The 55,390-nt window shown below is 69.0% G+C and carries 55 protein-coding genes, 1 other RNA gene and 1 pseudogene (1 of these 57 cut by a window edge); 25 read left to right on the top strand and 32 right to left on the bottom strand.

The genetic code is table 11. The features are described 5' to 3' along the window. Positions 1–1,048 carry the 5' portion of a UDP-N-acetylmuramate--L-alanine ligase gene (gene murC, locus J2X41_RS18290; RefSeq protein ID WP_056759244.1) on the bottom strand. Its footprint begins 371 nt before the window's first position, so 1,048 of the gene's 1,419 nt are visible here — the first part of the coding sequence; it begins with the start codon at positions 1,046–1,048; the stop codon falls past the left edge of the window. A 192-nt stretch (positions 1,049–1,240) separates the two neighbouring features. Here murC and J2X41_RS18285 point away from each other — a divergent pair, with 192 nt between their 5' ends. Then, on the top strand, positions 1,241–1,702 hold the full coding sequence (locus J2X41_RS18285) for a hypothetical protein (protein ID WP_404979957.1): 462 nt from the start codon (positions 1,241–1,243) through the stop codon (positions 1,700–1,702). Here the strand turns inward: J2X41_RS18285 and J2X41_RS18280 are convergent. The 14 genes from J2X41_RS18280 to rnpB form a co-directional block, all read right to left on the bottom strand. Beyond that, positions 1,699–2,229 (bottom strand): PIN domain-containing protein, encoded by a 531-nt coding sequence (locus tag J2X41_RS18280; RefSeq protein WP_310083974.1) that lies wholly within the window; start codon positions 2,227–2,229, stop codon positions 1,699–1,701. The two genes, J2X41_RS18285 and J2X41_RS18280, sit on opposite strands and share 4 nt — an antisense overlap. Then, positions 2,219–2,566, bottom strand: a complete 348-nt coding sequence (locus tag J2X41_RS18275) for a hypothetical protein (RefSeq protein ID WP_310083971.1) — start codon at positions 2,564–2,566, stop codon at positions 2,219–2,221. The genes J2X41_RS18280 and J2X41_RS18275 overlap by 11 nt, the downstream gene beginning before the upstream one ends. Before the next feature lie 59 nt (positions 2,567–2,625). Continuing rightward, positions 2,626–3,711 carry an undecaprenyldiphospho-muramoylpentapeptide beta-N-acetylglucosaminyltransferase gene (gene murG / locus J2X41_RS18270; RefSeq protein WP_310083968.1) on the bottom strand — a complete coding sequence of 362 codons (1,086 nt, stop codon included), beginning with the start codon at positions 3,709–3,711 and terminating at the stop codon, positions 2,626–2,628. Between the two features lie 58 nt (positions 3,712–3,769). Continuing rightward, complete coding sequence (gene ftsW / locus J2X41_RS18265) at positions 3,770–4,942, bottom strand: putative lipid II flippase FtsW (RefSeq protein WP_028040194.1); 1,173 nt, start codon at positions 4,940–4,942, stop codon at positions 3,770–3,772. Between the two features lie 81 nt (positions 4,943–5,023). Continuing rightward, entirely contained in the window at positions 5,024–5,275 is a 252-nt protein-coding gene (locus J2X41_RS18260; protein ID WP_310083964.1) for a hypothetical protein, read from the bottom strand. Positions 5,276–5,301: 26 nt separating this feature from the next. Further along, on the bottom strand, positions 5,302–6,732 hold the full coding sequence (gene murD, locus J2X41_RS18255; protein WP_310083961.1) for a UDP-N-acetylmuramoyl-L-alanine--D-glutamate ligase: 1,431 nt from the start codon (positions 6,730–6,732) through the stop codon (positions 5,302–5,304). A 13-nt stretch (positions 6,733–6,745) separates the two neighbouring features. After that, the gene (gene mraY, locus J2X41_RS18250; protein WP_310083958.1) at positions 6,746–7,861 is read right to left on the bottom strand and encodes a phospho-N-acetylmuramoyl-pentapeptide-transferase; all 1,116 of its coding nucleotides are present in this window, start codon (positions 7,859–7,861) and stop codon (positions 6,746–6,748) included. Then, positions 7,861–9,249 carry a UDP-N-acetylmuramoyl-tripeptide--D-alanyl-D-alanine ligase gene (murF, locus tag J2X41_RS18245; protein WP_310083956.1) on the bottom strand — a complete coding sequence of 463 codons (1,389 nt, stop codon included), beginning with the start codon at positions 9,247–9,249 and terminating at the stop codon, positions 7,861–7,863. Before murF ends, mraY begins: the two co-directional genes overlap by 1 nt. Further along, the gene (locus J2X41_RS18240; protein ID WP_310083953.1) at positions 9,242–10,699 is read right to left on the bottom strand and encodes a UDP-N-acetylmuramoyl-L-alanyl-D-glutamate--2,6-diaminopimelate ligase; all 1,458 of its coding nucleotides are present in this window, start codon (positions 10,697–10,699) and stop codon (positions 9,242–9,244) included. Before J2X41_RS18240 ends, murF begins: the two co-directional genes overlap by 8 nt. Then, the gene (locus tag J2X41_RS18235) at positions 10,696–12,450 is read right to left on the bottom strand and encodes a penicillin-binding protein 2 (protein WP_310083951.1); all 1,755 of its coding nucleotides are present in this window, start codon (positions 12,448–12,450) and stop codon (positions 10,696–10,698) included. The genes J2X41_RS18240 and J2X41_RS18235 overlap by 4 nt, the downstream gene beginning before the upstream one ends. After that, complete coding sequence (locus J2X41_RS18230) at positions 12,447–12,893, bottom strand: cell division protein (RefSeq protein WP_310083948.1); 447 nt, start codon at positions 12,891–12,893, stop codon at positions 12,447–12,449. The genes J2X41_RS18235 and J2X41_RS18230 overlap by 4 nt, the downstream gene beginning before the upstream one ends. Next, positions 12,890–13,852 (bottom strand): 16S rRNA (cytosine(1402)-N(4))-methyltransferase RsmH, encoded by a 963-nt coding sequence (rsmH, locus tag J2X41_RS18225; RefSeq protein ID WP_310083947.1) that lies wholly within the window; start codon positions 13,850–13,852, stop codon positions 12,890–12,892. The genes J2X41_RS18230 and rsmH overlap by 4 nt, the downstream gene beginning before the upstream one ends. Next, positions 13,849–14,316, bottom strand: a complete 468-nt coding sequence (locus J2X41_RS18220; RefSeq protein ID WP_310083944.1) for a division/cell wall cluster transcriptional repressor MraZ — start codon at positions 14,314–14,316, stop codon at positions 13,849–13,851. Before J2X41_RS18220 ends, rsmH begins: the two co-directional genes overlap by 4 nt. Positions 14,317–14,626: 310 nt before the next feature. Next, positions 14,627–15,010: RNase P RNA component class A (gene rnpB / locus J2X41_RS18215), an RNA gene on the bottom strand. Between the two features lie 99 nt (positions 15,011–15,109). Between rnpB and J2X41_RS18210 the strand changes: the two genes are divergently transcribed. Together J2X41_RS18210 and J2X41_RS18205 are read left to right on the top strand one after the other, a co-directional pair. Beyond that, the gene (locus J2X41_RS18210; protein WP_310083942.1) at positions 15,110–15,277 is read left to right on the top strand and encodes a hypothetical protein; all 168 of its coding nucleotides are present in this window, start codon (positions 15,110–15,112) and stop codon (positions 15,275–15,277) included. A gap of 181 nt (positions 15,278–15,458) precedes the next feature. After that, positions 15,459–16,019: a hypothetical protein gene (locus tag J2X41_RS18205; protein ID WP_310083940.1), complete on the top strand. Its 561-nt coding sequence runs from the start codon at positions 15,459–15,461 to the stop codon at positions 16,017–16,019. Positions 16,020–16,077: 58 nt separating this feature from the next. Here the strand turns inward: J2X41_RS18205 and J2X41_RS18200 are convergent, their stop codons facing one another. From J2X41_RS18200 to J2X41_RS18190, 3 genes are read right to left on the bottom strand one after another with little or no spacing between them, the layout of a single operon-like run. Continuing rightward, entirely contained in the window at positions 16,078–16,677 is a 600-nt protein-coding gene (locus tag J2X41_RS18200; RefSeq protein ID WP_310083937.1) for an FMN-binding negative transcriptional regulator, read from the bottom strand. Then, positions 16,677–17,396 (bottom strand): N-acetylmuramoyl-L-alanine amidase, encoded by a 720-nt coding sequence (locus J2X41_RS18195; protein ID WP_310083935.1) that lies wholly within the window; start codon positions 17,394–17,396, stop codon positions 16,677–16,679. The genes J2X41_RS18200 and J2X41_RS18195 overlap by 1 nt, the downstream gene beginning before the upstream one ends. Further along, positions 17,393–18,286 carry a DMT family transporter gene (locus J2X41_RS18190; protein ID WP_310083933.1) on the bottom strand — a complete coding sequence of 298 codons (894 nt, stop codon included), beginning with the start codon at positions 18,284–18,286 and terminating at the stop codon, positions 17,393–17,395. Before J2X41_RS18190 ends, J2X41_RS18195 begins: the two co-directional genes overlap by 4 nt. 264 nt (positions 18,287–18,550) lie before the next feature. Between J2X41_RS18190 and J2X41_RS18185 the strand changes: the two are divergent. Beyond that, positions 18,551–20,045 (top strand): annotated as a pseudogene (locus J2X41_RS18185) (flavin-containing monooxygenase); the annotation flags it as partial. 906 nt (positions 20,046–20,951) lie between these two features. Beyond that, positions 20,952–21,305 (top strand): hypothetical protein, encoded by a 354-nt coding sequence (locus tag J2X41_RS18180; RefSeq protein WP_310084271.1) that lies wholly within the window; start codon positions 20,952–20,954, stop codon positions 21,303–21,305. A 60-nt stretch (positions 21,306–21,365) separates the two neighbouring features. Here the strand turns inward: J2X41_RS18180 and J2X41_RS18175 are convergent, their stop codons facing one another. Together J2X41_RS18175 and J2X41_RS18170 are read right to left on the bottom strand one after the other, a co-directional pair. Further along, positions 21,366–22,019 carry a DUF3052 domain-containing protein gene (locus J2X41_RS18175; RefSeq protein ID WP_310083929.1) on the bottom strand — a complete coding sequence of 218 codons (654 nt, stop codon included), beginning with the start codon at positions 22,017–22,019 and terminating at the stop codon, positions 21,366–21,368. Further along, entirely contained in the window at positions 22,019–22,825 is an 807-nt protein-coding gene (locus tag J2X41_RS18170; RefSeq protein ID WP_310083927.1) for a crotonase/enoyl-CoA hydratase family protein, read from the bottom strand. Before J2X41_RS18170 ends, J2X41_RS18175 begins: the two co-directional genes overlap by 1 nt. A gap of 311 nt (positions 22,826–23,136) precedes the next feature. Here J2X41_RS18170 and J2X41_RS18165 point away from each other — a divergent pair, with 311 nt between their 5' ends. After that, positions 23,137–23,490: a response regulator gene (locus J2X41_RS18165; RefSeq protein ID WP_035078630.1), complete on the top strand. Its 354-nt coding sequence runs from the start codon at positions 23,137–23,139 to the stop codon at positions 23,488–23,490. Positions 23,491–23,538: 48 nt separating this feature from the next. Next, a complete protein-coding gene (locus tag J2X41_RS18160; RefSeq protein ID WP_310083924.1) occupies positions 23,539–24,150 on the top strand; it encodes a pyridoxamine 5'-phosphate oxidase family protein in 612 nt (203 codons plus the stop codon). A 210-nt stretch (positions 24,151–24,360) separates the two neighbouring features. Here J2X41_RS18160 and dksA read toward each other — a convergent pair whose 3' ends face one another. Continuing rightward, complete coding sequence (gene dksA, locus J2X41_RS18155; RefSeq protein ID WP_012287706.1) at positions 24,361–24,789, bottom strand: RNA polymerase-binding protein DksA; 429 nt, start codon at positions 24,787–24,789, stop codon at positions 24,361–24,363. A gap of 175 nt (positions 24,790–24,964) precedes the next feature. Further along, positions 24,965–25,393, bottom strand: coding sequence for a flagellar assembly protein FliX (locus J2X41_RS18150; RefSeq protein WP_310083921.1), 429 nt, complete (start codon positions 25,391–25,393; stop codon positions 24,965–24,967). A 233-nt stretch (positions 25,394–25,626) separates the two neighbouring features. Here J2X41_RS18150 and J2X41_RS18145 point away from each other — a divergent pair, with 233 nt between their 5' ends. The 3 genes from J2X41_RS18145 to J2X41_RS18135 are packed head-to-tail and all read left to right on the top strand — an operon-like array spanning position 25,627 to position 27,520. Continuing rightward, positions 25,627–26,754, top strand: a complete 1,128-nt coding sequence (locus J2X41_RS18145; RefSeq protein ID WP_310083918.1) for a flagellar basal body P-ring protein FlgI — start codon at positions 25,627–25,629, stop codon at positions 26,752–26,754. Next, positions 26,754–27,068, top strand: coding sequence for a rod-binding protein (locus J2X41_RS18140; protein WP_404979954.1), 315 nt, complete (start codon positions 26,754–26,756; stop codon positions 27,066–27,068). The genes J2X41_RS18145 and J2X41_RS18140 overlap by 1 nt, the downstream gene beginning before the upstream one ends. Before the next feature lie 5 nt (positions 27,069–27,073). Continuing rightward, positions 27,074–27,520, top strand: coding sequence for a flagellar basal body protein (locus tag J2X41_RS18135; protein WP_310083915.1), 447 nt, complete (start codon positions 27,074–27,076; stop codon positions 27,518–27,520). A gap of 150 nt (positions 27,521–27,670) precedes the next feature. Here J2X41_RS18135 and J2X41_RS18130 read toward each other — a convergent pair whose 3' ends face one another. From J2X41_RS18130 to J2X41_RS18120, 3 genes are all read right to left on the bottom strand, one after another. Then, positions 27,671–28,774 carry a PepSY-associated TM helix domain-containing protein gene (locus J2X41_RS18130; RefSeq protein ID WP_310083913.1) on the bottom strand — a complete coding sequence of 368 codons (1,104 nt, stop codon included), beginning with the start codon at positions 28,772–28,774 and terminating at the stop codon, positions 27,671–27,673. Further along, on the bottom strand, positions 28,774–30,948 hold the full coding sequence (locus J2X41_RS18125) for a TonB-dependent receptor (protein WP_310083912.1): 2,175 nt from the start codon (positions 30,946–30,948) through the stop codon (positions 28,774–28,776). Before J2X41_RS18125 ends, J2X41_RS18130 begins: the two co-directional genes overlap by 1 nt. 82 nt (positions 30,949–31,030) lie before the next feature. Next, a complete protein-coding gene (locus tag J2X41_RS18120; RefSeq protein WP_310083911.1) occupies positions 31,031–32,632 on the bottom strand; it encodes an ABC-F family ATP-binding cassette domain-containing protein in 1,602 nt (533 codons plus the stop codon). Positions 32,633–32,850: 218 nt separating this feature from the next. On the opposite strand from J2X41_RS18120, the gene J2X41_RS18115 reads away from it, so the two are divergent. Further along, on the top strand, positions 32,851–33,321 hold the full coding sequence (locus J2X41_RS18115) for a DUF1203 domain-containing protein (RefSeq protein WP_310083910.1): 471 nt from the start codon (positions 32,851–32,853) through the stop codon (positions 33,319–33,321). A 98-nt stretch (positions 33,322–33,419) separates the two neighbouring features. On the opposite strand, the gene J2X41_RS18110 is transcribed toward J2X41_RS18115, so the two are convergent. After that, complete coding sequence (locus tag J2X41_RS18110; RefSeq protein ID WP_310083908.1) at positions 33,420–33,599, bottom strand: hypothetical protein; 180 nt, start codon at positions 33,597–33,599, stop codon at positions 33,420–33,422. A 164-nt stretch (positions 33,600–33,763) separates the two neighbouring features. On the opposite strand from J2X41_RS18110, the gene J2X41_RS18105 reads away from it, so the two are divergent. The 3 genes from J2X41_RS18105 (at position 33,764) to uvrA (ending at position 38,581) form a co-directional block, all read left to right on the top strand. Beyond that, the gene (locus J2X41_RS18105; RefSeq protein WP_310083907.1) at positions 33,764–34,489 is read left to right on the top strand and encodes a DUF1223 domain-containing protein; all 726 of its coding nucleotides are present in this window, start codon (positions 33,764–33,766) and stop codon (positions 34,487–34,489) included. 122 nt (positions 34,490–34,611) lie between these two features. Further along, positions 34,612–35,508: a peptidoglycan-binding domain-containing protein gene (locus J2X41_RS18100; RefSeq protein ID WP_310083905.1), complete on the top strand. Its 897-nt coding sequence runs from the start codon at positions 34,612–34,614 to the stop codon at positions 35,506–35,508. Between the two features lie 163 nt (positions 35,509–35,671). Then, positions 35,672–38,581, top strand: coding sequence for an excinuclease ABC subunit UvrA (uvrA, locus tag J2X41_RS18095; protein ID WP_310083904.1), 2,910 nt, complete (start codon positions 35,672–35,674; stop codon positions 38,579–38,581). A 16-nt stretch (positions 38,582–38,597) separates the two neighbouring features. Here uvrA and J2X41_RS18090 read toward each other — a convergent pair whose 3' ends face one another. The 3 genes from J2X41_RS18090 to J2X41_RS18080 all read right to left on the bottom strand — a co-directional run bounded on the left by J2X41_RS18090 (position 38,598) and on the right by J2X41_RS18080 (position 41,496). Next, positions 38,598–39,539, bottom strand: coding sequence for a hypothetical protein (locus J2X41_RS18090; RefSeq protein WP_310083902.1), 942 nt, complete (start codon positions 39,537–39,539; stop codon positions 38,598–38,600). 72 nt (positions 39,540–39,611) lie between these two features. Beyond that, a complete protein-coding gene (locus J2X41_RS18085) occupies positions 39,612–40,466 on the bottom strand; it encodes a hypothetical protein (RefSeq protein ID WP_310083901.1) in 855 nt (284 codons plus the stop codon). A gap of 109 nt (positions 40,467–40,575) precedes the next feature. After that, positions 40,576–41,496 carry a hypothetical protein gene (locus tag J2X41_RS18080; RefSeq protein WP_310083900.1) on the bottom strand — a complete coding sequence of 307 codons (921 nt, stop codon included), beginning with the start codon at positions 41,494–41,496 and terminating at the stop codon, positions 40,576–40,578. A gap of 161 nt (positions 41,497–41,657) precedes the next feature. On the opposite strand from J2X41_RS18080, the gene J2X41_RS18075 reads away from it, so the two are divergent. Beyond that, positions 41,658–42,272, top strand: coding sequence for a glutathione S-transferase family protein (locus tag J2X41_RS18075; protein WP_310083898.1), 615 nt, complete (start codon positions 41,658–41,660; stop codon positions 42,270–42,272). Here J2X41_RS18075 and J2X41_RS18070 read toward each other — a convergent pair. The 3 genes from J2X41_RS18070 to J2X41_RS18060 all read right to left on the bottom strand — a co-directional run bounded on the left by J2X41_RS18070 (position 42,269) and on the right by J2X41_RS18060 (position 45,026). Next, positions 42,269–43,138, bottom strand: a complete 870-nt coding sequence (locus tag J2X41_RS18070; protein WP_310083896.1) for a hypothetical protein — start codon at positions 43,136–43,138, stop codon at positions 42,269–42,271. The two genes, J2X41_RS18075 and J2X41_RS18070, sit on opposite strands and share 4 nt — an antisense overlap. Continuing rightward, positions 43,135–43,923 carry a hypothetical protein gene (locus J2X41_RS18065; RefSeq protein WP_310083895.1) on the bottom strand — a complete coding sequence of 263 codons (789 nt, stop codon included), beginning with the start codon at positions 43,921–43,923 and terminating at the stop codon, positions 43,135–43,137. Before J2X41_RS18065 ends, J2X41_RS18070 begins: the two co-directional genes overlap by 4 nt. A gap of 149 nt (positions 43,924–44,072) precedes the next feature. Continuing rightward, the gene (locus tag J2X41_RS18060; protein ID WP_310083893.1) at positions 44,073–45,026 is read right to left on the bottom strand and encodes a hypothetical protein; all 954 of its coding nucleotides are present in this window, start codon (positions 45,024–45,026) and stop codon (positions 44,073–44,075) included. Positions 45,027–45,108: 82 nt separating this feature from the next. On the opposite strand from J2X41_RS18060, the gene trmFO reads away from it, so the two are divergent. The 10 genes from trmFO to J2X41_RS18010 all read left to right on the top strand — a co-directional run bounded on the left by trmFO (position 45,109) and on the right by J2X41_RS18010 (position 55,248). Further along, complete coding sequence (trmFO, locus tag J2X41_RS18055; protein ID WP_310083891.1) at positions 45,109–46,587, top strand: methylenetetrahydrofolate--tRNA-(uracil(54)-C(5))-methyltransferase (FADH(2)-oxidizing) TrmFO; 1,479 nt, start codon at positions 45,109–45,111, stop codon at positions 46,585–46,587. Positions 46,588–46,769: 182 nt separating this feature from the next. Continuing rightward, the gene (locus tag J2X41_RS18050; protein ID WP_310083889.1) at positions 46,770–47,867 is read left to right on the top strand and encodes a mechanosensitive ion channel family protein; all 1,098 of its coding nucleotides are present in this window, start codon (positions 46,770–46,772) and stop codon (positions 47,865–47,867) included. Positions 47,868–47,926: 59 nt separating this feature from the next. Next, positions 47,927–48,490 carry an XRE family transcriptional regulator gene (locus tag J2X41_RS18045; RefSeq protein WP_310084268.1) on the top strand — a complete coding sequence of 188 codons (564 nt, stop codon included), beginning with the start codon at positions 47,927–47,929 and terminating at the stop codon, positions 48,488–48,490. A gap of 21 nt (positions 48,491–48,511) precedes the next feature. Further along, on the top strand, positions 48,512–49,000 hold the full coding sequence (locus J2X41_RS18040; RefSeq protein WP_310083887.1) for a GNAT family N-acetyltransferase: 489 nt from the start codon (positions 48,512–48,514) through the stop codon (positions 48,998–49,000). 178 nt (positions 49,001–49,178) lie between these two features. Then, positions 49,179–50,516, top strand: a complete 1,338-nt coding sequence (locus tag J2X41_RS18035) for an allantoate amidohydrolase (protein WP_310083886.1) — start codon at positions 49,179–49,181, stop codon at positions 50,514–50,516. Between the two features lie 91 nt (positions 50,517–50,607). Further along, positions 50,608–51,831, top strand: coding sequence for an alanine--glyoxylate aminotransferase family protein (locus J2X41_RS18030; RefSeq protein WP_310083885.1), 1,224 nt, complete (start codon positions 50,608–50,610; stop codon positions 51,829–51,831). 106 nt (positions 51,832–51,937) lie between these two features. Beyond that, on the top strand, positions 51,938–52,867 hold the full coding sequence (gene puuE, locus J2X41_RS18025) for an allantoinase PuuE (protein ID WP_310083882.1): 930 nt from the start codon (positions 51,938–51,940) through the stop codon (positions 52,865–52,867). Further along, on the top strand, positions 52,864–53,385 hold the full coding sequence (uraD, locus tag J2X41_RS18020; protein WP_310083880.1) for a 2-oxo-4-hydroxy-4-carboxy-5-ureidoimidazoline decarboxylase: 522 nt from the start codon (positions 52,864–52,866) through the stop codon (positions 53,383–53,385). The genes puuE and uraD overlap by 4 nt, the downstream gene beginning before the upstream one ends. Position 53,386: 1 nt before the next feature. Further along, positions 53,387–54,571, top strand: a complete 1,185-nt coding sequence (locus J2X41_RS18015; RefSeq protein ID WP_310083879.1) for a urate hydroxylase PuuD — start codon at positions 53,387–53,389, stop codon at positions 54,569–54,571. After that, entirely contained in the window at positions 54,568–55,248 is a 681-nt protein-coding gene (locus J2X41_RS18010) for a TetR/AcrR family transcriptional regulator (protein WP_310083878.1), read from the top strand. The genes J2X41_RS18015 and J2X41_RS18010 overlap by 4 nt, the downstream gene beginning before the upstream one ends. Positions 55,249–55,390: the final 142 nt, after the last annotated feature.

Below are 55,390 nucleotides of genomic sequence, written 5' to 3'. Positions count from 1 at the left end.
CGGCGATCTCGACCGGGTGGTGGCCGTAGTCGTCGACGACGCGGATCCCGTTGGCCACGCCCGTCGTGGTGAAGCGGCGCTTGACCCCGCCGAAGCCCGCCAGGCCAGCGCGGATCGCGTCGGCGTCGACGCCAAGCTCGCGGGCCACGGCCACGGCGGCGGTGGCGTTGAGCACGTTGTGATGCCCGGCCATGGGCATCTTCAGGCCCTCGTAGCGGACCTGCTCGCCCGACAGCGGCGAGACGACGATGTCGAAGGTCGCGCCATCCGGGCCCATGCCGATGTTGCTGACCCGGACCTCGGCCTGGGGATTGGTGCCGTAGGTGACCAGCCGGCGGTTCTCGATGCGGGCGGTCAGGGCCTGGACCTCCGGATGGTCGGTGCAGACCGCGGCGAAGCCGTAGAACGGGATGTTCTCGACGAAGTCGCGGAAGCCCTTCTTGACCGCGTCGAAGTCGCCCCAGTGGTCCAGGTGCTCGGCGTCGATATTGGTGACGATGGCGACTGTGGACTTCAGCTTCAGGAAGCTGCCGTCGCTCTCGTCGGCCTCGACCACGATCCAGTCGCCCTCGCCGACCTTGGCGTTGGTGCCGTAGGCGTTGATGATCCCGCCGTTGACCACGGTGGGGTCCAGGGCGCCGGCGTCGAGCAGGGCGGCGACCATCGAGGTGGTGGTGGTCTTGCCGTGCGTGCCGCCGACGGCCACGGAGAACTGAAGCCGCATCAGCTCGGCCAGCATCTCGGCGCGGCGGACCAGCGGCAGGCGCTTGTCGCGGCCGGCGACCATCTCGGCGTTGTCGGCCTTGACCGCCGTCGAGTAGACGATGGCCGAGGCGCCGTCGACATTGGCCGCGTCGTGGCCGATGAAGATCCGCGCGCCCAGCTTTTCCAGCCGCTCGGTATTGGCGCTGGCCTTGGCGTCGCTGCCCTGCACGGTGTAGCCGATGCGGATCATGATCTCGGCGATGCCGGACATGCCGATGCCGCCGATGCCGATGAAGTGCACGGGGCCGAGTTCGAAGGGGACGGGTCGTCGACGCTGGATCATCACAGCGGATTAGACGATTTGGCGACGGGGTGGAACGGGATGTTTGATGCAGAAGGCGTGGATTTCTCTCTCCTCACCCGTGAAACGGGGGAGGTGGCCGCGAAGCGGTCGAAGGGGGCGTCTGCCGCCGTCGTAGCCCCCCCTCCGTCACGATGCGTATCCGCATCGCGCCGCCTCCCCCGTTTCGCCGCGCTGCTCGGTGGAGGAGCGATCGCCCTCGCCTCCCCTGCCCAGGCGCAGGTCCCGCTCGAACTGCGCCTGGCCGACGTCGGCCGGTTCGCCGCCTTCGTGGACATGGGCGGGATCGCCTGGACCGGCCGCACCGCCAGGCTGCGCGTGCTGCAGGTGGCCGAGGACGGCTTCACCGCCGGGACCGAGGCGTTCTGGGGCGGCTGGCGCTACGAGGTCATCGACTGCGACGCCCGCACCATCGCCCACGCCGGCTTCTCCAGCGTGCGGGTCGGCGGCAAGGAGGGTCCGGTCAGCGGCGACCTGCGTCCAGCCGCCCCGATCCCGGCGGGCGGGGCGGATGACGCCGTGGCCAAGGTGGTGTGTGACGGGTGGAGGCCGTTCGCTGGCGTTCCCGTGGCGACCCGTGTCGAGGAGGCCGTCAAGCTCGGCCGCCCATTGATCGCGACGGGCGCCGAACCTTAAGTCTGGAGAAACGCTTGGACCGCGGCCGGCAGGTCCTCGCCCCTCAGCCAAGCGGCCGCAGCATAGGTGTGCACGATCAGCAGCCGCCGGTCAGCCGCGTCCACGCCATAATATCGGTCTGCGACCAGGACCCGCGTGTCCTGGCCCACGAAGTCTTTCAAATTCTGCGTGACAAGCATGTCGGCGCCGCCGGCCAGGGCGGTCTCCAGCACATGCCGATCCTCTTCGTCGTCGAGCGGCAGCACTCCAGCCCCGCCGAGCGTCAGCGAAGGACCATCGCGCGCGATGGTCGCGATGACCTGAACAAGCCGCTCAGCCTCCAGTGCGCCGAACTCGAAGCGGACCAGAACCTCTCGCAGCCGGTTCAGCATGCCCCACGAAACGACGAGGGCGACGGGACCACGCGCGCTGAGGCCAGACCGCACCGCGTCGACCAGGGCCAGGGCCGCCGTTCCGCGACGCGCCAATTTCTCGGAAAGGATCGCGCCCAACCAGACGTTCAGGTCCAGGCAGAGCCTAGCCGCCACGTGACGACCGCCGGGTCATGCTCACGGCTTCGGCCATGATCTCATCCTCGGACGCGTCGGCGGTCAGGGTCGTCTTCAGCGAACGCGCGCCTTGCTGCGCCAAGGTGGCGTATTCGCGTTCAAGCAAGGTTCGGCTCAAGGTCCAGCTGGCCTCTTCCACGGCCCGCGCGCCGATCGCCTCGATCCGGCGCATGGCGTCGCGTGCGCCCGGCGTGAGGTGCAGGTACCAGCGCACCGCAGCCGCCATGATCTGTGAAGGATTGCGATCCTCCAGCTTCGCCGTCTTGGCGATCAGGAGATCGGTGTCTTCGTCAAGATGGGCGGATCGGCTGGGCATGGGAAACCTCTAGCTTCTATAGAAGATATAGGCTTTCCGACCGACAGGCAATCCTGGCCCTACCCCGCCGTCCGCTCCACCAGGTCCGCCAGCTCCTCCGCCGCGTTCGGCTTGGCCACGCTCCGCGCGCCCGCCGCCATGCGGGCCAGGCGCTCGGGGTCCTTGAGCAGGGCGTTCAGGGCGCCGGCCATGGCGTCGACGGTCAGTTCGTCCTCCAGGCACACCGCCGCGCCGCCCGCGTCCTCGAGCAGTCGGGCGTTGAAGCGCTGGTGGTCGTCGGCGGCGATCTTCAGCGGAATGAGGATCGACGGCCGGCCGGCCACGGCCAGCTCGGTGCAGGTCGAGGCGCCGGAGCGGCCGATCACCAGATGGGCCTGGCGCAGATAGCCGGCCATGTCGCGGAAGAACGGCGCGACCTCGCACTCGACCATGGCGTTGCGATAGGTCTTGCGCGCGCCTTCCATACTCTCGGCGCGGGCCTGCTGGAACACCTTCAGCCGGCCGCGGATGTCCTCGGGCAGCTTGGCGACGGCCTCGGGGACCAGTTCGGACAGCAGGCGCGCGCCCTGGCTGCCGCCGGTGACCAGGACGCGCAGTTGCACCTCAGGCGGAAGATACGGCACGTCGTAGAGCGCGCGCACCGGCGGCCGAACGGGATTGCCGACCACGTGGGCCCGGGCCTTCACCGAAGGCTTGGCGCGCTGCAGGGTCGGGAAGGCGCAGGCGACCTCGTCGACCCGGGGCGCCAGGAAGCGGTTCACGCGGCCCAGCACCGCGTTCTGCTCGTGGATCACGGTAGGCCGCTTCTGGGCCAGGGCGCCCAGCAGGGCCGGCAGGGCGGGATAGCCGCCGAAGCCGACGACCACGGCCGGGTCCAGCCGCTTGAAGGCGGCCCTGGCCTGGTTCACGCCCTGCCAGACCACCAGGCCGGCCTTGATCATGCCGATCGGGTCGCCGGCCTTGGCGGTGGCGGCCGACAGGGCCAGGCGCTCCTCCGCCGGAAACTTGTCGGCATAGAGCGCGCCGCGCTCGTCGGTGGCCAGCACGATGCGCCAGCCGCGCGCGGCCAGGGCCTCGGCCAGGGCCTGGGCGGGGAACAGGTGCCCGCCGGTTCCTCCGGCGGCGACGACGGCCAGCTTGCTCATAATGAAACGGCTCCGGTACGCGAGCGAATGACGGGCAAGGCGGCCTCCTGCTGGAGCGCTATCCCAGGGCCCCCGCCTGGTCGAACTCTCCCGCCCCGCCATAGGCCCCTGGACGCTTGCGCGTCAACGCCAGGGCCATGCCCAAGGTCAGGCCCATGGCCAGCATCGACGAGCCGCCATAGCTGATGAAGGGCAGGGTCATGCCCTTGGTCGGGATCATGTTCAGGTTCACGGCCACGTTGATGAAGGCCTGCTGTCCCACCAGCACGAACAGGCCCGAGGCCGCCACCTGCTCGAAGGTGTCGGTCAGCTTCATGGCCTTGTAGAGGCCGCGCACCACGACGAAGGCGAACAGGGTGATCAGGGCCAGGGAGAACACCAGGCCATATTCCTCGGCGGCGACCGAATAGATGAAGTCGGTGTGCAGGTCGGGCACATGGCGCTTCATGACGCCCTCGCCCGGGCCGCGCCCGAACAGTCCGCCGGCGTGGATGGCTTCGGCGGCGCGGGTGATCTGGTGGGTGTCGGCCTGGTCGGGGCTGAGGAACTTCTGCACCCGGGCATGGACGTGGTCGAACAGGAAATAGGTCGACATCAGCCCGCCCACCGCCACGGCGCCCAGGCCCATGATCCACGAGATCGGCACCCCGGCCATCCAGAAGGCGGCCCCGAAGGCGATGGTGATCAGCACGGTCTGGCCGACGTCGGGCTGCACCAGCAGCAGGGCCACGGCGATGAAATAGAGGACGAAGGCGATCGACACGCCCGGCACGCCCTCACCCTTCTGGCCCTCGGCGAACATCCACGAGACCAGCACGATCAGGGCCGGCTTCATGAATTCCGACGGCTGGAAGGTGAAGCCGCCGATCAGCAGCCAGCGGGCCGCGCCCTTGGCGCTGTGGCCGATGAAGGGCAGGGCGGCCATGACGCCGATGGCGACGATGTAGATGAAGAACGCCGAGCGGCGGATGCCGCGGGGGCTGAGCATCGACACCGACAGCACGATCATCGCCGCGCCCAGGCCGAACACGCACTGGCGGACCGCGAAGTGAAACTGGTCGTCGATGCCGATCCGCGCGGCCGCGGCCGGGCTCGAGGCGAACGACAGGAGCACCCCGACGGTGACCAGCACCGCCGTGGCGCCCAGTAGCCAGTGGTCGGTCGTCCACCACCAGACGCCGAGCCGCGAGCGGTCGGTGCGGGCGAAGGCGTGGGTGGTCTGGAACGTCATGGCCGGAGGGTCGGAGCTTAGGGTTAATCGAGTGTTGTTGTGACGGTTGGAACGGGTGTGGCGAATGGACTCTGGTCAGTCCTAGCCGATGTTTTCGTAGCCGAGCGGAAACCAGATCCCGCGAACCAGGATGTTTCCCATGTTCGGACGCACATGGCCTTGGTCCAGCCCGTCCAGATCCTTCAAAACCACCATCTTGGCGACAGACAGATCTCCGAAGGCTTCCCGAACCAACCGCCGGGCGTCCTCGTCGTCGCGCGCCGTGACCCCCGCGCCAGAATTGAGCGGCGTCCGAGAATTCAGCGGCTCGAAGGTGAACCAGTAGGGATGCACGCCAAGCCCTCCAGGAAGGCGGGCAACTAGGCCCGCTTGGCCGCCGACGCCGCCGACGCCGCCGGCGCCTTGCCCAGCCCCATCACCGCCGCGCGGAACGCTTCGCCCCGCTGCTCGAAATCGGCGAACTGGTCGAACGAGGCGCAGGCGGGCGACAGCAGGACGATGGCCTCCTCGCCCGACGCGGCGGCGTCGGCGTAGGCGGCGGCCACGGCGGTCTCGATGTCGCCGCACTGGCGCACCGGGGCCTTGCCCTCCAGCGTCCGGCCGAAGTCCTCGGCCGCCTGGCCGATCAGGTAGGCGCCGGCCACGCGCGGGAACAGGTCGGCCAGGTCGTCGATGCCGCCGGCCTTGGGCACGCCGCCGGCGATCCAGTAGAACCTGGGATAGGACGACATCGCCTGGCGGGCGGCGTCGGCGTTGGTGGCCTTGCTGTCGTTGACGAAGGCGACCTTGCCGATCCGGCCGACCGTCTCCATCCGGTGGGCCAGGCCCGGGAAGCTCATCAGCCCGTCGACCGCCTGCATCGGCGGGATGCCCAGGGCGCGGGCGGCGGCGTAGGCGGCCGCGGCGTTCTGCCAGTTGTGGCGGCCCGGCAGGCTTCTGGCGCGAAGAAGATCGGCCATCTCGGTCACCCGCTCGCCGGTGGCGTCATAGAGCACGCCCTGCAGGGCGTAGACGCCGCGGCCCATGGCCTTGCCGGCGCTGATCGGCCAGATGGTCCGGCGGTTGGCGGCGGTGATCTCGGTGCAGATCTGCTGGCACCAGGGATCGTCGACCCCGATGATCGCGGTGTCGCCCTTGCCCTGGTTCAGGAAGATCCGGCGCTTGGCGGCGATGTAGCCGTCCATGCCGCCATGGCGGTCCAGGTGGTCGGGCGAGATGTTCAGCAGCACGACGGCGTCGGGCTTGAGGCTTGAGGTCAGGTCCAGCTGGTAGGACGACAGCTCCAGCACGTAGACCGCCCCGCCGTGCATGTCCTCCAGGCCCAGCACGCCCTCGCCAATATTGCCGCCCACCCGGGTGTCGCGGCCGGCCTGGCGGCACAGGTGGCCGATCAGGGCGGTGGTGGTCGACTTGCCGTTGGTGCCGGTGATGGCGACGATCCTGGGCTTCTTGTGCTCCGGCGCGGCGTTGACCGTGCGGGCGAACAGCTCGATGTCGCCGAGGATCTCGACCCCGGCCGCCTTGGCCTTGGCCACCGTCCAGTGTGGCTTGGGATGGGTCAGCGGTACGCCCGGCGACAGCATCAGGGCGGCGAACTGGCTCCAGTCGGCCGTGGTCAGGTCGACGACGTTCAGGCCCTCGGCCGCAGCGGCCTCGCGGCTGGCGGGTTTCTCGTCCCACAGCGCCACCTTGGCCCCGCCGGCGATCAGCGCGCGCGCGGCCGTCAGCCCCGTCCGGCCCAGGCCGAACACGGCGACGGTCTTGCCCTCGAAACCGCGGACCGGGATCATGGCGCGCCCTCTCCTATCTCAGCTTCAGGGTGGCGAGGCCGACGAAGCTGAGCATCATCGCCACGATCCAGAAGCGGACGACGACGGTGCTCTCGGCCCAGCCGAGTTTCTCGAAATGGTGGTGGATCGGCGCCATCAGGAAGATGCGCTTGCCGGTCTTCTTGAAGTAGGCGACCTGGATCATCACGGAGAGCGCCTCGGCCACGAACAGGCCGCCGACGATGCCCAGCACCAGCTCGTGCTTGGCGCAGACGGCGATCGAGCCCAAGGCCCCGCCCAGGGCCAGCGAGCCGGTGTCGCCCATGAAGATCTTGGCCGGCGGGGCGTTGTACCAGAGGAAGCCCATGCCGCCGCCGATGATGGCGCCACACAGCACGGCCAGCTCGCCGACGCTGGGCACGTAGTGCAGGTTCAGATAGTCGGCGAACTTCACGTTGCCGACCAGGTAGGCGATCAGGCCGAAGGTCGAGGCGGCGAACATTACCGGCACGATGGCCAGGCCGTCCAGGCCGTCGGTCAGGTTCACGGCGTTGGAGAAGCCGGCGATCGTGACCGCGGCGAAGGCCACGTAGAACCAGCCGAGGTTGATCACCAGGTTCTTCAGGATCGGGAAGACCACCGAGGTCTCAAGCCCCGCCGTCGAGGGCGACTTCGGCGCGAAGACGATCAGCACCACGGCCGCCAGGATCGAGACGATGAACTGGGCGACCAGCTTCTGGCCGCTGGAAAGGCCGGCGGTCGTCTGCTTGGTGACCTTGGCGTAGTCGTCCATGAAGCCCAGCACGCCGAACGCCGCGGTGATGCCCAGCACCACCCAGACGTGGACGTTCTTGAGGTCGCCGAACAGCAGCGAGCCGACGAACAGGCCGGCCAGGATCATGAAGCCGCCCATGGTGGGCGTGCCGGCCTTCTCGGTGACATGGCGGGCGATGCCGTCGGTGCGGATCGGCTGGCCCCGGCCCTGCTTGGCCTTCATCCAGCGGATGAAGCGCGAACCCATGGCGACTGCGACGATATAGGCCGTCAGCATCGACATGCCGGTGCGGAAGGTCAGGTATTTCAGCAGGTTGAGGACCGGGACGTGCTCGTGTCCGCCACGCGACAGCCACTCGTAGAGGAAATACAGCATCAGCCTTGTCCTTCGAGGTCGAGCGCGCCCAGGGCGGCGGCCACGGCCCCCGCCTTCGATCCGTTCGATCCCTTCACCATCACCACGTCGCCCGCCCGCATCGCCGAAGCGACCTTGGGCGCGAGTTCGGCGGCGTTCTGGGCGTACGCGCCTCGCCGAGTCGGCGGAAGCGCTTCCCATAAAGATTTCATTAACGGTCCGGCGCAGAACACCAGATCGATGCCGGCCGCCGCGATCGGGGTCGCTAGATCGGCGTGGAATCGGGCGCTTTGGGGGCCCAGCTCCAGCATGTCGGTCAGGACGACGATGCGCCGGCCGGCCACGTCGCGCGCGCCCAGCGTCGTCAGGGCGGCCTGCATCGAGACCGGGTTGGCGTTGTAGCTCTCGTCGACCAGGGTGAAGGTCCCGCCGGGGATCTTGACCACGCGCTCGGCGCCGCGGCCCTCGATCGGCTCGAACTCGGCCAGCGCCGCCAGGGCGGTTTCGCGGTCGACGTCCAGGGCCTCCAGCATCAGCAGCACGCACAGACTGTTGAGGCCCCAGTGCACGCCGGTCTGCAGGATCGGGAAGTGGATCGTCTCGCCGCGCACGACGGCGGTGATCTGGGCGCCGTGGGGGCCGGCGGCGAACACGGTCAGCTGGGCGGTGACGCCCTCGCCGGTGCCGAAGCTCCAGACCTGGGCGCCGGCCTTCTCGGCCTCGGCCTTGAGCAGGCCGAACCACGGGTTGTCGGCGTTCAGCACGGCCACGCCGTTCGGCTCCAGCCCGGCGAAGATCTCGGCCTTGGCGCGGGCGACGCCCTCCTCGCCGTCGGCGAAGTTCTCCAGGTGGACCGGACCGACGGTGGTGATGGCCACCGCGTGCGGGCGGATGAAGCCCGACAGCGGGGTGATCTCGTCGGCGTGGTTCATGCCGACCTCAAACACCGCACGCTGGGTGTCGCGCGGCATCCGCGCCAGGGTCAGGGGCACGCCGATATGGTTGTTATAGGACTTGACCGAGGCATGGGCCTTGCCCGCGCGGCGCAGGCCCGCCTCGACGGCGCGGGTGACGCTGGTCTTGCCGACCGAGCCGGTGACCGCGCCGCGCCGGGCCTGGGGCGCGCGCTCGCGGGCGGCGACGCCCAGGCGCTCCAGCCCGCGGAAGGTGTCCTCGACCAGCACGGCCGGAATGGCCACGGGCCTGGAGATCAGCGCTCCGGCCGCGCCCTTGTCGGCGGTCTGGACCACGAACTCATGGCCGTCCCGCGCGCCGGTCAAGGCCACGAACAGGTCGCCGGGCTCCAGGCTGCGGCTGTCGATCGACACGCCGGTGGCCTCGAAGTCGGCCAGCACCTGGCCGCCCGTGGCGGCGGCGATCTCGTCGGCGGTCCAGAGGATCTCACGCATGGACGGCCTCCAGCGCCTGGGCCGTCTCGGTCACGTCGTCGAACGGATGGTTGACCCCGGCGACCAGCTGGCCCTGCTCGTGGCCCTTGCCGGCCACCACCAGGACGTCGCCGTCGGCCAGCAGGGCCGCGCCGGCCCGGATGGCCTCGCGGCGGTCGCCGTATTCCTTGGCGCCGGGCGCGGCGGCCAGGATGGCGGCGCGGATCGAGGCCGGCTCCTCGGAGCGGGGATTGTCGTCGGTGACGATGGCCACGTCGGCCAGGCGCGCGGCGATCTCGCCCATCAGCGGACGCTTGCCGCGATCGCGGTCGCCGCCGGCCCCGAACACCACGATCAGCTTGCCGCGGGTGTGGGGACGCAGGGCGGCCAGCACCGTCTCCAGGCCGTCGGGGGTGTGGGCGTAGTCGACATAGGCCTCGCCGCCGCGCGCGCCGGTGCCGACCCGCTGCAGCCGGCCGGCCGCGCCTTCGAGGGTGGCCAGGGCGGCGATCACCGCCTCCAAATCCTCGCCGGTGGCGACGCACAGGCCGGCCGCGACCAGCACGTTGGAGGCCTGGAAGTCGCCGGCCAGCGGCAGCAGCACCTCGAACGCGCGGCCCTGGGCGGCGATCTTCAGGCGCTGGCCTTCCGGCACCGGGGTGCGCTCGACCAGCTTGAGCCCCTGCCCCTCGTGGCCGACGGTCAGCACGGACTGGCCCGAGGTGACGGCGGCCGAGGCGAAGGCGGGGAAGGCGTCGCTGTCGGCATTGAGCACGGCCGTGCCGGCCCGCGGCAGCAGGGTCTCGAACAGCCGCAGCTTGGCCGCGCGGTAGCAGCCCATGGTGCCGTGATAGTCCAGGTGGTCCTGGGTGAAGTTGGTGAAGCCGGCGGCGGCCAGGCGCACGCCGTCCAGGCGCCGCTGGTCGATGCCGTGCGACGAGGCCTCGACCGCCAGGTGAGTGACGCCCATCCCGGCCAGCCTGGCCATCATCTCGGCGACGTCGGCGGCGTCCGGCGTGGTCAGGCCCGGCGGGGTCAGTTGCAGGTCCGGCTTGCCGGCCTCGCTGACCACCACGCCCAGGGTGCCCATGCTGGCCGCTTTCCGGCCAAGCCGGGCGTAGATCTGGCGGCAGAAGCCGGCCACCGAGGTCTTGCCGTTGGTGCCGGTCACCGCCACGCAGGTCGCCGGCTGCTCGGCCCAGAACTGGGCGGCGGCCAGGGCGTAGGCGCGGCGCAGGTCGCCGGCGTGGATGACGGGAACCAACAGGCCTTCGACGTCGTCCGGCGCCAGGACGGCGGCGGCGCCCGAGGCGATCGCGCCCGCGATGAACGTGCGGCCGTCGACCTTGCTGCCCGGCAGGGCGGCGAACAGGAACCCTTCACGCACCTTGCGGCTGTCGGCGGTGACCCCGGTGATCACGGGGTCGGTCGCGCAAGGCCGGTTCAGGATTTGCGAAAGCGTCTTGCTCAAAGTCCCGCCTCCCGAGCGGCTGGCGGCTGCTGGGCCACGGTGAAGATGTCGGTCTGGCGGCGGACGCCGAGGAACGGGGCGATGCGCTCGATCACGCGACCCGCAGCCGGCGCGGCCACGTAGCCGCCGGTCGAAAAGCCGCCGGTCTTGGCGGTGCCGTGGGGCTCGTCCATCAGCACCAGCACGAAATAACGGTCGGCCTCGATCGGCCCCGCGGTGGGGAACACCGCCGCGAACGACGAGACCTGGCGCTGGTGGTTGTAGCCGCGGATCGCCGGGTCGTACTTCTCGCCGGTGCCGGTCTTGCCGCCGACCGACAGGCCCGGGATGTTGGCCGACTTGCCGCTGCCGCCGGTGACGTTGGCGCGCATGATCTGCAGCATCTGCTGCGAGGTCTCCTCCGACACCGCGCGCGGGGCCTCCGGGCGCACGCCCGGGGGCAGCTTGTGGATGGTCAGCGGCTGCAGCGTGCCGCCGTTTAGCAGCGCGCCCATGGCCTGGGCCAGGGCCAGGGGCGAGACGTTGATGCCGTGGCCGAACGAGGTGGAGGCGACCGCGTCGTCGTCCCACTTCTTGGGCGTCAGCGGGCGGGCCGACTCCAGCAGCTCCACCTTGGCCGGCTTGGTCAGGCCCAGGGCGTTGAAGTAGCGGCTCAGGCGCTCGCCGCCGATCCGCTCGGCCAGGATGGCGGTGCCGATGTTGGACGAGTGCTGGAACACCTCGACCAGGGTCAGGATCTTCCGCGCGGCGTGGAAGTCGTGGATGGTCCGGTAGCCCAGCTGGAACGGCTGGCGGGCGTCGAAGGTCGAGGCCGGCGTCGCCACGCCGCTGTCCAGGCCGATGGCCACGGTGAAGGCCTTGAAGGTCGAGCCCATCTCGTAGACCGACGCGGCCGCGTGGTTGGTCATCTGCTCGGCCGAAGCCTGGTTCAACTGGTTGGGGTCGTAGTCCGGATAGCTGACCAGGCCGAGGATCTCGCCGGTATGGACGTTGGTGACGATGCCGACCGCGTCCTTGGCCTGGAACTCGATGGCGGCCTTGCGCACCTCGTCCTCCAGGGCGGCCTGGACACGCAGGTCGATCGACAGCGGGATCGCGCCGTCCGGCCCCTTGGCCGCGGCCTCGCGCACCGACTTGTCCAGGGCCTTTTCGGCGCCGGACAGGCCCTTGCCGCCCTTGTCGACGAAGCCGATGAAGTGGGCGGCGCTGGCGCCCAGCGGATAGACCCGGGCCGCCTGCTCCTCGAACTCGACGCCGGGCAGGCCCAGGTCGAAGATCGCGTCCTTCTCGGCCGGGGTCATGCCGCCGACCAGGAAACCGCGGCGATCGGCGAACACCACCTGGTCCAGGCGCTTGGCCGGCACCTGCGGCAGGGCCTTGGCCAGCGCCTTGCGCGTGGCCTTGGCGTCCCAGACGTCCTTGGGGTTGATGTAGAGGGCGTAGTGGGTCAGGTCGACGGCCAGCAGCTGGCCGTTGCGGTCGACCAGGTCGCCCCGCGCGCCGTCGGTCGAGGCCAGGTAGCCGTTGCCGCCCACCTTGGAGAACACCGCCGCCCAGGTGGCGCCCAGGGCCAGCACGGTGAAGGCCAGGCCGAAGATGGCCATGACGAAGAAGATGCGGATGCGGGTGTCGTCCTCGGGCCGCGCGGCGGCGCGCGAGCGCTCGAAGGCGTGCTCCAGCCGCCAGACCCGTTCGATCAGCCAGCGCCAGGCCGCGGGCGCGCCGCCGGGGGCGAGATTGGCCAGGCTCATCGCGGCGCCTCCGCGGAGGGCTGTTCGGGAGCCGGATAGTCGTCGGGCGTGGACTCGGGCGCCTCGGCGGCGGCCGCCTCGGTATTGGCCGCCGCCGTCGGCGAGGCCGGGGCGTGGGCGGCCGGCGCGTGGCGGGCCACGTCGATCAGGGCGTCCTCGGTGGTCTCGTGCTCGGGCTTGATCGGGGCCAGTTGCAGCCGCTGGGCCAGCTGCTCGATGCGGCGCGGCTGCTCCAGATAGGCGACCTCGGCCTTCAGCAGACGCACGCGGAGCTTCTCGTCCTCGATCTGGCGCTCGACGTCGGCGATCTGCGCGCGCTCGCGGCCGGCGAAGGTCTTGGCCATGTAGACGCCCAGGACCAGGACCAGCAGGATGGTCAGGCAGACCAGCTCGACAACCCGGAAGCCCCGCACGCGGCGGTCGAAGATGCTCGACAGGCTCATGCGGCGCTCCAGACCGGAGCGGTGGTGCGCACGGCGGCGCGCAGCTTGGAGGACCGGGCGCGCGGATTGACCGCCAGCTCGGCCTCGCCCGGGGCAATCGCCTTGGACGAGATCAGCTGGAAGCTGGGCGGGGCGCCGGCCTCGACCGGCGGCGCGTGGCGCGACCCGCCCGGCGTGCGGCCGGCCCGCTCGGCCAGGAAATTCTTGACGATGCGGTCTTCCAGCGAATGAAAGGCGACCACCGCCAGCCGGCCGCCCGGCTTGAGCACGCGCTCGGCGGCGACGAGGCCGGCCTCCAGCTCCTCCAGCTCGGCGTTGACCGCGATCCGCAGGCCCTGGAACGAGCGGGTGGCCGGATGGACCTTGGCGCCCTTCCGGCCGCCCAGGGCGCGCTCGATCACGTGGGCCAGGTCCAGGGTGCGGGTGAACGGCCGCTCGCCCCGGCGCTTGACGATGAAGCTGGCGATGCGGCGCGAGGCGTGCTCCTCGCCGTAGACATAGAGGATGCGGGCCAGCTCGACCTGGTCCAGCTCGTTGACCAGATCGGCGGCGGTCGGGCCGTCGGCGCCCATGCGCATGTCCAGCGGACCGTCGCGCATGAAGGAAAAGCCGCGCTCAGCCTCGTCGAGCTGCATGGAAGACACGCCAAGATCCAGGGTCACGCCGTCGACCGACGCATCTTCCAGATACGTGGTGATTTGCGAGAAACGGTCCTGAATCAGCCGAAAGCGACCATCCGTCGCGGAAAACTCGGCGGCGAAGCGCTGGACCGTCGGGTCGCGGTCGAAGGCGACGACCGACGCGCCGGTCGCCAGGATGGCGCGGGTGTAGCCGCCGGCCCCGAAGGTGCCGTCCACGACCACGTCGCCGGGCCCCGAGTCCAGGGCTGCGACCACCTCGTCGAGCAGGACCGAGACGTGCGGCGCGCCGGCCCCTTCGGCGGCTTCGATGTCGCTCATGCCGCGCCCCCGATCCGGGCGGTGCGCTGCTGGGCGCGCATCGCGGCCAGGCCGTCGCGGGCCAGCTCGCGCTGGGCGGCGCGGTGGGCCTGGAAGGCCTCGCGCGACCAGATCTGGAACCGCTCGCCCAGGCCGACCACCGCGACCCAGTCGGTCAGGCCGAACATCTCGCACAGGGTGTCGGGCAGGGTGATGCGGCCGGCGGTGTCGAACGACAGCCGCGCCATGCCGCCCAGCACGCTGGTCTCCAGGGCCGAACGCAGGGGATCGCCGAACGGCAGCTCCTCGATCACGCCCTGATAGCGGTCGAACAGGCTTTTTCCGCCCGCTTCCAGGCAGTCGGCCTCGATGGAGGGAAAGCAGAAGATCCCGTCGAACGGACCCGAGAGCGCGGCGCGGAAGTCCTGCGGCACGACGATGCGCCGCTTGCTGTCCAGCTGCTTCTCGAACGTCGAGAGAAACACCTCGCTACCCCTGTTAAAGCCCGCCGCCGGACGCCCTGTCGCGATCGCCCCGACACGAGATGGGTTAACATGGGATTGACTGGGATACAATGACACCAACGGCCGTTTAGCCGGCAAAACAAAGGTGTCGCGGCGCTCCTTCACAGAGACCGCGAATCTATCCACAGAACATACATGGAACTTGTTAAGATTTCGGGGCCGCTAGACTCTGCGCGGGGCCTTGCCGACAAAGGGACCGTGCGGCCACGCCGGCGAGGTCTTGGGGAGACGTGGGGCTGAAACCCACTTTTCGCGCGCCCCGCGGGGCGAATGGACCAGATGGTCTGTAAGCCGGGTTCTGTCTGACGCCCCGAAGAGCGCGAGACGGCCATTCCTCTGGACCGCCCATCGCTGGACGGTTCTCGCGACCTACCCGGACCCTCTCGGCCAGTGACGGCCTATCCGACGCGAGGTCGGCGCGGGGTCCCTATTCGGTCTTGCTCCAGGCGGGGCTTGCCATGCCGTCCCTGTTGCCAGGTCCGCGGTGGGCTCTTACCCCACCCTTTCACCCTTCCCGCCCCGGAGGGAGGAGGTTTGCTTTCTGTGGCGCTATCCCTGGGATCGCTCCCGGCGGGCGTTACCCGCCGCCTTGTCACCGTGGAGCCCGGACTTTCCTCGACCTTCTTGCGAAGACCGCGGCCGCCCGACCATCTGGTCCGGGAGGGTGTTTGACGGGTCCGTGACGGCGGGTCAATCGAAGATCGGGACGCAATGCGTTAGACTGGCCTCAGCTCATTGTCCGGCGGAGAATTCCATGCCCCCACCCGACAGCCCGGAGGATCATCCCGGTCAGATACGCCGCCTTGGCTTTCTGGACGGCGAGTTCGCCATTCCCGACGATTTCGACACGATGGATGCGGAGGAAATCCGCGCGATGTTTGAGGACGGCCCGCTGTTTCCCGAAGAGGGTCGAGAAGACTAAGCCCCCCTGTCCTTCCATCGCTTGCACTTTCGCACCGAAGCAAGTGCGATCATCGATCGCAAACGCCCCGCAGCCGCCCTTGCTCAAGTCAGCTTTGGATGGGAGTCGGCCGTTGCGCCAAGCGTCACCTTCCAATACCCCAAGACGCATGTTCAGCTTAGGGTCGCGTATGCGCTTAGCCTTGATCGCGCTCATTCCAGTCGCAGCCGCGCTCGCAGGCTGCCAGCCGAAACAGGTGTGGCTATCGCCACCCGAGCCAAAAGCCGCGCTTTGTCGGAGTCTGGCGATCAACCTGACCCGCGACAACGAGATTCTAAAATCGACTTTTGACGATCCGCAAAGGCCGCCGCCTTTTGAAGAGTTGCAGGACGAAGCTGTCCTGCCAGGGGGGCGTATTTATATGTCGATGGTGACCAGTCTGAGCGACGCCCAGCTTCTTCGGGCGATTAATAGCCGCGAAATAACGCCCTCCTACGTCTATGAGTACGCCGAGAGGCTTTACCGGCGTGGTCGCCCGGAATTGGCCCTTCCGCTGGCATGGGCGGGTACTATTTCGCCATCACCTCAGAGATACAGGATATCGAAAAAGGGAATTCAGTATTCAGAGGCGACCGTAAATCAGATCGGCGGCGACATGGCGTCCGAATGTCTCGCGAGCGAAATCTGCAAGGATTTGATAAAAGAGCGCCCCCTTTACTGGAGCCACTGTCACGCGATGCGGTACAGGAACCCGACACGTTAGGTCGTAGGGTCCGCAATGGGCCGGAAGCCGCCAAAATGACCAATCCCGAAATCCAGCCTTAGCCCCGCATCAGCCCCGCCACCGGATGATCGCCCAGCGCCGCGACCACGCCGGCGCGCTCCGCCTCGCTCTTGTTCTGCGACAGCTTGAAGGTCCCCTCCAGCCGCTCGACGGTCAGCCGGCAACCGATGATGCCGCGCATCATCGCCTCGAAGCGGCCGGGGCTCATCTTGTCGCGGGTCCAGGGCGTCTTGGGCGCCAGCCGCGCCTCTTCCTGGGCGGAGAGGTCGTCGAGCAGGGCCACGAACTCGACCTCGCTGAGCGGCGCGACCAAGCCTTCCGCCTCGGCCGAGACATAGTTCCAGGTCGGGACCTGGTCGTCGCTTCCGTACCAGTCGGGGCTGACATAGGCGTCGGGGCCGGTCGCCAGGGCGACGGCGCGGAAGCCCTGCACCACGTACGGCGCCAGGGCGTTGCCGCGCGACAGGTGGAAGTCCAGCGCGACCTCGCCGAAGTCCAGTTCGCGGACCGCCACCGGCGCCTGGGCCGTGAACGGTCGCCCGCCGACCGCCGCCGCGATGGTCACGAACGGATGGCTGCGGACGAAAGCCAGCAAGGTCTGGCGATCCTCGATCCGGAACGACTTGGCCGGATGCATCAGCCCGCCGCCCGCAACAGGGCCACCAGCCGCGCCCGGGTCTCGCCGTCGGCGACGCCGTCGAAGCGGGCCTGCCGCCAGTGGCGCTGGAAGGCCGCGACCACCGTCTCGGTCCACTCGTCGTAATGGCCTGACGGCGCGCAGTTGTAGCCCAGGCGGGTCAGGCCGGCCTGCAGGGCGAAGACGCCGGTCCCCTCCTCGCCCCGGCCGAGCGGCGCGCCGGGCGACGGCGGCGGCTCGACCCACAGGCCGTGGCCGGCCTCGGCCAGCCGCTTCCACGGGAACAGCTCGCCCGGGTCGATCTTGCGGCCAGGGGCGATGTCGGAATGGCCGATGACCCGGTCGTCGTCGATGGTCCAGCGCAAGCGGATGTCGGCCAGCAGGTTGATCACCGCGGCGACCTGGGCGTCGGGGAACGGGCGGTAGCCGAACTCGTGGCCGGGATTGACGATCTCGATGCCGATCGAGGCCGAGTTGATGTCCTTGACGCCCTTCCAGAAGGCGGCCCCGGCGTGCCAGGCGCGACGCTCCTCGGGCACCAGGCGGAAGACCCGGCCATCCTCCTCGACCATGTAGTGGGCCGAGACCTTGGCCTCCGGATCGCACAGCCGCGCCAGGGCGGCCTCGCCCGTCTCCATGCCGGTATAGTGCAGGACCACGCAATCGGGCACGGCCTTGCGCGCGTCGAAGTTCGGCGATGGAGCGTCAATGAACGTCATTGAGAACGGTTCCTCGTCAGCATCAGCAGCGGCATCACCTGGTTCCCACGCAAGGCGATGATCAGCACCCCCACTAGCGCGAGCAGCGTGCCGAGTCCCATCCGGACGTCGAAATGATCGTGCGTGACCAGCACGCCCAGGCCAATGGTCATCAGCGGGGTCATCAGGGTGAGCGGCGCCACCAGGTTGGCGTCGTGGCGCTGGATCAGGCCGTAATAGGCCGTGTGGGCCAGGACCGAGACGATCAGGGCCGAGAACAGCAGCGCCGCCAGGAACGGCCAGCCGGCCTTCAGCGCCAGGTCCAGGCCGCCGGGTTCCGTGGCCAGGCTCAGCAGCGCCAGCGGCAGGACCGAGGTCGCGCCGACCCAGGCCTGGAACTGCAGCGGCTTGACCCCCTCGATCTGCTTCATCATCACCGCCCCCAGCGAGCCGGTGAAGGCCGAGGCGACGATGAACCACAGGCCCGGCGACAGGCTCAGGCCATTCGGGTTCCACATCACCACCACCGCGCCGGTCAGGGTCAGGGCGATGCCCAGGCCGCGTTTCCAGCGCACCTTCTCGCCCAGCATCAGCATCGACAGCAGGGTGGTGAACGGCACGCCCAGCTGGATCACCACCGCCGAGGCCGAGGGCGAGGCGGTCTTGAAGCCCATGAACAGCAGGGCGAAGTTGCCCGCCCCCATCAGCAGGCCGACCACGACGATCCGCCAGGCCGGCCTCGGCGCGGGCAGCAGCCAGGGCAGGGTCACGGCCGCGACGATGGCGAACCGCACCGCCGCATAGAACAACGGCGGCACGCCCCAGTGGGCGACCACGATCTTGGAGATGATGTTGTTGCAGGCCCAGACCAGGCAGACCAGGACCAGCACGCCGAAGTCGCGCAGGGACATGGGAGGACCGATACGCGTCGCCGGTGAAGGTTTGCAATCAAAACTGGGAAGCCTGCGCCGAGGACATGCGCTTGTGCGTGTCCCCAGAAGCGGCGTCGACGTCCGCCGGTCATGGGCGCGGTGCGACGGCTGGGGACACGCACAAGTGCATGTCCCCGACGCCGCGGTTGACGTCCAGCCTAAACGGTCGTTTGCTGGTGAACAATGTTCACATACGCGAGCGTCCGGACCACCGGGCCGGGTGAACCTCAGGGCGGAAGCACGATGGCCATCGAGCACTTCGACGTACTGATCGTGGGCGCGGGCCTGTCGGGCGTCGGCGCGGCCTACCACCTGCAGCGCGACTGCCCGAAGAAGACCTATGCCATCTTCGAGGCCCGGGACGCGATCGGCGGCACCTGGGACCTGTTCCGCTATCCCGGCATCCGGTCGGACAGCGACATGTACACCCTGGGCTACGCGTTCAAGCCGTGGCGCGAGGCCAAAGCCATCGCCGACGGCCCGTCGATCCTGCGCTATGTCCGCGAGACCGCCGACGAGAACGGCATCACCCCGCACATCCGCTTCGGCTGCAAGGTCCGGCGGGCCAGCTGGTCGTCGGAGACCGCCGCCTGGACGGTGGAGGTCGAACACGACGGCGCCATCCTCAAGGTCAGTTGCGGCTTCCTGTCGATGTGCAGCGGCTACTACAACTACGACGCCGGCTATACGCCCGACTTCCCGGGCACAGAGCGGTTCCAGGGCCGGATCGTCCATCCCCAGCACTGGCCGGAGGATCTGGACTATGCCGGCACGCAGGTCGTGGTGATCGGCAGCGGCGCGACGGCCGTGACCCTGGTTCCGGAAATGGCCAAGGCCGCCGGCCACGTCACCATGCTGCAGCGCTCGCCGACCTATGTGGTCTCGCGGCCGGCCGAGGACGGGCTGGCCAACTGGCTGCGGGCCCGGCTGCCGGCCATGACCGCCTACGGCCTGACGCGCTGGAAGAACGTGCTGATGCAGATGCTGTTCTTCCGGATCGCCCGCCGCAAGCCGGAGAAGACCAAGCAGCAGCTGCTGGGCCTGGTGCGCCAGCACCTGGGGCCCGACTACGACATCGAGACCCACTTCACGCCGCGCTACAACCCGTGGGACCAGCGACTGTGCCTGGTGCCGGACGCCGACCTGTTCGACTCGATCAAGGCCGGAACCTCGTCGGTGGTCACCGACCAGATCGAGACCTTTACCGAAACCGGCCTGCTGCTGAAGTCGGGCGAGACCCTGGACGCCGACGTCATCGTCACCGCCACCGGCCTGCGCATGCAGCTGCTGGGCGAGATGGAGGTGGTGGTCGACGGCCGGAAGGTCGCCCCGCACGAGACCACCAGCTACAAGGGCATGATGTTCAGCGACGTGCCGAACCTGGCCTCGACCTTCGGCTACACCAACGCCAGCTGGACCCTGAAGGCCGACCTGACGGCGGAGTATGTCTGCCGCCTGCTCAAGCACATGGACCGCACGGGAACCCGGATCTGCACCCCGCGCCTGCCCGAGGGCGAAATGGAGATCGAGCCTTGGCTGGACTTCTCGTCGGGCTACGTCCAGCGGGCCCTGGCCGTCCTGCCCCGGCAGGGGGCCAAGACGCCCTGGAAGGTGCACCAGAACTACGCCCTGGATCTTGTGGCCCTGCGCTATGGCAAGGTCGACGACGGGACGATGGAGTTCGCGAAGGCCAGGGCGCCGGCCAAGACGAAGGCCGCGGCCTAGGCTCCGCCCCCTATGGGGGTGGACAGACCGCGAAGCGGTCAGGTGGGGGCAAGTGTTGGCGGGCACGGTCTCCCCTCCTCACGCGGTCTCCCGCTGAGCTGAAGGAAAGGGACACGGAGCGCTGGACATCGGAGTGTTCAAGCCGGGGACGTGCTCTCACGGCAAGGCGTCGCGGATCGATCCACGGGCTCAGGGCGAGTGCATGTCCCCAACCGCATCCACGACCTCATGGGACTTCGGCGCCAAACTCAGCGGGTCCGTTGGGGACACGCACTCACAGCCGGCGCCCTGCAACCTAGCCGGCGCCCTGCCGTGAGAGCGCGTCCCCGGCCGCGACCGCCAGCCGCCGCCCATCCGGGGCGGATGTGGGTTTGCGCCAAGCGGACGTCTTAGACGTCGGGGAAGGCGGGTTGCAGACGTTGGACGGCATGGAGGTTTTGCGGCAACTTGGCCTTATGTCGCGATATCTGATGGTCGGGCTTTTGTCCGTCGCCTTGGGCGCTTGCGTTCACTCTGGACGTGCGATGCCAACCGCAACGGACGCCGCGCAGGCTTATGCAAGGAAACAGGCTGAACCGTGCTGGCTATTGATCGACGATCCTTCATGCGACGGTCTGGTTTTTCTTCCGCCGCCGGTTAGCTCAGTGTCCAACATCCGGTGCAGCTCAGAACTGACGTCTACCGTAGCCTGTCATTTTCGCGTGGCGAGCGAGCGCTGCAGAGCCCAATTTCAGCAAGAAGGCGGCATCTGGCACGTCACGCGTCGTGGCGTTTTACTCAATGTGAGTTGCCGAACTTAGGCTATGCGCAGCCGATCGCGGTACGCCGGAGCGGACGTTCTGATTGTCCGATACGGGCCGAAACCTGACCTTTACCGTTGAGGCCGCAACTTGCCGCCGAGCAACTTGAGGTGGGCGTGATGACCAAGGCAGGCTTTGCGGGGGCAATGATGTTCGCGTTTCTTGCCAACTCCGCCGCAGCGGACCTGCGCATCACGACATATGATACGATCAAGGCTCCCGACAAGGTTCGGAGTTGTATTGTGAAGGTGCTTCAAGCCAGCGCGGATCGACATGGCGGTGCGAGGCCGACGATAACCCCATTGTCGACTTCATCACGAAACGATGGGTGGGCGATCGATTTTCGGCTTCGTCGGCAGCGGGCCTCGATCATCGTGCTTGCGGCGGCCGCGCCGGGATCGCGCGTCGTCTATCCAACCCAGATCGCCATGGATGATGAAGCCTTGGCTCAGCGCCTAGAGGATTGCGGCTAATAGAGGCCCGCACGAACGGCCGACTTGGATCGAAAGCCGCCCGTCGGACAGTTCCAACGCCTAGTCCTCGTCGTCGAACCCCGCGTCGTCATCCTCCACCGTCGCGGCCTTGACCGGCGGACCGCCCTTGCGCGCCACGAACCGCAGCGCCGTATGAGTCTTGGAGAACGCGCAGACCTTGGTGTCGACCAGACCCCGTTCGCGGGCGGCGGCCAGGATCTCGGCGTCCTTCAGCGGCGCGCCCTTGCCCTTCTGGGCGACGATCCAGAGCGCGCCCTTGGCCGCGAGCCCGCCGGCCAGGTCTTCAAGCTGATCGAAGTCGGCCAGGTCCTCGACGCCCAGGAACAGCAGGTCGATGTCCTCATAGGCCTCGACGGGTTCGACCCGCGTCGACAGCTCGTCCAGGAATTCGGCGTCGTCGATCCCCTCGACCACCACCGTCTGGCCGGGCTTGACGCCCAGCTTGTCCAGCCGGCCGGGCGGGTTCTGGATGGCGTGCAGCCACTTGGCGGCCTGGCCCGGCTCCAGGGTGAAGCGGGTGCCGTCGCTGAGCACCAGGTCGTCGCCCTCGACCCGCAGGTCACGCAGGGCGTGGCCCTGGAAGATGCCGCGCACCGCGCCGCGGAAGATCAGCTTGGGCGGCTCCCACAGCAGCTTGCCGTCGCTTTCGCCGTCCGCCAGCTGGCCCCAGACGCCCTTGGCCTCCTTGCCCATCACGACCCCCGGAAGTTGGGTTGGCGCTTCTCGAGGATGGCGTCGACGCCCTCCATGTGGTCGTCGGTGTGGTGGGCGATGGCCTGGGCCGTGGCGCTCATCTCCATCAGGGTGTCGTAGCTGGCGGTCTGGCCGTGCTTGAGCAGGCTCTTGCCCATCCGCAGGGCGTGGGGCGGCTGCTGGGCGATCCGCGTGGCCAGGGCCAGGGCCTCGTCCATCAGGGTGTCGGCGGGCACGGCCTTGCTGACCAGCCCCCACTCGGCCGCCTTGGCCGCGTCGATGACGTCGCCGGTGAACAGCAGCTCGGCGGCGCGGCTCATGCCGATCGTCCGCGGCATCAGCCAAGCCCCGCCGTCCCCTGGGATCAGGCCCAGCTTCAGGAAGGTGACGCCGAACCTCGCGGTGTCGGCGGCGATGCGGATGTCGGTCATGCAGGCCACGTCGCAGCCCAGGCCGATGGCCGCCCCGTTGACCGCGGCGATCGACGGAACCTCCAGGCCGTAGATGGCCCGCACGATGCGGTGGATGTTCTTGCGGTAGCCGTCGCGGACCTTGACGCCGTTGCCGCCGAACGCCCCTTCCCGCGCCTTCATCGCCTTGACGTCGCCGCCGGCCGAGAAGGCCCGGCCCGCGCCGGTCAGGATCACGCAGCGGATGTCCTGGTCGTCATTGATCGCCTCGCACGCCGCCGTCACCTGGTCGCCGTCGCCGGGCGCGCCCAGGGCGTTCATCGCGTCCGGCCGGTTGAGGGTGAGGATCGCGACGTGGCCGCGCTTCTCGGTCAGGATCAGGGGGTCGTGCGACATGCGGGCGGCTCCTGGTGTTTGGCCTTGCATAGCGCAAATCCCGCAGGGAGAGGCAAGAGACCAACGCTCGTCGGACAGCGTTCTCCAAATCAAGGTTAATCCCTGACTTCGTTCAAAATCGACAAGACTCTGCGCTTCTTTTCGTGATCACACACAACACCTGGAAGATCTTACGCCGTGAGAACAAGACGCAACAGCAGGCGTGCGGCATTTTAGACAAGCTGAGCCGTAAAAACCGTTAGCGTGGAAGAGAATCATAGGTTTCTACTAAGCCCAGGGACGATTTTGAAAAGCGGTGGCGTGCAGTGCTCATGTCCCACAGACATGCTTTGATCATCGAGGACGAAATCCTCATCGCGATGGAGGTCGAGGCCTTGCTTGGCGAGCAGGGATTCGACAGCTTCGATATCGCGGAAAGCCCGCAGGAGGCGCTGGACTGCGCCTTGCGGCGTCCGCCTGACCTGATCACGGCCGACTATCGCATCGTCGGCGGCACGGGCGTGGAGGCGGTCACAGCGATCCTGGCTCGGCTGGGGCCGATCCCCGTCGTCTATGTGACCGGCAACGCCGACCAGCTGGGCGCCCGCACCCGAGCCGTCGTCGACAAGCCGATCTCGCCCCACCGCCTGGCCGAGGCTTGCGCCATGGTCCAGAGCGCGGCCTAGGCGTCCTCGCGACACGCGCTATGCTGGCGGCCCGCAGGGGAGCCGCCCATGATCATCGACACGCTCGAAGCCCTTGAGGCGCTGTACACGCCGGCCCCCGCCCCGGCCTCGACCGTCAAGGTCGCCGACCGCATCACCCCGCACTACCGCGCCCTGATCGAGGCCTCGCCGTTCCTGGCCCTGGCCACCGTCGGCCCCGAAGGCCTGGATTGCAGCCCGCGCGGCGACCAGCCCGGCTTCGTCCGCATCGCCGACGAGCGGACGCTGATCCTGCCCGACCGGCGCGGCAACAATCGCATCGACAGCCTGCGAAACGTGGTGCGCGATCCGCGGGTGGCGCTGTTGTTCCTGATCCCCGGCTCGGGCACGACCTTCCGGGTCAACGGCCGGGCGGCGGTCAGCGCCGATCCCGACCTGCTGGCCAGCTTCGCGGTCGACGGCAAGGCGCCGCGCACCTGCCTGGTGATCACCGTGGTCGAGGCCTATTTCCAGTGCGCCCGGGCCATCGTCCGCTCGGGATTGTGGGCGGCGGAGCGCCAGGTCGATCCCCACAGCCTGCCGACGCCCGGCGCGATGCTGGCGGCGGTCAGCGGGGACACCGTGGGCGGGGAGAGCTACGACAAGGCTTGGCCCGAGCGCGCGGCGGCGACGCTGTGGTGAACCAGCCCCTCCCCCTGTGGGGGAGGTGTCGGCGAAGCCGACGGAGAGGGGAGGAATAGGCCGATGGCCGGACCCGGATCGGCGATCCTAAAACTCCCCACCGATCGCTTCGCGATCGCCTCCTCCATAGGGGGAGGACCGACGAAAACGGCCTCGCCGGGTTAAGGCGAGGCCGCTTGAAACACATCGAAGTCGAGGGTCGAAAGACCCTCAGTCGTCGCGGTGAACCCGTTCGCGACGCTCGTGGCGTTCCTGGGCTTCCAGGCTGAGCGTCGCGGTGGGCCGCGCGTCCAGTCTCGCCAAACCGATCGGCTCGCCGGTCTCTTCGCAATAGCCGTAGGAACCGTCCTCGACCCGCCGCAACGCCTGGTCGATCTTGGAGATGAGTTTTCTCTGACGGTCCCGGGTGCGAAGTTCCAGCGCCCGGTCAGTTTCCGACGACGCGCGATCGGCGAGGTCGGCATGGTTTTCAGTTTCAGCTTGCAGATGGGAGACCGTCTCGCGAGATTCGCGGAGGATCTCTTCTTTCCATGCCAGGAGCTTCTGCTTGAAATACTCAAGCTGACGCTCGTTCATGAAAGGCTCGTCGTCCGAAGGACGATACGAGTCTGGTACCTTAAGAACAGTGGCCGTTTGCATTAACGCCTCACGCCCCGATGAACTCCGCCCAGGTCAGGCGGGGTGCTTATACCAAAACGATAGCCCGGTTCAATGAACGTCGCATGAGCGCGACATTCAGCGCCGTGCATGGATGCCCCGATCCTGGGGATAGCCGGTGAACAATGTTCTTCGATGGTCGGTTTCATCCGCGATCTCAGCCCAGCCGCGCCTGCTCGAGCTTGGCCGCCTCGACCGCCGCGCGGGTCTCGATCTCGTTGAGGATCGCCTCCAGCTTGGGATCGTCGGTGGCCTCGCGATGCTCGCGCACGGCGCTCTTCAGTCGCGACAGCGTGCCGGTCGAGACCTCGCCGTCCAGGGTGGCCAGCTTCAGGGCGTCCAGCAGGTCCAGCAGGCCGCCGGCCCGCTTGACCGCCCGGCGCTTGCGCTCCGTCGGATCCAGGTCGGCCTGCAGGGCCAGCAGGGCGTCCAGCGAGCCGACCCCGGCCACGCCGCCCGCCTGGGCCACGCCGCTGGCGGCGCTGGCGCCCCCCACCGAAGGCAGGGAAAAGCCCGATCCGCCGCCCGCCGGTTTGGCCCGCGATGCGCCAATCGCGCCTGCGCCTCCCGTGCTGGAAACCTTCATGACGAAAACGCTGCTCCGAGGACGAAACGAGGGAGTCACCCCTCTCCGTTAACCACATCTTGCGGAGCGGCGCTTGCGGTATGGTTAATGCCGGGCAGAATCTGCCGAAGCGGAATGTCGCAGGCAGGAAATCACCGACCGCCCACTGATTTCATTGAGCTTTTTCTAGGTCCGGAGCTGGCCCGGTTCTGGCATGGGATGGCGCGGGGATGCCACCCCGCCGCAGGATCGCCATGTCTCGTTCATTCTTTGCTTCCCTCGTGGGCCTCACCCTCGCCGCCGTCGCCCTGGTCGCCCCCCTGGCCGTCGCCTCCTCGGCCGACGCCAAGTCGCGGATCAAGGACATCGTCTCCTTCGAGGGCGTGCGCGACAACCAGCTGGTCGGCTACGGCATCGTGGTAGGCCTGAACGGCTCGGGCGACAGCCTGCGCAACGCGCCGATGACCAAGCAGAGCCTGGAGGCCATGCTCGAGCGCCAGGGCGTCAACGTCCGCGACGGCAACCTCAACACCAAGAACACCGCCGCCGTCATGGTCACCGCCAACCTGCCGCCGTTCTCGGCCGCCGGCGCGCGCATGGACGTCACCGTCTCGACGCTGGGCGACGCCAAGAGCCTGCTGGGCGGCACCCTGCTGGTCACCTCGCTGCAGGGCGCCGACGGCCAGACCTATGCGGTGGCGCAGGGCTCGGTGCAGACCGGCTCGGTCTCGGCCGGCGGGGCCTCGGGCAGCTCGGTCACCAAGGGCGTCCCGACCGCGGGCCGGATCGCCGCCGGCGGCATCATCGAAAAGGAGACCGGCTTCCAGATGGTGAACATGGACGTTCTGCGCATGACCCTGCGCAACCCGGACTTCACCACCTCGCGCCGCATCGCCGACGCCATCAACCAGCGCTTCGCCAACTGCGCCCAGGCCCAGAACCCGACCATCGTCGCGGTCCGCCCGCCGGCCGGCATGGACATGATCAGCTTCGTCACCGCCATCGAGAACCTGGAGGTCGAGCCCGACGCCCCGGCCAAGGTGATCATTGACGAGGTGGCCGGCGTGATCGTCATGGGCGACGACGTCCGCATCAGCCAGGTGGCGATCGCCCAGGGCAACCTGACCATCTCGGTCCAGGAGACCCCGGCCGTCAGCCAGCCGGCTCCGTTCAGCCAGGGCCGCACCGCCGTGGTTCCGCAGTCGACCGTCAGCGTCAACGAGGAGACCGGCAAGAAGCTGCTGACCCTGGGCGGCGGCGCTTCGCTCAAGAGCCTGGTGGGCGGTCTCAACGCCCTGGGCGTCACCCCGCGCGACATGATCTCGATCCTGCAGGCCATCAAGGCCTCGGGCGCCCTGCAAGCCGACATCGAGGTGATGTGATGAGCTTCTCCACGATCGCCACGCCCGCCCTCGACACGGTCGGCCCGACCGCCGCCTCGACCGCCGAACTGCTCAAGCGCGGCAAGATCCGCGAGACGGCCCAGAAGTTCGAGGCCTCGTTCCTGTCGGTGATGATGCAGTCGATGACCGCCGGGATGAAGACGCCCGAGGTCGGCGGCGGCGGCACCGGCGAGGACATGTTCAAGTCCCTTCTGGCCGAGGAGATGGCCAAGCAGGTCTCCAAGGCCGGCGGCGTCGGCGTGGCCGCCGCCGTGCAGAAGGAAATGCTGAAGATGCAAGGTCTGAAGGAGTAGCCCGCATGGCCCTCACCGCCCTCGACTGCGACGACCGCGTCGAACAGCTGATCATCCTGACCGAACGCCTGACCGACCTGATCGCCAGGCAGTCGTCCGCCTTCGAGGCCCGCCGCCCGCACGAGGCGGCGCAATATGTCGACGAGGTGGCCAAGCTGGCCAATCTCTACCGCCATGAGTCGACGCGGGTGCGCGGCAATGTCGCCCTGGTGTCGAGCGCCTCGCTCCAGCGCCGCCAGCGCCTGGTGCGCGCCACCGAGGCCTTCGACGCCGTCCTGGCCCGCCAGGGCCGCGCGGTCACCGCCGCCAAGACCGTCACCGAGGGCCTGGTCCGCGCCATCGCCCAGGAAGTCGCCGAGCAGCGGCCGACGGCGTCAGGCTACGGCCCGGGCGCTCAGGGCGCGGCCTATCGGCAGAACGGCACCGCGATCACGCTGAACCAGCGGGCGTAGAGTCGGAGGGACGCCCCCTCCGTCACGCCGCTTCGCGACGCGCCACCTCCCCCGTTGCACGGGTGAGGAGCAGAAACGCCACCGCATCCTCCTCACCCGCATCGCGGGGGAGGTGGCGCGATGCGAATACGCATCGCGACGGAGGGGGCGTCAGGCTTCAGCCGGAACCGCCGCCTTCACAGCCCGCTTCCGCCGCTTCAGGCTTCCCGTCGGGTTGCCCCAGAAGGTCACCACCGCTAGCGTGCCCAGCAGGGTCAGGGTCAGGCCCGAGATCGTCATCACCAGCCGGTACGGCAGGCCGCCGACCTTGGCGGCGTGCAGCGGGTAGTCGAGATTGGCGATCCGCGAACCCAGGGGCAAGGCTTGGGCGTCGCGGTCGGCGACCATCCGGCCTGTGGCGGGGTCGAACCAGGCCATGGTGCGGCCGTTGGGCAGCCACTCGGCCTGCTGGCGCAAACGCACCGAGATCAGCCCGCCCGGCTTGGCCGGCAAGCCCAGGGTGCGGACCTCGGCGCCGGGATAGCGGGCCTGGGTCTGGGCGATCACCGCGGTCCAGTCCAGGTCCCGGGCCAGCTTGCCGCCCTTGATCTTCGGCGGGGCCGAGGCTGCTTTCATCGTCGCCGCCGACGAGAACGGCGCCCGGATGGCGTCCGAGAACCATTTCAGGTTCATCGCCGCCCCCGTGGTCAGGGACAGGACCAGCAGCGGCGCCACCAGCACGCCCAGGTCGCGATGGTGATGGACGATGGCCGCCCGCTTCATCATCCGCGGCCAGGGGCGGACATGGAACATCCGCCGGGTCGGCCACCACAGCCACAGGCCCGTGCCCACGAAGCCCAGTCCCGCCAGTCCGGCGATCCCGCCGACGATCTCGCCCGCGTCGCCGTTGAACAGGTGGTGGTGGAAGTCGAACAGCCAGATCTCCGGCCGGGCCCAGTTCGAGGTCCAGCTCTGGACGATCGCGCCGTCCTGGTCGGCATAGGCGCCATGCTCGGCCTTGTAGGCCAGCTTGTGCAGGCCCAGGCGCTGGCTGGCCAGCACGATCGAGCGGGGGCGGTCCTTGGCCGCGAAGATCCGCGTCGCGGCCGCGCCCAGGGTGGCGGCGTCCTGGCGCTGGGCGTCGGCGGCGTGCGGCACGGTGGCGCGCAGGAAGGCGTCCTCGTGCACCAGCAGCGCGCCGGACAGGCCCATCAGGGCCAGCAGCAGGCCGATCAGCCCGCCGGTCCACCGATGGATGAGGCGGACGATCTTCATCAGAAGCGCGCTTCCCAGCCCAGGGTCGCCGTCCGGCCGCGCCCGGCGAAGTAGCGGTCGACCGCCGGCGCCGTGGTGTCGGAATTGTACGAGATGTACTGGCTGTCGAAGAGGTTCTGGACGCCCAGCGACAGCGCGCCCATCGGCAATTTGTAGCGGACGAAGGCGTCGGCCAGGGTGTAGCCGGCGAAGTTGTCCTTCACCAGGGCGTCCTGCATGTCGCGCTTGATGTAGGACTGGATCTGGACGCGCAGGCCCCATTTGCCGCCCTGGTAGTCGGCGGCCAGGTTCAGGCGGTCGGGCGAGATGTTGGCGCCGTCCAGGTCGGTGTCGACCTTGTTGTCCTTGTCGGTGTCGGTCCGGCCCTTCAGGTGGGCGTAGCCGGCCGAGACGACCAGACCGGGCACCGGCGTGCGGGCCTTCACATTGGCTTCCAGGCCTTCGATCTCGATCCGCTGGCGCTGGACGTCGTAGACGGCCCCGGCGTTCCTGACCAGCAGTTGGCCCAGCTTCGAAGTCGACCAGAAATAGCTGAGGCTGGCGTCGAACGGACCGCGCTTCAGCTCGGCGCCGACCTCGCGGTTGTTCGACACGATCGGCGCGATATTCACATAGGTGTCGACGTCCTTGCCCGCCTCGGTGATGCCGCGCAGGATCCGGCCGACATCGGGCACGGTGTAGCCCTCGGCATAGCTGCCGTAGAGGCGCAGGCCCTTCTGAGGCTCGATCACGACGCCGCCGTTGACCAGGGTCGCTTTGAAGTCGGGATTACCGCCCGCCACCTTGCGCGAACCGTAGAAGGCCAGGGTGGCGAAATCGTCGACCTTCAGCTCGACGTTCTCGAAGCGCACGCCGCCGGCCAAGTGCACCTTGTCGTCCAGCAGGGAGAGGTTGCCCTGCAGAAACGGCGCGACGCTCTGGAACTTGGTCGGCGGCACCCAGGCGCGGCCGGTCTCGATCAGCAGCTGTTCGGTGCGGTCGTTGATGGCGTCCACGCCGACCGTGCCGGTCAGGCCCTCGATCCCCGGAACCGCCCGCTCGTAGCTGACCCGCGCGCCCAGCTTGCGCGAGCGGTTCGACGACTGGTCGAACAGCGTGCCCTTGGGCGCGATGGCCACGTCCTGGAAGGCGTCGTTGACGTCGCCGCCGAACGTGTCGCGCGAGCGGTTGAAGAACAGCTGGGCGATCAGGTTGCCGCCCACGAGATCAGTGTTGGTCAGCGAGGCCGAGACCGTCTCGACCCGGTTGGCCGCCGGCTCGCCCGGCTGGACGCCGCGGAAGCTGGTCGTCGGCAGGTGGGTCAGGCGATCGCCGTTGGTCGCCGGGACGGGATTGGTTTTGCTGATCGTGGTGGTGACGTAGTCGCCGTCGCCCTTCAGCTCGAAGCGGTTGGCCACCACGTCCAGGCGGGTGTTGTCGCCCAGCTGCCAGCCCAGGCGGGTGAAGAACGACAGGGCCTTGGAATCCTGGACGTCGCCCTGGGTGTTGTCCATGCCCAGGCGCCGGCCGTCGGCGTCGTAATAGGCGCCGCGCGCGTCGTAGGCGACGCCGGCCGTGGCGTCGAACGCCCCGCCGCGCCAGGCGACCAGGCCGGCCAGCTTGCCACCGACGCTGTCGCCCAGGTCGTGGCCGGCCGTGACCTGGGTCAGGACCTTGCCGCTGACGCCGTCCGCGCGGGGCGGACCGACCGTGACCTGGTTGACCACGCCGCCGGTGGCGCCGATGCCCTGCAGGGCGTTGGAGCCGTAGATCACCTCGACCCTGTCGATGAAGAACGGATCGATCGTGTAGCCGTCGCGCGAGCCGTCGCGGATCGGGGTCGATTGCGGGATGCCGTTGATGGCGTACAGCGGCGAGCGGCCGCGCAGGGTCTCGCCGGCTCCCGACAGCTTCTGGCGGGTGGGCGAGAACGACGGCGACAGGGTCGAGACGGCGTCGACGATCGAGCCGCCGATGCCGACCTGCTGCGACAGGGCTTCGGAATCGATGAGGTCGACGGTCAGCGGCAGGGCGCTGGCCGGCAGGATGGTGCGGGCGGCGGTGACCACCAACTGGTCGACGTCGGTGGTCTCGGCCTTGTCCTCGGCGTGGACGGCGGTCGCGGCGGCCAGGGCCAGCAGGCTGAGGCCCGCCAGGGCGACGGCGCGAAGGCCCTTGGCTGAGATGGTCCGCATGATGATCGACGCCCGACAGTTCTAACTGAGGCGCCGTATAGCTGCTGTTGAGAGTGATTAGCAATAAGTCAGAACGCGTACGTCATCCAGGCGGCAGCGCGATCCGCCGCTCCACGCCCACCGCGTCGAGGAAATCCTCGTCATGGCTGGCGATCAGCAGGGCGCCGTCGTAGCCGGCCAGGGCGTTTTCCACCGCCTCGACGGAGTCGAGGTCCAGGTGGTTGGTCGGCTCGTCCAGGATCAGCAGCTGCGGCGGGTCGGCCGCCATCAGCACGCAGGCCAGGGCCGCGCGCAGGCGCTCGCCGCCGCTGAGCGTGGCCACCGCCTGGTGGGCGGCGACGTTGCGGAACAGGAACCGGGCCAGGGCGGCGTGGGCCTCGTTGGCCCCTGCCGCCGGGTTCAGGCGGCGGAAGTTCTCCAGGATGGTCTGGGCCTCGTCCAGCACCGCGACCCGCTGGTCCAGCAGGGCCGCCCGGACGCCGCGGGTCACCACGCCCGCCGTGGGCTCCAGGTCGCCGACCGCCAGCCGGATCAGGGTCGACTTGCCCGCCCCGTTGCCGCCGACCAGCGCCACGCGCTCGGGCCCGGTCAGGCGGAAACTCAGGTCCGTCAGCACAGGCGGTCCGTCCGGATAGGCGAAGCCGACGGCGTCGAAGTCCAGCACGATCCGCCCGGCGGGCAGGCCGCAGGACGGCAGGTCGAAGGCCAGGCGGCGCAGGCGTTCGACCCGGGCGTCGGCGACCTCGCGAGCCTGGGCGGCGTCCTGGGCGGCGCGGTCGGCCAGCCGCCCCTCGCGCGCGCCGGTGTTCTCCGCCCGCTCGGCCTGGGCGCCCAGCAGGATCTTCGGCTCGCTGCCCCTGGCGGCGAACCGGCGGCCAGCGGCGTCGCGGCGCGCCTTGCGCTCCCGGGCGATCTGGGCCTCGCGGGCCGCCTGGCGCACCTGGCGCTCGGCCGCCTCCAGGTCGTGCTCGGCGGCGGCCACGGCCTGGGCCTTGCGCTCGGCATAGAGGTCGTAGCCGCCGCCGTAGCTGGTCGCGCCCAGGCTGGACAGCTCGACGATGCGGTCCATGCCGCGCAGCAGGGCCCGGTCGTGGCTGACCACCACCGCCCCGCCCTTCCAGCGCCGCAGCACGTCGGCCAGCAGGCTGCGGGCGGCGGCGTCGAGGTTGTTGGTCGGCTCGTCCAGCAGGATGACGTCGGGGGCGGCGACCAGCAGGCCGGCCAGGGCCGCGCGGGTCATCTGGCCGCCGCTGAGGCTGGCGGCGGGCGCGGACGCGTCCCAGCGCGACAGCCCGACCTCGCCCAGGGCGGCGGCGACGCGGCCCGGCAGGGTCCAGTCGGCCTCGATGAGATCCTCCTCGAGGGTTTCCGGGGTCCCCTCATCCGCCTCGATGCGGCACAGCCGGTCCCAGGCGGGGCCAACGCCCAGCAGGTCGGCCAGGCGCGCGCCCGGCGGCGGGGCGTGCAGCTGGGGCAGGACCCCGACCACGCCGACGCGGCCGACCGTTCCCGAAACGGGCGCGGACGTTCCGGCGATCAGCGACAGCAGCGTGGACTTGCCCACGCCATTGCGGCCGACGAGGCCGATGCGCTCGGCCCCGATCGTCAGGTTCAGATTGTCGAAAAGGACGCGGCCGTCAGGCGTGTCGGCGCGAACGGAATCCAGGGTGATGAAGGCGGGCATGGGAAACCATGGTCAGGGCAGCGGAAAGGGCGAAACGGTCGTCCATCGCAATGTCCATGGCAGCCTCCATCGGTCGGCCCGGGATTTCGGGCACGGACCTTCTAGGCGATCGACCGGCGTTCGGCAAGTTTCGATACAACCACAAGGATCGGGCGCAAGGATCGGGTGTCGCCCCGCCGGCGTCGGCGCGACAACAGGCTCCAGACCAGGAGATCCCCATGTCCTTCACCGTTTCCAGCCTGCCGCTCGAGCCCTTCGCGCCGCTGTTCGCCCTCGACGACGCGGCCCTGGCCGAGCGCGGCATGCTGCGCGTGGTCGCCGACGCGCCGTTCGCCTTCCCCTGCCGCGTCACCCTGGACGACGCCGCGCCGGGTGAGACCCTGATCCTGCTGAACCACGAGCACCAGGCGACCGACACCCCGTTCCGCTCGCGCTACGCCATCTATGTGCGAGAGGCCGCGCAAGCGTCGACCTCGACGACCGACGCCCTGCCGCCGGCTCTGCGCCGCCGGCTGCTGTCGCTGCGGGGGTTCGACGCGTCCGGCATGCTGCGCGACGCCGACGTCGTCGAGGGCGCGGCGGCCGAGCCGGTGATCGAGCGGATGCTGGCCGACCCGGGCGTGGCCTATCTGCACGCCCACTACGCCAAGCCCGGCTGCTACGCCGCGCGGATCGACCGCGCCGGCTAGAGCAAACCGCGCGATATAGGAATCGCGCGTCTTGCTCTAGATTTTTGTTTTCGCATCGCTTTTGCGGAAAACCGGTATCCACTTTTCCGCGCGATGCTCTAAAAGCTCAGCACGCCCAGGTCGACGATGATCTTAAAGGCCCAGATGGTGCAGGCGACGCAGACCGCCAGGGTGATGACGTCGTCGATCTCGGAACGCTGGCGCGCGACCTTGCCCGCGCCCTTTCCGGCCTTGCCCTTGGCGGGCGCCTTCGCCTCGCTCTTCGCCGCCTTGGCCACGTCCGTCGTCCCCGTCCGGCGCGCCCGACGCGCGACCCCGTCCGGCCATAGACATCGCGGGTGCTGAAGGCCGCGCTTCCAAAGGCGGTTTATTGTTGGTGAACGGCGTAACCTTCGCCCGTTCCGCCCCGAACTGATCCTCGACCACCAGCGAGGACGCCGCCATGACCGGAACGACGATGCGCAAGACCGCCTGGACCAGCCTGGCGGCCGGCGCGGCCCTGGCGGTCGCCGTGGGGGCCTGGACCAGCGCGGGCGCGGGGGGCACGGCCCAGCGGCCGGTGGTGCTGGAGCTGTTCCAAAGCCAGGGCTGCTCGTCCTGCCCGCCGGCCAACGCCAACCTCAACGCCATCGCCGACCGTCCCGACGTGCTGGCCCTGAGCTTCGGCGTCACCTACTGGGACCAGCTGGGCTGGAAGGATACCTTCGCCAAGCCCGCCTACACGGACCGCCAGAAGGCCTATGCCCGCGGCCTGGGCGCCCAGCTGGGCACGCCGCAGATGGTGATCGAGGGCCGCGAGGACCTGATCGGCGTCGACGCCCGCGAGGTGGACCTGGCCCTGCGCCGCGCCCGTCCGGCCATGGACGCGACGGTGACCCTGTCGCCCGGCCGGGTCGAGATCGGAGCCGGTCCCGCGCCCAAGACCGGGGCCGACGTCTGGCTGGTGCGCTACGATCCGCGCGTCCGGCAGGTGGCGATCCAGCGCGGCGAGAACAACGGCAAGACCCTGCCCCACCGCGACGTGGTGGTGGAGCTGACCCGCCTGGGCGGCTGGACCGGCGCGGCGGTCGGCTTCGCCGCCAAGCCGCCGGTCGACCCGGCCCTGCGTACGGCGGTGCTGGTCCAGGCCCGGAACGGCGGCCCGATCCTGACGACGGCGCGGCTTTAAGACACTTTTGGTTTATTATTTACAACCGTAACCCTTTAAGGTTGATTTTTTCGAGAGGCAGAGCTTTCATTCATGATCCGGAGGCCAGCGACGGCCTTCGCACTTCATCAGGGATGGACGTCATGTCGATCGCCGAACGCATAGCGGCCGCGGGAGGAGTCCTTCCCCTTGGCGTGCTTGGCCTCGTGGTCGACGATGTCAGGACTCTGCAGATCCGACTGGGACAGATCGGCCTTCTCGACCCGCCGACGGACGGCCAGTTTGGTCCTGTCTCACTATGGGCGCTGGGCGCGTTCTGCCGAGCCGCCGGATTGCCTTTCGCTGGAGCCCTGACCACGCAGATCTGGGCGACGCTTTCCGCGCCGACCGCCGAGGCGTTGTTTCCATTGAATCTGGATATTAGCCTGGCCGGTAAAATTCTCACCGGCATGCAGCGGCGCGGTGACTGGATTGCCCGTCACCCCGACTGCGTGAACATCGTCTATGTCGAGGGCATGAACCCTGACGGTCAGGTCAACAACAATCGGCCAAACGAATTCAACGACGTCAGGTTCACGATTGGCGTGACCTCGCAAGGGACTCCGCAGGTGCTTGGCGCCTGGGATGGCACGACCGAGCCTGGCCGGTATTGGACGATGAACCCCATGAATCCGCTCGGCGCCGCGCGGATCGCCTTTGGCCAATACAAGGCTTGGACCGTCGGCACGCACCATTCCAATAGCCCTAGCGCCCACGAGGCGCTGGTTCAGTCCGCCCCCGTCACCGTATTTCGGGACCTGAACAGGGACTTCCAGCGCCAGGGCGACCGCCAGGATGTCGGCGTCTTCGCGATCAATCAGCACTGGGGATACGACAACCCCGCCAAAGATCTTGGAAACAGCAGCGCGGGATGCCTGGTTGGCCGCACCAAGACGGGTCACCGGCAGTTCATGGCCCGGGTCAAGTCGGATCCTCGCTATCTCGCCAACGCCGGCTATCGTTTCATGAGCTCGGTCATACCAGCCAGCGACGTACCGTGAACCGCCGCGCGTCCTACTGACACCTGATGTCAGCAGCCTGCCGCCACGTCTCGCCATCGCGACATTTGTTCGCACCTTGTTCTTGTGTTAATCGCCGGATCGCGCCCTACATATAGCCGTCCCGTCGTGGCTCCCTCCCACGGCCCTACGCGTTCCGGAAAACATGGCTGAACAACTGAACTTCATCCGCGTGCGCGGCGCGCGGGAGCACAATCTCAAGGACGTCAGCGTCGACATCCCGCGGGGCGAGCTCGTGGTGCTGACCGGCCTGTCGGGCTCGGGCAAGAGCTCGCTGGCGTTCGACACCATCTACGCCGAGGGCCAGCGGCGCTACGTCGAGAGCCTGTCGGCCTACGCCCGCCAGTTCCTGGAGCTGATGAGCAAGCCGGACGTCGACCTGATTGAGGGCCTGTCGCCGGCCATCTCGATCGAGCAGAAGACCACCTCGCGCAACCCGCGCTCGACGGTCGGCACAGTCACCGAGATCCACGACTACATGCGCCTGCTGTGGGCCCGGGTCGGGGTGCCCTATTCGCCCGCCACCGGCCTGCCGATCGAGAGCCAGACCATCAGCCAGATGGTCGACAAGATCACCGCCCTGCCCGAGGGCACGCGCCTCTACCTGCTGGCGCCCGTGGTCCGCGACCGCAAGGGCGAGTACCGCAAGGAGATCGCCGAGTGGCAGAAGGCCGGCTTCCAACGGCTGAAGATCGACGGCGAATTCTACCCGATCGAGGACGCCCCCGTCCTCGACAAGAAGTTCAAGCACGACATCGACGTGGTCGTCGACCGCATCGTCACCAAGCCGGGCATGGAGCAGCGCCTGGCCGACTCGATCGAGCAGGCCCTGCGCTTGGCCGATGGCCTGGCCGTGGCCGAGTGGGCCAATGTCGAGGAGGGCGAGAAGGAGCCGCGCCGGCTGCTGTTCTCCGAACGCTTCGCCTGCCCGGTCAGCGGCTTCACCATCGCCGAGATCGAGCCGCGACTGTTCTCGTTCAACAACCCGGCGGGCGCGTGCCCGGCCTGCGACGGCTTGGGCGCCAAGCTGGCCTTCGACGCCGACCTGGTCATTCCGGACAAGGACAAGAGCCTGCACAAGGGGGCGGTGGCCCCGTGGTCGCGCGGCCCTTCGCCGCTCTACACCCAGACCCTGCAGGCCTTGGCCCGCCACTACGGCTTCTCGATGGACGAGCCCTGGCACAAGCTGCCGGAGAGCGCCCGCCAGGTGGTGCTGCAAGGCTCCAAGGGCGAGAAGATCAAGTTCACCTACGACGACAACGCCCGCAAGTACGAGGTGGCCAAGCCGTTCGAGGGCGTGCTGCCGAACCTGGAGCGCCGCTGGCGCGAGACCGACAGCAGCTGGGTGCGCGAGGAACTGGGCCGCTACCAGTCCGATACGCCCTGCGAGGTCTGCCACGGCAAGCGCCTGAAGCCCGAGGCCCTGGCGGTCAAGATCCACGGCCAGGACATCGCCGCCGTCTCGAACCTGGCCATCCGCCCGGCCCGCGACTGGTTCACGGCGCTGGAGGGCCACCTCTCCGACAAGCAGATGGAGATCGCCCGACGGATCCTGAAGGAGATCAACGACCGCCTGCGGTTCCTGGTCGATGTCGGGCTGGACTATCTGAACCTGTCGCGCGGTTCGGGCACCCTGTCGGGCGGCGAGAGCCAGCGCATCCGCCTGGCCAGCCAGATCGGCTCGGGCCTGACCGGCGTGCTCTACGTGCTGGACGAGCCGTCGATCGGCCTGCACCAGCGCGACAACACCCGACTGCTGCAATCGCTGCAGGGCCTGCGCGACCTGGGCAACTCGGTGCTGGTGGTCGAGCACGACGAGGAGGCCATCCTCACCGCCGACTATGTCATCGACATGGGTCCGGCCGCCGGCGTGCACGGCGGCGAGATCGTCGCCGAGGGCAAGCCGGCCGACATCATGGCCAATCCCAGGAGCATCACCGGCCAGTACCTGACCGGCGTGCGCGAGATCGAAGTGCCTGAACAGCGCCGCCCGATCAGCAAGAAGAAGATGCTCCGCGTCGTCGGCGCCACCGGCAACAACCTGAAGGGCGTGACCGGCGAGATCCCGGTCGGGACCTTCACCTGCATCACCGGCGTCAGCGGCGGCGGCAAGTCGACCTTCACGATCGAGACCCTGTACAAGGCCGCCGCGCGCCGCCTGAACAACGCCAGCGACGCCCCGGCCACGCACGAGCGGATCGAAGGGCTGGAGAACTTCGACAAGGTCATCGACATCGACCAGTCGCCGATCGGCCGCACCCCGCGCTCCAACCCGGCCACCTATACCGGCGCCTTCGGGCCGATCCGCGACTGGTTCGCCCAGCTGCCGGAGAGCAAGGCCCGCGGCTACGGTCCCGGCCGCTTCAGCTTCAACGTCAAGGGCGGCCGCTGCGAGGCCTGCCAGGGCGACGGCCTGATCAAGATCGAGATGCACTTCCTGCCCGACGTCTACGTCACCTGCGACGTCTGCAAGGGCCAGCGCTACAACCGCGAGACCCTGGACATCCTGTTCAAGGGCAAGACCATCGCCGACGTGCTGGACATGACCGTCGAGGAGGCCGCCGACTTCTTCAAGGCGGTGCCGCCGATCCGCGACAAGATGGAAACCCTCAAGCGGGTGGGCCTCAGCTACATCAAGGTCGGCCAGCAGGCCACGACCCTGTCGGGCGGCGAGGCCCAGCGGGTGAAGCTGTCCAAGGAGCTCAGCAAGCGGGCCACCGGCCGCACGCTGTACATCCTCGACGAGCCGACCACCGGCCTGCACTTCGAGGACACCAAGAAGCTGCTGGAAGTGCTGCACGAGCTGGTCGACCAGGGCAACACCGTGGTGGTCATCGAGCATAACCTCGACGTGGTGAAGACCGCCGACTGGCTGCTGGACTTCGGCCCCGAGGGCGGCGACGGCGGCGGCGAGATCGTCGCCGTGGGCTCGCCCCAGGACGTGGCCCAGGTCGAGGCCAGTTGGACCGGCCGCTATCTCAAGGACGTCCTGGCCCGCCACGAGGATCGGCGGCTGGACCGGGTGGCGGCCCTGAAGGCGGCCAAGCGGGCCTGAGCCCGGCGGGGCGAGGCTAGCTGAACACCTCGGCCTGGTTTTCCGGCCGGGTGTCGGCGATCTGGCGGTAGACGGCGGCGGCGGGCGCGTACATCACCGCGTTCAGCACCCCGCCCATCGCGCCTGCCAGCACCAGATAGACGATGCGCGCCGGGCTGAGATAGGCCGCCAGCGACGTCATCTCGGGCTGGGCGATCTCGCTCATCGCCCGGCCGACATCGCCGCCGGAAAAGGCGAAGGTGATGGCGAAGTACAGCGTCATCATCACCATGTAGATCGGCAGCATCAGCACCACGGTCAGGCCGTAGCAGCCCAGCAGCCGCCAGAAGCGCCCCTTGGTCAGCCGCCAGGACTCGAACACTCGCAGGCGGCGTTCGGCGAAGGTCATGACGCCGGCCAGCGAGAGCCGGACGGCGAAGAACACCAGGCCGGCGATGACCAGCAGATAGCCGAGCAGCACCACCAGGACGATGCCGGCCATGGCTCCGGCGTTGGGCTCGGCCCCGGCTTGCCCCAGGTTGGCGCCGACGCCGATCGCCACGCCCAACAGGCCCACGGGGATCACCAGGGCGACGGTCAGGACCGTGAACACCACCCCCATGATCACCGACAACAGGACCAGCCGCAGTTCGTCGCCGCCCAGCCGCAGCCGGGTCAACGGCGCCTCGGCCGGTCGCAGGATCGCGCGGTAGACGGCCGCGCCCATGATCGAGGCGATCAGGATCGCGCCGCCGATCGCAATGAGTTCGCCGACGAGGAAGCCCGTCAGCGCCTCGGGCGTCATGGTGGCGCCCTTGGCCGCCCCGCCCATGAAACGGCCGAACCCGGAGGCGATCATCGCCGCCACCAGCGCCACGCTGGCGACCAGGCTGAAGACCGCCCAGATCGCGATCGTCCTGGGCTCGCGGCGAACCAGGCGAAAGCCCTCGAACGCGGCTTCCGTCACCTTGAATTGCATTGCAGCCCCCTTGAAACCAGGCCGCATCCTCGCGTTGCGGTCGCGGGATGGCAAGGGCCGGGGCGCGGCCGCCTAGTCGAACACGGCGGCCTGGTCGGCGGGATTTCGACCGGTCAAGTCGCGATACAGTACCGCCAGCGGCCCATAGGCGATGACGCCGCTGACCGTCCCGAGCCCGACGCGCACCAGGTCAGGAACCAAATGCTCAGGTTTGGCGGCATAGCGCGCCAACTCGACGACGAAGGGGTCGTAACCGATCTTGGCCTCGACGCCGCCGCGCCGAAGCAGGTTTCCCAACGTCGACAGCAGCCACTCGCCGCCGCCATAGACGGCCAGGAACACCAAGGCGCAAACGATCGCTACCCCATAACGCCCCCGCATCATCCGCCAGGAATCCGTGATCGCCACCCGCCGTTCGAAGAGGGTAATGGCTGGCGCCAGCGAGAAGCGCGCCAATAGCGTCGCGGCCAGGACCAGGGCGGCCGCGAGCGTACTGGTTTTCGACGCAAGCTCCCCGTCATGGCCGATCGCTGTGACGATCACCATGATCACAAAGACGCCCGTAAAGACGACCAGGAACATCAGGCACCAAATGAGGCCGAGACGAAGCTCGTCAACGCTCAGCCGCATCCAGCGACCATCCGACCGCTCAGGATCAGCGACCATCCTGAAGACGGCGGCGGCCAGGATGGCCATGGCGAGACACATCACAAGGAGATTGAGGAGCAGCACGCCAAATTGCAGCAAGGCTCCGGCCCGCTGGGTGGCGATGTAGGACCACGGCCCCTTCAATCCATCGTAGACGCCGGTGAGCAAGGTGTTGAGCAGGCTCAACGGAAAGAGGCATGCGCCCCAGGCCAGCACCGTGAGCGGGGTCCGCCGCAGTAGCGGAAAACCCGCAAGCGCCAAACGGCCAGGCGTCGTCATGGTCGAAAAACTCCTAGGCGAACGCCGCCGCCTGAGCCCGCGCCCGATCGCCGACCAGCGCACGGCAGAGAGCGGCGATCGGCCAAACCCTGAAGTCTTGCACCCGCCCTTAGCCGAAGGTCTCGGTAACGTCGCGGCCCTTCAGCTGCGCGTAGATGGTCGGGGCCGGAGCGAAGACGATCAGCGAGACCAGCACCGACATCAGGCCCGACAGCAGCGCGCGGATGACGCCCGACACCGAGAACAGCTCCTGCAGGGTGGTGGCCTCGCCGCGCAGGGTGTCGCCGGCCGCGGCCAGGCCGCCACCCATGGCCATGCTGCCGATGGTGGTGACGGCGTAAATCATCACGAGCAGCAGCAGATAGACGACCACCGCCAGGACCGTGGCGATCAGATAGGTCCCGAACAGCTGCCAGAACCGGCCCTTGGTCATGTCCCAGGAGGTTCGCAGGTCGATACGCCTGGTGTCGAACGCCAGGGTGCTGACGAACGACAGGCGCACCGACAGCAGCACCAGACCGGCCAGCAGGGCCAGGCCGGCCAGCAGGCCCAGCAGCACGCCCAGGCCCGCGCCGCCGATCGCCCCGCCGATCGTTCCCAGCAGCGCCACGATGACCACCCCGACGAAATAGGCGCCGAACAGCACCAGATAGAGCAGCACCTGCACCGCGGCCTGCCGTAGCTCGTCGGCGCCGAGCCGCAGATAGGCCCCCGCCCCGTCGCCCGGCCGCAGGATCAGGCGGTTGACCGCGGCCAGCAGCACCGAATTGGTGATCAGCACATAGACCATCGAGCCCACGAACAGCGGCCACAGGCCGCTCATCGCCGCCAGGGTGGTCTTCGGGTCGGGATCGCCTTCGACGGCCGCGGTCAAGGCGGTCAGCTTGTCGCCGAAGGTCGAGACCGCGACGATGGCGACGGCGAACGACAGGACGGCCATGATCGCGGCCCAGACCGCCACCGCCCGGGGCTTCTCACGCGCCGCCCGAAAGCCGGCCAGCGCCGCGTCCGTGGCCGAAAACTGATCCATCGCCCTGCCCCGTTCCATCTGGCCCCGTTCCATCTGGCCCACGCCTAACAAGGTTCGCGGCCGCGCGACAGCCCCGCCAGACGTTTCCGCCTATCCAAACGCCCCGGCCAATTCTAACGTTCGTTTGAAGCGGTCGGAACGGGCCGTGCCGGGAGAATGTCGTGAAGCTGTACGGTGAAGCCAATCCCGCGCCCAACCCGCGCCGGGTGCGCATCTTCGCGGCGGAGAAGGGGCTGGACCTGCCCGAGATCCGCATTGGCATGCGCCAGGGGGGCCACAAGTCGCCCGAGCACAAGGCCCGCAACAGCCTGGGCCAGGTTCCGGTGCTGGAGCTGGACGACGGCCAGACGATCAGCGAGAGCGTCGCCATCTGTCGCTACCTGGAGGCCCTGCACCCGGCGCCGGCGCTGTTCGGGACCTGCGCCCCGAGCCAGGCGCGCACCGACATGTGGGTCCGCCGCGTCGAGTTCCAGCTGATGATCCCGGTCGCCATGTACTGGCGCCACGCCCACCCGCTGACCGCCTCGCTGCTGGTCCAGAACCGCGAGTTCGGCGAGTCCAACCGGCCGCTGGCGGCCAAGGCCATGGGCTGGCTGGACCGCGAACTGGCCGACGGCCGCGAGTGGATCGCCGGCGACGCCTACGGCATGGCCGACATCGTCGCCCTGACCACGATCGACTTCGCCGCCTTCATCGGCCTGGACGTCCCGGAAGGGGCCGAGCGGCTGAGGGCCTGGCGGGAAAGGGCGTCGGCGAGACCCAGCGCCGGCGCCTAGACGGCGGCGGGCGCCAGCTCGCTTTCGTGCAGGTCGTAATAGGCCCGGGCCGGGGCGGCGGTCAGGATCACCATCTGGACGGTGAAGAAGAACGGCGCCAGCAGCATGGTGGCCAGGCCGGACAAGGCCAGCATGATCGGGTTGGTGACGCCGCCGGAGAAGGTCAGGATCAGCCCCGACACCACGGTCTGGGCCACGCTGACCAGGATCGTCAGCACCACCGCCAGGAAATACATGACCAGCAGGCGCCAGAAGTGGTGGTCGGTCAGGGCCCAGGTCCGCCGCAGCGACAGCTTGCCCTCGGCGAAGGTGGTGATCGACAGCAGCGACAGCCGGATGCCGAACCAGATCGACAGGCCGGCCACGGCGATGGCGCCCAGCACCTCGACCCAGCGGTTGGTCTCGACCGCGCCCAGGCTGATCAGGCCCGCGCCGATCAGCACCAGCACGGCGCTGGGCAGGGCGGTGACGACCAGGGCCACGACCCAGCCGACCAGGGCGACGACGAATTGCCGCGCCTCCTCGGGGCCCACCCGCAGATAGGCCAGGCGCCGCTCCTGGGGCCGCACCACCGCCCGCATGATCGCCACGCTGATCACCGACTGCAGGGCCACGGCGAAGGCGATCAGCGGCAGCAGCGTACCCTTGCGGCGGGCGACGATGTCGATCAGCTCGCGCAGGTCGTTGGTGCGAGCCAGCAGCGCCAGGTCGGTCCGAACCGTGCCACCGAACGCGAAGGCCACCACCAGGCCTAGAACGACCAGCATGGCGAAGTAGCAGGCGGCCCAGGCCAGCACGACCAGCGGCTTGCGCCGGGTCATGCGGACGCCCTCGAGCGCGGCTTGGACGGGCGAGAAGGTGGTCATGTCCGGAGGGTTCCAGGTGTCGGGGCGGGTTGAAGGCGATAGACGTCGACCAGGGCCGCGGTCCAGACCGGGATGAGATAGAAGAACACCAGGGCGACGCTGACCAGCTCGGGAACCAGCGTGCCCTCGGCGAAGCCGGCGATCGCCCGCAGATAGCCGATCAGCACCACCAGGATAACGGCCGGCGCGGCCAGCACGGTCCCCGCCGCGGCCAGGACCAGCACCACGCCGCGCGTGCGTCCGAAGGCGCTGAGCACCTGGATCCGCCCCAGGTCGACCGTGGCGGCGGGGGCCAGGGACAAGCGCAGGAATAGCCAGAGCATGATCGCCATCGACAGCAGCGGCGGCAGGCTGGCGGCCAGGGCGCCGGGGCCGCCCAGCGCGGCGCGCCAGGCGTCGACCGAGGTGATGTCCAGGCCCGGCGCGTTGCTCTTGGCCACGCCCACGACCACCGCGCCAACCAACACCGCCAGCACGGCCATGACGACGGTCAGGATCACGGTGACCAGGACCTGGACCGCCAGCAGCCGCCATTCCACGGCGCCCCAGCGCAGGCCCTTGAAGCCGGCGGGCCCGTCGAACGCGTGTCGATACAGGGCGCCGTAGGCCACGGTCGTCGCCGCCAGCTCCAGCGGCAGGCCGAGAAAGGCCAGGCCCGGGGCGCGGGGCAGCAGGCCCAGGACCGCGCCGGCGACCAGCGCCGCCCAGCAGGTCCGCAGACCCGGCGCCCATCCCGCCATGCCGGCGCGAACGGTCCGCCCGATCGCCGCCGATCCCTCAGCCATGAAGCCCTCTCCCGTCCGCGACCGCGAGCCCCTCGAATCCCAGGAGTCATAAGCGGTTCGCCCCCGGCTTGGCGACGAGTCGCGGCGGGTGTCACGCTGAATTTCGCCGGCCGTGGCCTTGGCGCCGCGTGGACAGGCGCCGCGCCGTGTCAGGCCTTGCCCGCGCCGGAAGCGACCAGTTCCTGATAGGCCTTGGCCCACGGCGCGTAGACCAGGGTCATGGCGAAGGCGCCCAGGAACGACAGCACGACGGTCCCGATCGCCGCGATCTTCCAGAACGCATGCAGCCAGGCCCGCGGCGGCTGGCCCTGCAAGGCCTCGACCATGGCCTTGATTCCCGCCCACGACCCGAAGGCCGCCAGGCCGAGCACCGCGTAGAGCACCAGCTCCAGGCCGATCAGGATCAGCACCAGCAGCGCCGCCATGCCCAGCAGCCGGCCGCTCTGGCCGCGCGTGAAGCTCCAGGACTCGAACAGCAGGAACTTGCTCTCGACGAAGCTCATCGGCCCGGCCATCGACAGGCGCAGCACGCCCCAGATCAGGGCCCCCATCGCCGCCAGGACCACCAGGGCGATCAGCAGCCCGGCCACCAGCTTGCCGGCCTCGCCCGCCGCCGAGCCGACCAGGAAGACGATCAGGCCCACGATGAGGCCGATGAACAGCACGGCGAGATAGGCCATCGCGAACAGCACGGTCTGGACCAGGGTCACCAGCCCCAGCCACAGCTCCGGCATGCCCAGGCGCAGATAGGCCCAGCGTTTCTGGTCCGGCTGGAGCACGGCGCGGAACACCGCCCCGGCCACCACCGCCTTGACCAGAGCCCCGCCGACCCAGCTGACCACGTTCACGCCCATCATGCTGCCCTGCAGCTGCATCATCCGCGCCATCATCGCGGGGTCAGCCGCGCCCGAAGACGACGACGCCGGGTCGGGCATCGCCTTGACGATGTCGATGAACTGCGGCGCCAGCGTCCACATCAGGGCCACCATCGGCCCGACCAGCGTCACCAGGATCACCAGTCCCCAGGCCAGCACCGCCAGGGGCGCCCGCCCGATCACCCCGAACCCGGCCGTCGCCGCGCCTGTCGCCGAAAACCTCGCCATGCCCCGTCCCCCGCAACCTTGAGTCTTCACCCAACCTACACGCAGGTTTCGTCGGCTGGCCAGCGGAGGTATGAGGGCGGCCATGAGCACCTCCCCGTCTTCTTCCCCATCTTCTTCTGTGTCTTCCGGCGCCCCGATCCATGTCGTCGGCGGCGGCCTGGCCGGCTCCGAAGCCGCCTGGCAGATCGCCCAGGCCGGCGTGCCCGTCGTCCTGCATGAAATGCGGCGCGACCTGCCCGACCCGTCCTCAAGCAGCGAAGCGGTAGGACAAGTAAAAATCCGCACCGACGCCCACCAGACCGACGGCCTGGCCGAGATGGTGTGCTCCAACTCGTTCCGCTCCGACGACTGGCAGTTCAACGCCGTGGGCCTGCTGCACGCCGAGATGCGCCGGCTGGACTCGCTGATCCTGTCGGCCGCCGACCAGCACCAGGTGCCGGCCGGCGGGGCCCTGGCGGTCGACCGCGACGGCTTCTCGGGCGAGGTCACCCGCCGCATCGAGGCCCACCCGCTGATCACCATCGCCCGCGAGGAGGTCGCCGGCCTGCCGCCGGAGGACTGGGACAGCGTGGTGGTCGCCACCGGTCCCCTCACCTCGCCCGCCCTGGCCGACGCCATCCTGGAGCTCAGCGGCGAAGGCCAGCTCAGCTTCTTCGACGCCATCGCCCCGATCATCCACGTCGACTCCATCGACATGGACATCGCCTGGCGTCAGTCGCGCTACGACAAGGAAGGCCCCGGCGGCGACGCGGCCGCCTATATCAACTGCCCGATGGACAAGGCCCAGTACGAGGCCTTCATCGACGCTCTGCTCGAAGGCCCCAAGGCCGAGTTCAAAGACTGGGAGCACGTGCCCTATTTCGACGGCTGCCTGCCGATCGAGGTGATGGCCGAGCGCGGCCGCGAGACGCTGCGCCATGGCCCCATGAAGCCTGTCGGCCTGACCAACCCGCGCGACCCGACCGTCAAGGCCCACGCCATCGTCCAGCTGCGCCAGGACAACGCCCTGGGCACGCTGTGGAACATGGTCGGCTTCCAGACCAAGCTGAAGCACGGGGCCCAGGCCGAGGTGTTCCGGATGATCCCGGGCCTGCAGAACGCCCAATTCGCCCGGCTGGGCGGGCTGCACCGCAACACCTTCATCAACAGCCCGCGCCTGCTGGACCGCAGCCTGCGCATGAAGGTCGCCCCGCGCCTGCGCTTCGCCGGCCAGATGACCGGGGTCGAGGGCTATGTCGAAAGCGCCGCCACCGGCCTGCTGGCCGGCCGCTTCGCCGCCGCCGAGCGCCTGGGCCGGACCCTGGACGCCCCGCCGCCGACCACCGCCCTTGGGGCCTTGGTCGACCACGTGACCGGCGGCCACCTGGAAGGCGGCCCGGAGGGCAAGACCAGCTTCCAGCCGATGAACATCAACTACGGCCTGCTGCCGCCGCTGGAAGCGCCCAAGCTCGACGAGAACGGCGTCAAGATCCCGCTGAAGGAACGCGGCCGCGCCAAGAAGCGGCTGATGAGCATCCGGGCGCTGGCGGACCTGGACGCGTGGATGAGCGGGGCCTCTTAGCCAAGGCCCTCCCCCTGTGGGGGAGGCGGCCAAAGGCCGGTGGGGGGAGTTTTAAGACGGTCGATCCGGGATGCGACCAGGGTCGCACAACTCCCCCCTCCGTCGGCTTCGCCGACACCTCCCCCACAGGGGGAGGGTCTAGAATTACGGACCCTACCGACGCTCCGCGCGTTCAGACCGGCATGTCCGCATCCCCTCCCCGGCTCACGGACCTGGCGCTGCGCCTGGCCTGGGCGCCGCCGTGGGCGATCAGCCTGGGTCTGATCGCCGTCGCCGTGCTCGTGGCCCTGGCCGTGCACTTCGTGCTGGTCCGGGTCGTGCGCCGCTCGCTGGCCGAGGACGCCTTCTGGTCGGCCCTGGCGGTGCGCACCCGGCGGCCGACCCGGATGGCCTTCATCGTCGCGGCTCTGAGCCTGGCCGCCTCGGTCGCGCCCCTGACCCCCGCCCAGGCCGCCAGCGCCAAGCACGTGCTGCTGATCCTGTTCATCGTGCTGGTCGGCTGGATCGTGCTGACCGCGCTGGACATCGGCGCGGCCCTCTACCTGCGGCGGTTCAAGGTGGACGTCGAGGACAACCTGCTGGCCCGCAAGCACCTGACCCAGGTCAAGATCCTGCGCCGGGCCTGCACGGTGGTGGTCGGCCTGGTCACGGCGGGCCTGGCCCTGATGACCGTTCCGGGCGTGCGCCAGTGGGGCGTCAGCCTGCTGGCGGCCGGCGGCGCGGCCAGCCTGATCGTCGGCCTGGCCCTGCAGCCGCTGCTGACCAACCTGATCGCCGGCATCCAGATCGCCGTCACTCAGCCGATCCGCCTCGACGACGCGGTGATCGTCGAGAAGGAGTGGGGCAATATCGAGGAGATCAACGCCACCTATGTGGTAGTGCGGCTGTGGGACTGGCGGCGGATGGTGCTGCCGCTCAGCTACTTCATCCAGACGCCGTTCCAGAACTGGACCCGCGAGAGCGCCGCCCTGATCGGCACGGCCATGCTCTATGTCGACCACGCCGCGCCGATCGACCGCCTGCGCGCCAAGCTGCGGGAGATCGCCAGGGACTCCAAGCTGTGGGACGGCAAGGTGGTCGCCCTGCAGGTCACCGACGTCACCGCCCAGGTGCTGGAGGTGCGCTGCCTGGTCAGCGCCCGCAACGCCCCGACGGTCTTCGACCTGCGCTGCGACGTTCGCGAGCAGATGATGGCCTTCCTGCGCGACGAGATCCCCGAGGCCCTGCCCCGGCGACGACTTTCGCTGGCGGACGAGGCGCCCGCGACGGCGGAAGCCTAGGCGGCTGGGGCCGTCGTTGCGCGTCTTGTCACGGCCAAGATGTCTACTATAGTGGACAACTGGACACCACGGTTGATATCGACACCGCCCTGGCCCGGCGCCTGCGCCTGGAGCGCGAGGCGCGCGGCTGGTCGCTGGCCGACGTCGCCCAGCACTCGGGCGTGTCCAAGGCGATGCTCAGCAAGATCGAGCGCGGCGAGACCAGTCCCACCGCGGCCTTGCTGGTGCGGCTGTCCACCGCCTTCGGCCTCACCCTGGCCGGCCTGCTGGTCCGCGCCGAGCAGCCGGCGGGCCGCGTGTCGCGCGCCGCCAGCCAGCCGCGATGGACCGATCCCGAGACGGGCTACGTCCGCCGCCAGGTGCTGGCCATGCCGGACCATCCGGTCGAACTGGCGCAAATCGACCTGCCGGCCGGCAAGCGCGTGGGCTTTCCGGCCTCGGCCTACGCGATGATCCGCCAGGCGATCTGGGTGCGCGACGGCGCCCTGACCGTCGTCGAAGGCGACGAGCGGCACGTCCTCGAGGCCGGTGACTGCCTGGCGTTCGGACCGCCCGCCGACGTGGTCCTGGCCAACGAGACCGACCGCTCCTGCCGCTACGTGGTCGTCATCGACCGACGCTGAAATCCCTTCGGAGACCCGACGATGCAAAGCGCGCCAAGCGTCCAGCGCCTGGATGTTCGACAAGACGATCTTTCCAGCCCACAGACCCGGGCCCTGCTGCGGCTGCATCTGGAGGGGATGCACGAAACCTCGCCGCCCGGCCATGTCTTCGCCCTGGACCTGTCGGGCCTGAAGGCGCCTAACGTCACCGTCTGGAGCGCCTGGTCGGGCCCGGACATCTGCGGGATCGGGGCCTTGAAGCAGCTCGACGGCCGGACGGGCGAGGTCAAGTCCATGCGCACCCACCCCGACCACCTGCGGCGCGGCGTGGCCGCCCTGCTTCTCGAAACCGTCATCGCCCAGGCCCGCGCGCTGGGCCTGACGCGGCTGAGCCTGGAAACCGGACGCGGCCCGGCGTTCGAACCGGCGTTGGCGCTCTATCGCCGGCGCGGCTTCGTCGACGGCGGGCCGTTCTCGGACTACGAGGACAGCGGATTCAGCCAGTTCCTGCACCTCGACCTGTCCGCCTAAGCGTCGTCTGCGCAGGATCGCCCTTCACATCGCCCTTCACTAAGTAAGTGATTTATGACTTAGCTTCAGGCGCCGGCCACGGGGTCTGGCGCTTGTCGAGGCATCCGCGCCGATCGGCCGGAGCGAGCCGCGATCGTCGTGGGCTTTGTCGCCCGCGATGCTAGGCAGGATGTCACGAATGGCGTGGAACGGCAAAGGGGAGCCCGACAGGGTGGCGGAGGCCTTCGAGATCGGCGAGTTCGCGCCTGGAGCACGGGCCAAGACCCGCTGCGACCTGATGGGCGTGGAGCCCTTCAGCGAGGCCGAAGGCATGCTGGTGCGGCGCTTCCTGACGCCGGCCCACGACGAAGCGCTCAAGACCCTGGCCTTCTGGATGGAGCAGGCCGGCATGACGGCCCGTCGCGACCACGCCGGCAACCTGATCGGCCGCTACGAGGGCCAGACGCCGGACGCTCCGGCCCTGCTGATCGGCTCGCACATCGACAGCGTCCGCAACGGCGGCCGCTACGACGGCGCCCTGGGCGTCATGCTGGGAATCGACCTGGTCGAGGTCCTGGCCCGCGCCGGCCGCCGCCCGCCGTTCGCGATCGAGGTGATCGCGTTCGGCGACGAGGAGGGCTCGCGCTTCCCCGCCTCGATGACCTGCAGCCGCGCGGTGGCCGGGACCGTCAGCCCCAGCGTGATGGAGATGGCCGACGCCGACGGGGTCAGCCTGGCCGACGCCTTCGCGGCCTTCGGCCTGGATCCCACGCGCCTGGAGGAGGCCGCCCGCAAGCCCGGCGAGATCTTCGCCTTCCTGGAAGCTCACATCGAACAAGGCCCGGTGCTGGAGGCCGAGGGCCTGGCCCTGGGCGTGGTCACCGCCATCGCCGCCCAGAAGCGGCTGATGGTGCGGTTCACCGGCATGGCCGGCCACGCCGGCACCACGCCGATGAATTTGCGCAAGGACCCCGGCCCCGCCGCCGCCGAGGCGATCCTGGCCCTGGAGCGGATCTGCGCCGGCGGGCAGAACGGCCTGGTCGGCACCGTCGGCCGGATCACCGCCCTGCCCGGCGCCTTCAACGTCATCCCCGGCGCGGTCGAATATTCGATGGACGTCCGGGCCGAGGTCGCCGCCACCCGCGACGCCGCGGTCGAGGCGGTCACCGCCGAGATCCAGGCCATCGCCGCCCGGCGCGGGCTGGAGGCGTCGGTCACCCTGATGCAGGACCTGGCCGCCAGCCCTTGCGATCCAGGCCTGACCGCCCTGCTGGAAGACGCCGTCGCCGCCGTCGGCCAGGCGCCGCGCCGCCTGCCCAGCGGGGCCGGCCACGACGCCATGGTCATCGCCGACCTCTGCCCCACCGCCATGCTGTTCATCCGTTGCGAGGGCGGGATCAGCCACAATCCGCGCGAGGCCGTGACCGAGGCCGACTGCGCCCTGGCGGCGCGGGCGATGCTGGAGTTCGTGGAGCGGCTGGCCGACGATTTCGACGCAATGCGTCCTTCGAGGCCGTTACGCGGCGCCTCAGGATGAGGAGCATTGTTGCTGACTTCCTCATCCTGAGGCGCCCGCCGCAGGCGGGCCTCGAAGGACGCACGGCGCTAACCAGATCCAAGACCAAGACATGACCCAAACCTTCGGCGAACTCGACCATCCCGCCCGCCTGCTGATGGGCCCTGGCCCGATCAACGTGCACCCGCGCGTGCTGCGGGCCATGTCGGTGCAGCTTCTCGGCCAGTTCGACCCGGAGTTCACCGGCTACATGAACGAGACCATGGCGCTGTACCGCCAGGTGTTCCAGACGCAGAACCGCTGGACCTTCCTGATCGACGGCACCTCGCGCGCCGCCATCGAGGCGGCCCTGGTCTCGGTGCTGGCGCCGGGCGACGACGTGGTGATCGTCAACGCCGGGCGCTTTGGCCTGCTGCTGTCGGAGATCGCCCAGCGCTGCGACGCCAAGGTCACCCTGGTCGAGGGCGAATGGGGCAGGGTCGTCGACCCGCAGGCGATCGAGGAGGCGGTTAGGCGCGTGCGCCCGCGGCTGGTGGCCTGCGTGCACGGCGACACCTCGACCACCATGGCCCAGCCGATCGCGGCCATCGGCGAGATCTGCCGACGCTACGACACCCTGCTCTATGTCGACGCCACCGCGACGATCGGCGGCATGAGCACGCCCGTCGACGCCTGGCAGGCCGACATCGTCACCGGCGGCCTGCAGAAGTGCCTCGGCGGCCCGTCCGGCTCGGGACCGATCACGATCTCCGACCGCGCCGCCGAGCACATCAACGGCCGCAAGCACGTCGAGGCCGGCATCGCTACGGCCGAGAGCGTCGCCGGCAACGGCCGCCGCATCGCCTCCAACTATTTCGACCTGGCGATGATCATGGACTACTGGTCCGACAAGCGCCTGAACCACCACACCGAGGCGGCCTCGATGCTGTATGCGGCCCGCGAATGCGCCCGGGTGGTGCTGGAGGAAGGGCTGGAGGCCCGCTTCGCCCGCCACGCCCAGGCCGGGGCGGCGGTGGTGACCGGGGTCGAGGCCATGGGCCTGACCGTCTACGGCGACAAGGCCCACAAGATGACCAACGTCACCGCTGTGGTCATCCCGCCGGGCGTCGACGGCGACCGGGTGCGGACGCGGATGCGCACCGACTTCGAGATCGAGATCGGCACGGCCTTCGGGCCGCTGGCGGGCAAGGTCTGGCGGATCGGGGCGATGGGCGTGAACGCGCGCAAGCACGCGGTGCTGACGACCCTGGCGGCGCTGGAGGCGGTGCTGCGCGGCGAGGGTTATGGGTTCGCCGCCGGGGCCGGGGTGGACGCGGCGCTGGGGGTGTTCTCATGACACTCCCCCCTCAGTCGCTCCGCGACAGCTCCCCCACGGGGGGAGCATCTAGAAAGGTCCTCCCCCTGTGGAGGAGGCGGCCCAAGGGGCCGGTGGGGGGAGCGGCATGACCTATCCAAGAGACCTCGTCGGCTACGGCGAGCACCCGCCTCACGCCCAATGGCCGAACGGCGCCCGGATCGCCGTACAGTTCGTCCTCAACTACGAGGAAGGCGCCGAGCGCAGCGTGCTGCATGGCGACCCCCAGGCCGAGCACTTCCTGTCGGAGATGGTCGGCGCCCAGCCGGTCCCCGACGCCCGGCACATGGCGATGGAGAGCCTCTACGAATACGGCGCGCGGGCCGGTTTCTGGCGGATCCGCCGGCTGTTCGACGACTTCGGCCTGCCGCTGACCGTCTTCGGCGTGGCCCAGGCCATGGCCCGCAACCCCGACGCTGTCGAGGCCATGCTGAAGTCCGGCTGGGAGGTCGCCACCCACGGCTATCGCTGGATCGACTACCAGCATTTCCCCGAGGCGCTGGAACGCGAGCACATCGCCCAGGCCATCGAGATCCACGAGGCCCTGACCGGCGAGCGGCCGCTGGGCTGGTACCAGGGCCGCACCAGCCCCAACACCGCCCGGCTGGTCGCCCAGGAAGGCGGCTTCGTCTACGACGCCGACAGCTACGCCGACGACCTGCCCTACTGGGACGACCAGCACGGCCGGCCGCAGTTGATCGCGCCCTACACGCTGGACGCCAACGACATGCGCTTCGCCGCGCCGCAGGGCTTCAACAGCGGCGACCAGTTCTTCGCCTATCTGCGCGACACGTTCGACGCGCTCTATCTGGAGGGCGAGACGGCGCCGAAGATGATGAGCGTCGGTCTGCACTGCCGCATCGTCGGCAAGCCCGGGCGGATCATGGCCTTGCGCCGCTTCCTTGAGCACGTGACCGCCCACGACAAGGTCTGGGTCGCACGGCGCATCGACATCGCGCGTCACTGGATCGCGACCCATCCCTACAAGGCCCCCGCGAACAAGGAGAGCGCCAAATGAGCGCCCCGCCCCTGACCCTGGCCGACCTGAACCGGATGAACCGCACCGGCTTCGCCACCACGCTCGGCTTTGCGTTCGAGCTGTCGCCATGGGTGGTGCAGCGCGCCTATGACGCCGCGCCGTTCGACAGCGTCGAGGCCTTGCACGCCGCGACCATGGCCGTTTTGGAGGCCGCCTCGGAGGACGAGCGCCTGGCCCTGATCCGCGCCCACCCGGAACTGGCCGGCAAGGCGGCGATCGCCAAGACCCTGACCGCCGAGAGCAACGCCGAACAGGCCAGCGCCGGCCTGGACCGGCTGACGCCGGAGGAGTTCGAGCGCTTCCACGTCCTGAACGCCGCCTATCGCCAGCGCTTCGATTTCCCGTTCATCATCGCCGTGCGCCTGAACGACAAGACCGCGATCCTGGCCGCCATGCAGGCGCGCCTGGACAACCACAGGGCCGCCGAGATCGCCGAGGCGATCGCGCAGATCGGCCTGATCTCCAAGCTTCGGCTGCAAGACGCGGTGACGGCCTAGCATGGATTACGACGTCACGACCTGGCTGAACCTGTCCCTGCGCTGGCTGCACGTGATCGCCGGCGTCGCCTGGATCGGCGCCTCGTTCTACTTCGTCTGGCTGGACAACAACCTGCGCGCCCCCGAGCCGCCGAAGGACGGGGTGAAAGGGGAGCTGTGGGCCGTGCACGGCGGCGGCTTCTACCATTCGCAGAAGTACATGACGGCCCCGGCCCACATGCCCGACCACCTGCACTGGTTCAAGTGGGAGGCCTACACCACCTGGCTGTCGGGCTTCGCCCTGCTGATCGTGCTCTACTATGTCGGCGCACCCGTCTATCTGATCGACGCCAGCAAGCACGCTTTCAGCCAGGCTGGCGCGATCGCCACGGGCCTGGCCTTCATCTTCGGCGGCTTGGCTGTCTATGAGGGCCTGTGCCGCTCGCCGCTGGGCGGGAAGCCGCGCCTGTTCGGGGTGGTCTGGTTCCTGTGCCTGACCGGGGCGACCTACGTCCTGACCAAGCTGTTCTCCGACCGAGGGGCCTTCATCCATGTCGGCGCGATCATCGGCACGTGCATGGTCGGCAACGTGTTCCTGATCATCATCCCCAACCAGCGCAAGATCGTCGCCGACATGCTGGCCGGCCGCCCCGTCGATCCGCGCCTGGGCGCGATGGGCAAGCAGCGCTCGGTGCACAACACCCACATGACCCTGCCGGTCATCTTCATCATGATCAGCAACCACTATCCGGCGGTGACGGGCCACCACCTGGCCTGGCTGCTGCTGGCCCTGATCAGCGCCGGCGGGGTGTCGATCCGCTACTTCTTCATCCTGCGCCACCACGGGGTCATTAAGCCCGACTACCTGATCCTTGGGGCGTTCCTGATCTTCAGCGTCAGCATGATCGCCAGCCTCAGGCCCAAGACCGCGGAGATCGCCACCGACGTGCCCTTCCCGGTCGCCCAGACCATCGTCCAGAAGCACTGCGTCGCGTGCCACTCGGCCGTACCCACCCACAAGGGCTTCACCGCCCCGCCCAACGGCGCGGCCTTCGACACGCCGGCCGGGATGGCGCGCTATGCGGGCAAGATCCGCGAGCGCGCGGTCGAGACGACCAGCATGCCGCTCGGCAACGAGACTCACATTACCGATCAGGAACGCGCCCAGCTGGGCGCCTGGATCAAGGCGGGAGCGAAGACGCAGTGACCACCCTGGTAGAGACGCCATCGGCCGAACCGACCGACGACGCCGCTCCGGCGCCCCGCAAGCGCAACGCCGAGCGGACGCGCAAGGCGATCCTGACGGCCGCGCTGCGCGAGTTCTCCCAGGCGGGCTACGCCGGCGCGCGGATCGAGAAGATCGTCAAGGCCGCCAAGTGCAACATCCGCATGCTCTATCACTACTTCGGCGACAAGAAGGGCCTGTACCTGGCGGTGCTGGAGGCCGCCTACGAGGACCTGCGCGGCCGCGAAGCCGAGCTGGAGATCGACTTCGACCGGCCGCTGGAAGGCTTTCTCGCCCTGCAGCGCTTCACCTCCGACTATTTCGAGAAGAACCCGCGCATCGACGGCCTGCTGCGCAACGAGAACCTGCTGCAGGGCAAGTTCGTCTCGCAATCGCGCAAGGTCACCGAGACGGCGTTTCCGCTGCGCCGGACCATCGAGCGGCTGATCGACAGCGGCCAGAAGCAGGGGATCTTCCGCGACAACCTCGACTGGGCCCAGATCTACGTGACCATCGCGGCCATGAGCCGCTTCCACCTGGCCAACGGCTATTCGCTGTCGGTGACCCTGGACACCGACATGAGCAAGCCGGAATGGCGCCGGGCCCGGCTGGCGCACGCGCTGGAGCTGCTGGAGGGGTATCTGACCAAGGGGAAGTAATCCTTGCGCCATCTTTCCTTCTCCCCCTGCGGGAGAAAGGAGAACTATGTCCTGCCCGGATAGAGAGGTGACGGACCAGCCCGGATAGATGGGTAACAGTTCTCGCGGTTTTGGCGGGAGGCTGTGCGATGCCGTGGTCGGA

Source organism: Caulobacter sp. BE254, from assembly GCF_031457295.1.
Lineage (GTDB): Bacteria > Pseudomonadota > Alphaproteobacteria > Caulobacterales > Caulobacteraceae > Caulobacter.
Note: the sequence above shows the minus strand (reverse complement) of the source record. Positions and strands in the feature narration are given on the sequence as shown.

Coding starts and splice junctions, on each gene's coding strand:
- J2X41_RS18015 (WP_310083879.1), top strand. CDS start 53,387: ATGGATTACGACGTCACGACCTGGCTGAACCTGTCCCTGCGCTGGCTG.
- uvrA (WP_310083904.1), top strand. CDS start 35,672: ATGGCTGAACAACTGAACTTCATCCGCGTGCGCGGCGCGCGGGAGCAC.
- J2X41_RS18160 (WP_310083924.1), top strand. CDS start 23,539: ATGATCATCGACACGCTCGAAGCCCTTGAGGCGCTGTACACGCCGGCC.
- J2X41_RS18235 (WP_310083951.1), bottom strand. CDS start 12,450: ATGAGCCTGGCCAATCTCGCCCCCGGCGGCGCGCCCGCGGCCTGGCGC.
- dksA (WP_012287706.1), bottom strand. CDS start 24,789: ATGCAAACGGCCACTGTTCTTAAGGTACCAGACTCGTATCGTCCTTCG.
- J2X41_RS18135 (WP_310083915.1), top strand. CDS start 27,074: ATGGCCCTCACCGCCCTCGACTGCGACGACCGCGTCGAACAGCTGATC.
- J2X41_RS18210 (WP_310083942.1), top strand. CDS start 15,110: ATGCCCCCACCCGACAGCCCGGAGGATCATCCCGGTCAGATACGCCGC.
- J2X41_RS18030 (WP_310083885.1), top strand. CDS start 50,608: ATGACCCAAACCTTCGGCGAACTCGACCATCCCGCCCGCCTGCTGATG.
- J2X41_RS18195 (WP_310083935.1), bottom strand. CDS start 17,396: ATGACGTTCATTGACGCTCCATCGCCGAACTTCGACGCGCGCAAGGCC.
- J2X41_RS18275 (WP_310083971.1), bottom strand. CDS start 2,566: ATGCCCAGCCGATCCGCCCATCTTGACGAAGACACCGATCTCCTGATC.
- uraD (WP_310083880.1), top strand. CDS start 52,864: ATGAGCGCCCCGCCCCTGACCCTGGCCGACCTGAACCGGATGAACCGC.
- J2X41_RS18040 (WP_310083887.1), top strand. CDS start 48,512: ATGCAAAGCGCGCCAAGCGTCCAGCGCCTGGATGTTCGACAAGACGAT.
- J2X41_RS18170 (WP_310083927.1), bottom strand. CDS start 22,825: ATGTCGCACGACCCCCTGATCCTGACCGAGAAGCGCGGCCACGTCGCG.
- J2X41_RS18140 (WP_404979954.1), top strand. CDS start 26,754: ATGAGCTTCTCCACGATCGCCACGCCCGCCCTCGACACGGTCGGCCCG.
- J2X41_RS18145 (WP_310083918.1), top strand. CDS start 25,627: ATGTCTCGTTCATTCTTTGCTTCCCTCGTGGGCCTCACCCTCGCCGCC.
- J2X41_RS18115 (WP_310083910.1), top strand. CDS start 32,851: ATGTCCTTCACCGTTTCCAGCCTGCCGCTCGAGCCCTTCGCGCCGCTG.
- J2X41_RS18050 (WP_310083889.1), top strand. CDS start 46,770: ATGTCCGCATCCCCTCCCCGGCTCACGGACCTGGCGCTGCGCCTGGCC.
- J2X41_RS18125 (WP_310083912.1), bottom strand. CDS start 30,948: ATGCGGACCATCTCAGCCAAGGGCCTTCGCGCCGTCGCCCTGGCGGGC.
- J2X41_RS18120 (WP_310083911.1), bottom strand. CDS start 32,632: ATGCCCGCCTTCATCACCCTGGATTCCGTTCGCGCCGACACGCCTGAC.
- J2X41_RS18035 (WP_310083886.1), top strand. CDS start 49,179: ATGGCGTGGAACGGCAAAGGGGAGCCCGACAGGGTGGCGGAGGCCTTC.
- J2X41_RS18060 (WP_310083893.1), bottom strand. CDS start 45,026: ATGGCGAGGTTTTCGGCGACAGGCGCGGCGACGGCCGGGTTCGGGGTG.
- ftsW (WP_028040194.1), bottom strand. CDS start 4,942: ATGACGTTCCAGACCACCCACGCCTTCGCCCGCACCGACCGCTCGCGG.
- J2X41_RS18100 (WP_310083905.1), top strand. CDS start 34,612: ATGTCGATCGCCGAACGCATAGCGGCCGCGGGAGGAGTCCTTCCCCTT.
- J2X41_RS18190 (WP_310083933.1), bottom strand. CDS start 18,286: ATGTCCCTGCGCGACTTCGGCGTGCTGGTCCTGGTCTGCCTGGTCTGG.
- murD (WP_310083961.1), bottom strand. CDS start 6,732: ATGATCCCGGTCCGCGGTTTCGAGGGCAAGACCGTCGCCGTGTTCGGC.
- J2X41_RS18090 (WP_310083902.1), bottom strand. CDS start 39,539: ATGCAATTCAAGGTGACGGAAGCCGCGTTCGAGGGCTTTCGCCTGGTT.
- J2X41_RS18165 (WP_035078630.1), top strand. CDS start 23,137: ATGTCCCACAGACATGCTTTGATCATCGAGGACGAAATCCTCATCGCG.
- puuE (WP_310083882.1), top strand. CDS start 51,938: ATGACCTATCCAAGAGACCTCGTCGGCTACGGCGAGCACCCGCCTCAC.
- J2X41_RS18180 (WP_310084271.1), top strand. CDS start 20,952: ATGACCAAGGCAGGCTTTGCGGGGGCAATGATGTTCGCGTTTCTTGCC.
- J2X41_RS18150 (WP_310083921.1), bottom strand. CDS start 25,393: ATGAAGGTTTCCAGCACGGGAGGCGCAGGCGCGATTGGCGCATCGCGG.
- J2X41_RS18105 (WP_310083907.1), top strand. CDS start 33,764: ATGACCGGAACGACGATGCGCAAGACCGCCTGGACCAGCCTGGCGGCC.
- J2X41_RS18130 (WP_310083913.1), bottom strand. CDS start 28,774: ATGAAGATCGTCCGCCTCATCCATCGGTGGACCGGCGGGCTGATCGGC.
- murG (WP_310083968.1), bottom strand. CDS start 3,711: ATGAGCAAGCTGGCCGTCGTCGCCGCCGGAGGAACCGGCGGGCACCTG.
- trmFO (WP_310083891.1), top strand. CDS start 45,109: ATGAGCACCTCCCCGTCTTCTTCCCCATCTTCTTCTGTGTCTTCCGGC.
- J2X41_RS18175 (WP_310083929.1), bottom strand. CDS start 22,019: ATGGGCAAGGAGGCCAAGGGCGTCTGGGGCCAGCTGGCGGACGGCGAA.
- J2X41_RS18230 (WP_310083948.1), bottom strand. CDS start 12,893: ATGAGCCTGTCGAGCATCTTCGACCGCCGCGTGCGGGGCTTCCGGGTT.
- murF (WP_310083956.1), bottom strand. CDS start 9,249: ATGCGTGAGATCCTCTGGACCGCCGACGAGATCGCCGCCGCCACGGGC.
- mraY (WP_310083958.1), bottom strand. CDS start 7,861: ATGCTGTATTTCCTCTACGAGTGGCTGTCGCGTGGCGGACACGAGCAC.
- J2X41_RS18200 (WP_310083937.1), bottom strand. CDS start 16,677: ATGCATCCGGCCAAGTCGTTCCGGATCGAGGATCGCCAGACCTTGCTG.
- J2X41_RS18080 (WP_310083900.1), bottom strand. CDS start 41,496: ATGGATCAGTTTTCGGCCACGGACGCGGCGCTGGCCGGCTTTCGGGCG.
- J2X41_RS18070 (WP_310083896.1), bottom strand. CDS start 43,138: ATGACCACCTTCTCGCCCGTCCAAGCCGCGCTCGAGGGCGTCCGCATG.
- rsmH (WP_310083947.1), bottom strand. CDS start 13,852: ATGAGCGACATCGAAGCCGCCGAAGGGGCCGGCGCGCCGCACGTCTCG.
- J2X41_RS18065 (WP_310083895.1), bottom strand. CDS start 43,923: ATGGCTGAGGGATCGGCGGCGATCGGGCGGACCGTTCGCGCCGGCATG.
- J2X41_RS18085 (WP_310083901.1), bottom strand. CDS start 40,466: ATGACGACGCCTGGCCGTTTGGCGCTTGCGGGTTTTCCGCTACTGCGG.